This window comes from Flavobacterium sp. (assembly GCF_965284515.1).
GTDB lineage: Bacteria > Bacteroidota > Bacteroidia > Flavobacteriales > Flavobacteriaceae > Flavobacterium.
In genome coordinates this window covers 1,038,087-1,095,757 of sequence record NZ_OZ260089.1, presented here as the reverse complement: position 1 = coordinate 1,095,757, position 57,671 = coordinate 1,038,087, and the positions used below count along the sequence as shown (strand labels likewise).

General features: G+C 30.2%; 49 protein-coding genes and 1 tRNA gene (2 of these 50 cut by a window edge). 23 read left to right on the top strand and 27 right to left on the bottom strand.

Annotated features, from left to right (window positions below; genetic code table 11):
- Both ACQ65T_RS05010 and ACQ65T_RS05005 read right to left on the bottom strand, forming a co-directional pair.
- Window positions 1–1,455: the beginning of a TAT-variant-translocated molybdopterin oxidoreductase gene (locus tag ACQ65T_RS05010; RefSeq protein WP_430400001.1), read on the bottom strand. 1,581 nt of this gene lie to the left of the window's left edge; the window shows 1,455 of its 3,036 coding nt (coding positions 1–1,455); its start codon is at window positions 1,453–1,455; the stop codon falls past the left edge of the window.
- A 33-nt stretch (window positions 1,456–1,488) separates the two neighbouring features.
- Complete coding sequence (locus tag ACQ65T_RS05005) at window positions 1,489–2,796, bottom strand: c-type cytochrome (RefSeq protein WP_430400000.1); 1,308 nt, start codon at window positions 2,794–2,796, stop codon at window positions 1,489–1,491.
- A gap of 219 nt (window positions 2,797–3,015) precedes the next feature.
- Between ACQ65T_RS05005 and ACQ65T_RS05000 the strand changes: the two genes are divergently transcribed.
- Window positions 3,016–3,405, top strand: coding sequence for an SPOR domain-containing protein (locus ACQ65T_RS05000; RefSeq protein ID WP_430399999.1), 390 nt, complete (start codon window positions 3,016–3,018; stop codon window positions 3,403–3,405).
- Between the two features lie 2 nt (window positions 3,406–3,407).
- A complete protein-coding gene (locus ACQ65T_RS04995; RefSeq protein ID WP_430399998.1) occupies window positions 3,408–5,609 on the top strand; it encodes a TonB-dependent receptor plug domain-containing protein in 2,202 nt (733 codons plus the stop codon).
- 97 nt (window positions 5,610–5,706) lie between these two features.
- On the opposite strand, the gene infB is transcribed toward ACQ65T_RS04995, so the two are convergent.
- From infB to rimP, 3 genes are all read right to left on the bottom strand, one after another.
- Complete coding sequence (gene infB / locus ACQ65T_RS04990) at window positions 5,707–8,487, bottom strand: translation initiation factor IF-2 (RefSeq protein ID WP_430399997.1); 2,781 nt, start codon at window positions 8,485–8,487, stop codon at window positions 5,707–5,709.
- A gap of 64 nt (window positions 8,488–8,551) precedes the next feature.
- On the bottom strand, window positions 8,552–9,790 hold the full coding sequence (nusA, locus tag ACQ65T_RS04985) for a transcription termination factor NusA (protein ID WP_430399996.1): 1,239 nt from the start codon (window positions 9,788–9,790) through the stop codon (window positions 8,552–8,554).
- Window positions 9,791–9,803: 13 nt separating this feature from the next.
- Window positions 9,804–10,271 carry a ribosome assembly cofactor RimP gene (rimP, locus tag ACQ65T_RS04980; RefSeq protein WP_430399995.1) on the bottom strand — a complete coding sequence of 156 codons (468 nt, stop codon included), beginning with the start codon at window positions 10,269–10,271 and terminating at the stop codon, window positions 9,804–9,806.
- 166 nt (window positions 10,272–10,437) lie between these two features.
- Between rimP and ACQ65T_RS04975 the strand changes: the two genes are divergently transcribed.
- A complete protein-coding gene (locus tag ACQ65T_RS04975) occupies window positions 10,438–11,262 on the top strand; it encodes a universal stress protein (protein WP_430399994.1) in 825 nt (274 codons plus the stop codon).
- A gap of 49 nt (window positions 11,263–11,311) precedes the next feature.
- On the opposite strand, the gene ACQ65T_RS04970 is transcribed toward ACQ65T_RS04975, so the two are convergent.
- A tRNA-Gln gene (locus ACQ65T_RS04970) sits at window positions 11,312–11,382 on the bottom strand.
- Window positions 11,383–11,548: 166 nt separating this feature from the next.
- Here ACQ65T_RS04970 and ACQ65T_RS04965 point away from each other — a divergent pair.
- Together ACQ65T_RS04965 and ACQ65T_RS04960 are read left to right on the top strand one after the other, a co-directional pair.
- Window positions 11,549–14,755, top strand: a complete 3,207-nt coding sequence (locus tag ACQ65T_RS04965) for a protein O-mannosyl-transferase family (RefSeq protein ID WP_430399993.1) — start codon at window positions 11,549–11,551, stop codon at window positions 14,753–14,755.
- A gap of 79 nt (window positions 14,756–14,834) precedes the next feature.
- Window positions 14,835–15,467, top strand: coding sequence for a polysaccharide deacetylase family protein (locus ACQ65T_RS04960; protein WP_430399992.1), 633 nt, complete (start codon window positions 14,835–14,837; stop codon window positions 15,465–15,467).
- Here the strand turns inward: ACQ65T_RS04960 and ACQ65T_RS04955 are convergent.
- A complete protein-coding gene (locus ACQ65T_RS04955; RefSeq protein WP_430399991.1) occupies window positions 15,464–15,760 on the bottom strand; it encodes a thioredoxin family protein in 297 nt (98 codons plus the stop codon). The two genes, ACQ65T_RS04960 and ACQ65T_RS04955, sit on opposite strands and share 4 nt — an antisense overlap.
- 63 nt (window positions 15,761–15,823) lie before the next feature.
- Window positions 15,824–17,056 (bottom strand): metallophosphoesterase, encoded by a 1,233-nt coding sequence (locus tag ACQ65T_RS04950; protein ID WP_430399990.1) that lies wholly within the window; start codon window positions 17,054–17,056, stop codon window positions 15,824–15,826.
- 122 nt (window positions 17,057–17,178) lie between these two features.
- Between ACQ65T_RS04950 and polA the strand changes: the two genes are divergently transcribed.
- The 10 genes from polA to ACQ65T_RS04900 all read left to right on the top strand — a co-directional run bounded on the left by polA (window position 17,179) and on the right by ACQ65T_RS04900 (window position 30,141).
- Window positions 17,179–20,031, top strand: coding sequence for a DNA polymerase I (gene polA / locus ACQ65T_RS04945; protein ID WP_430399989.1), 2,853 nt, complete (start codon window positions 17,179–17,181; stop codon window positions 20,029–20,031).
- A 102-nt stretch (window positions 20,032–20,133) separates the two neighbouring features.
- A complete protein-coding gene (locus ACQ65T_RS04940; protein ID WP_430399988.1) occupies window positions 20,134–20,673 on the top strand; it encodes a hypothetical protein in 540 nt (179 codons plus the stop codon).
- A 443-nt stretch (window positions 20,674–21,116) separates the two neighbouring features.
- Window positions 21,117–22,424: a serine hydrolase domain-containing protein gene (locus ACQ65T_RS04935; RefSeq protein WP_430399987.1), complete on the top strand. Its 1,308-nt coding sequence runs from the start codon at window positions 21,117–21,119 to the stop codon at window positions 22,422–22,424.
- Window positions 22,425–22,545: 121 nt separating this feature from the next.
- A complete protein-coding gene (gene rplM / locus ACQ65T_RS04930) occupies window positions 22,546–23,001 on the top strand; it encodes a 50S ribosomal protein L13 (RefSeq protein WP_430399986.1) in 456 nt (151 codons plus the stop codon).
- Entirely contained in the window at window positions 23,001–23,387 is a 387-nt protein-coding gene (gene rpsI, locus ACQ65T_RS04925; protein ID WP_264560274.1) for a 30S ribosomal protein S9, read from the top strand. The genes rplM and rpsI overlap by 1 nt, the downstream gene beginning before the upstream one ends.
- 179 nt (window positions 23,388–23,566) lie before the next feature.
- Entirely contained in the window at window positions 23,567–24,331 is a 765-nt protein-coding gene (rpsB, locus tag ACQ65T_RS04920; protein ID WP_430399985.1) for a 30S ribosomal protein S2, read from the top strand.
- A 111-nt stretch (window positions 24,332–24,442) separates the two neighbouring features.
- Window positions 24,443–25,264, top strand: coding sequence for a translation elongation factor Ts (gene tsf, locus ACQ65T_RS04915; RefSeq protein ID WP_430399984.1), 822 nt, complete (start codon window positions 24,443–24,445; stop codon window positions 25,262–25,264).
- Between the two features lie 408 nt (window positions 25,265–25,672).
- Window positions 25,673–29,359, top strand: coding sequence for a TraB/GumN family protein (locus tag ACQ65T_RS04910; RefSeq protein ID WP_430399983.1), 3,687 nt, complete (start codon window positions 25,673–25,675; stop codon window positions 29,357–29,359).
- Window positions 29,346–29,927: a DNA-3-methyladenine glycosylase I gene (locus ACQ65T_RS04905; RefSeq protein WP_430399982.1), complete on the top strand. Its 582-nt coding sequence runs from the start codon at window positions 29,346–29,348 to the stop codon at window positions 29,925–29,927. The genes ACQ65T_RS04910 and ACQ65T_RS04905 overlap by 14 nt, the downstream gene beginning before the upstream one ends.
- A 1-nt stretch (window position 29,928) precedes the next feature.
- The gene (locus tag ACQ65T_RS04900; protein WP_430399981.1) at window positions 29,929–30,141 is read left to right on the top strand and encodes a VF530 family DNA-binding protein; all 213 of its coding nucleotides are present in this window, start codon (window positions 29,929–29,931) and stop codon (window positions 30,139–30,141) included.
- A 5-nt stretch (window positions 30,142–30,146) separates the two neighbouring features.
- On the opposite strand, the gene aat is transcribed toward ACQ65T_RS04900, so the two are convergent.
- The 3 genes from aat to ACQ65T_RS04885 form a co-directional block, all read right to left on the bottom strand.
- On the bottom strand, window positions 30,147–30,782 hold the full coding sequence (gene aat, locus ACQ65T_RS04895; protein ID WP_430399980.1) for a leucyl/phenylalanyl-tRNA--protein transferase: 636 nt from the start codon (window positions 30,780–30,782) through the stop codon (window positions 30,147–30,149).
- A 99-nt stretch (window positions 30,783–30,881) separates the two neighbouring features.
- On the bottom strand, window positions 30,882–31,256 hold the full coding sequence (locus ACQ65T_RS04890) for a DUF3127 domain-containing protein (protein ID WP_430399979.1): 375 nt from the start codon (window positions 31,254–31,256) through the stop codon (window positions 30,882–30,884).
- A gap of 12 nt (window positions 31,257–31,268) precedes the next feature.
- A complete protein-coding gene (locus ACQ65T_RS04885) occupies window positions 31,269–32,144 on the bottom strand; it encodes a flavin reductase family protein (RefSeq protein WP_430399978.1) in 876 nt (291 codons plus the stop codon).
- Between the two features lie 91 nt (window positions 32,145–32,235).
- On the opposite strand from ACQ65T_RS04885, the gene ACQ65T_RS04880 reads away from it, so the two are divergent.
- Window positions 32,236–33,384, top strand: coding sequence for a sensor histidine kinase (locus ACQ65T_RS04880; RefSeq protein ID WP_430399977.1), 1,149 nt, complete (start codon window positions 32,236–32,238; stop codon window positions 33,382–33,384).
- A gap of 30 nt (window positions 33,385–33,414) precedes the next feature.
- Here ACQ65T_RS04880 and ACQ65T_RS04875 read toward each other — a convergent pair whose 3' ends face one another.
- Together ACQ65T_RS04875 and greA are read right to left on the bottom strand one after the other, a co-directional pair.
- On the bottom strand, window positions 33,415–33,804 hold the full coding sequence (locus ACQ65T_RS04875; protein ID WP_430399976.1) for an HIT family protein: 390 nt from the start codon (window positions 33,802–33,804) through the stop codon (window positions 33,415–33,417).
- 3 nt (window positions 33,805–33,807) lie between these two features.
- The gene (greA, locus tag ACQ65T_RS04870; protein WP_430399975.1) at window positions 33,808–34,284 is read right to left on the bottom strand and encodes a transcription elongation factor GreA; all 477 of its coding nucleotides are present in this window, start codon (window positions 34,282–34,284) and stop codon (window positions 33,808–33,810) included.
- 130 nt (window positions 34,285–34,414) lie between these two features.
- On the opposite strand from greA, the gene ACQ65T_RS04865 reads away from it, so the two are divergent.
- Window positions 34,415–34,840, top strand: coding sequence for a hypothetical protein (locus ACQ65T_RS04865; RefSeq protein ID WP_430399974.1), 426 nt, complete (start codon window positions 34,415–34,417; stop codon window positions 34,838–34,840).
- A gap of 55 nt (window positions 34,841–34,895) precedes the next feature.
- Here the strand turns inward: ACQ65T_RS04865 and ACQ65T_RS04860 are convergent, their stop codons facing one another.
- From ACQ65T_RS04860 to ACQ65T_RS04835, 6 genes are all read right to left on the bottom strand, one after another.
- Complete coding sequence (locus tag ACQ65T_RS04860; protein ID WP_430399973.1) at window positions 34,896–37,070, bottom strand: TonB-dependent receptor; 2,175 nt, start codon at window positions 37,068–37,070, stop codon at window positions 34,896–34,898.
- A gap of 219 nt (window positions 37,071–37,289) precedes the next feature.
- The gene (arfB, locus tag ACQ65T_RS04855; protein WP_430399972.1) at window positions 37,290–37,691 is read right to left on the bottom strand and encodes an alternative ribosome rescue aminoacyl-tRNA hydrolase ArfB; all 402 of its coding nucleotides are present in this window, start codon (window positions 37,689–37,691) and stop codon (window positions 37,290–37,292) included.
- Window positions 37,684–39,219: a DUF4301 family protein gene (locus tag ACQ65T_RS04850; protein ID WP_430399971.1), complete on the bottom strand. Its 1,536-nt coding sequence runs from the start codon at window positions 39,217–39,219 to the stop codon at window positions 37,684–37,686. The genes arfB and ACQ65T_RS04850 overlap by 8 nt, the downstream gene beginning before the upstream one ends.
- The gene (gene pnuC / locus ACQ65T_RS04845; RefSeq protein ID WP_430399970.1) at window positions 39,189–39,803 is read right to left on the bottom strand and encodes a nicotinamide riboside transporter PnuC; all 615 of its coding nucleotides are present in this window, start codon (window positions 39,801–39,803) and stop codon (window positions 39,189–39,191) included. Before pnuC ends, ACQ65T_RS04850 begins: the two co-directional genes overlap by 31 nt.
- The gene (locus ACQ65T_RS04840; RefSeq protein ID WP_430399969.1) at window positions 39,800–40,516 is read right to left on the bottom strand and encodes a geranylgeranylglyceryl/heptaprenylglyceryl phosphate synthase; all 717 of its coding nucleotides are present in this window, start codon (window positions 40,514–40,516) and stop codon (window positions 39,800–39,802) included. The genes pnuC and ACQ65T_RS04840 overlap by 4 nt, the downstream gene beginning before the upstream one ends.
- A gap of 1 nt (window position 40,517) precedes the next feature.
- A complete protein-coding gene (locus ACQ65T_RS04835) occupies window positions 40,518–41,147 on the bottom strand; it encodes a 4'-phosphopantetheinyl transferase family protein (protein ID WP_430399968.1) in 630 nt (209 codons plus the stop codon).
- 130 nt (window positions 41,148–41,277) lie between these two features.
- Here ACQ65T_RS04835 and ahcY point away from each other — a divergent pair, with 130 nt between their 5' ends.
- Both ahcY and ACQ65T_RS04825 read left to right on the top strand, forming a co-directional pair.
- Window positions 41,278–42,594 carry an adenosylhomocysteinase gene (ahcY, locus tag ACQ65T_RS04830; RefSeq protein ID WP_430399967.1) on the top strand — a complete coding sequence of 439 codons (1,317 nt, stop codon included), beginning with the start codon at window positions 41,278–41,280 and terminating at the stop codon, window positions 42,592–42,594.
- Between the two features lie 183 nt (window positions 42,595–42,777).
- Window positions 42,778–43,878: a DUF4407 domain-containing protein gene (locus tag ACQ65T_RS04825; RefSeq protein WP_430399966.1), complete on the top strand. Its 1,101-nt coding sequence runs from the start codon at window positions 42,778–42,780 to the stop codon at window positions 43,876–43,878.
- A gap of 61 nt (window positions 43,879–43,939) precedes the next feature.
- Here the strand turns inward: ACQ65T_RS04825 and ACQ65T_RS04820 are convergent, their stop codons facing one another.
- The gene (locus tag ACQ65T_RS04820) at window positions 43,940–45,118 is read right to left on the bottom strand and encodes a glycosyltransferase (protein WP_430399965.1); all 1,179 of its coding nucleotides are present in this window, start codon (window positions 45,116–45,118) and stop codon (window positions 43,940–43,942) included.
- 188 nt (window positions 45,119–45,306) lie between these two features.
- Between ACQ65T_RS04820 and ACQ65T_RS04815 the strand changes: the two genes are divergently transcribed.
- The 3 genes from ACQ65T_RS04815 to ACQ65T_RS04805 are packed head-to-tail and all read left to right on the top strand — an operon-like array spanning window position 45,307 to window position 51,168.
- The gene (locus ACQ65T_RS04815) at window positions 45,307–48,396 is read left to right on the top strand and encodes a hypothetical protein (RefSeq protein ID WP_430399964.1); all 3,090 of its coding nucleotides are present in this window, start codon (window positions 45,307–45,309) and stop codon (window positions 48,394–48,396) included.
- Window positions 48,393–49,634, top strand: coding sequence for a hypothetical protein (locus ACQ65T_RS04810; protein WP_430399963.1), 1,242 nt, complete (start codon window positions 48,393–48,395; stop codon window positions 49,632–49,634). Before ACQ65T_RS04815 ends, ACQ65T_RS04810 begins: the two co-directional genes overlap by 4 nt.
- Entirely contained in the window at window positions 49,615–51,168 is a 1,554-nt protein-coding gene (locus ACQ65T_RS04805) for a glycoside hydrolase family 2 TIM barrel-domain containing protein (protein ID WP_430399962.1), read from the top strand. The genes ACQ65T_RS04810 and ACQ65T_RS04805 overlap by 20 nt, the downstream gene beginning before the upstream one ends.
- Here the strand turns inward: ACQ65T_RS04805 and ACQ65T_RS04800 are convergent.
- From ACQ65T_RS04800 to ACQ65T_RS04785, 4 genes are all read right to left on the bottom strand, one after another.
- Window positions 51,151–52,356: a glycosyltransferase gene (locus ACQ65T_RS04800; RefSeq protein ID WP_430399961.1), complete on the bottom strand. Its 1,206-nt coding sequence runs from the start codon at window positions 52,354–52,356 to the stop codon at window positions 51,151–51,153. The genes ACQ65T_RS04805 and ACQ65T_RS04800 overlap by 18 nt on opposite strands.
- A gap of 84 nt (window positions 52,357–52,440) precedes the next feature.
- The gene (locus ACQ65T_RS04795; RefSeq protein ID WP_430399960.1) at window positions 52,441–53,697 is read right to left on the bottom strand and encodes an oligosaccharide flippase family protein; all 1,257 of its coding nucleotides are present in this window, start codon (window positions 53,695–53,697) and stop codon (window positions 52,441–52,443) included.
- Between the two features lie 38 nt (window positions 53,698–53,735).
- Window positions 53,736–54,038: an STAS domain-containing protein gene (locus ACQ65T_RS04790; protein ID WP_430399959.1), complete on the bottom strand. Its 303-nt coding sequence runs from the start codon at window positions 54,036–54,038 to the stop codon at window positions 53,736–53,738.
- Between the two features lie 28 nt (window positions 54,039–54,066).
- Complete coding sequence (locus tag ACQ65T_RS04785; RefSeq protein WP_430399958.1) at window positions 54,067–54,369, bottom strand: STAS domain-containing protein; 303 nt, start codon at window positions 54,367–54,369, stop codon at window positions 54,067–54,069.
- Window positions 54,370–54,519: 150 nt separating this feature from the next.
- Here ACQ65T_RS04785 and ACQ65T_RS04780 point away from each other — a divergent pair, with 150 nt between their 5' ends.
- Window positions 54,520–56,586 carry a tetratricopeptide repeat protein gene (locus ACQ65T_RS04780; protein ID WP_430399957.1) on the top strand — a complete coding sequence of 689 codons (2,067 nt, stop codon included), beginning with the start codon at window positions 54,520–54,522 and terminating at the stop codon, window positions 56,584–56,586.
- Here ACQ65T_RS04780 and ACQ65T_RS04775 read toward each other — a convergent pair.
- The 3 genes in view from ACQ65T_RS04775 to ACQ65T_RS04765 are tightly spaced (at most 12 nt apart) and all read right to left on the bottom strand, a layout consistent with a single transcriptional unit that may run on beyond the window.
- The gene (locus ACQ65T_RS04775; protein ID WP_430399956.1) at window positions 56,573–57,283 is read right to left on the bottom strand and encodes a LytR/AlgR family response regulator transcription factor; all 711 of its coding nucleotides are present in this window, start codon (window positions 57,281–57,283) and stop codon (window positions 56,573–56,575) included. The genes ACQ65T_RS04780 and ACQ65T_RS04775 overlap by 14 nt on opposite strands.
- Before the next feature lie 12 nt (window positions 57,284–57,295).
- Entirely contained in the window at window positions 57,296–57,613 is a 318-nt protein-coding gene (locus ACQ65T_RS04770) for an Hpt domain-containing protein (RefSeq protein WP_430399955.1), read from the bottom strand.
- On the bottom strand, window positions 57,613–57,671 hold the 3' end of the coding sequence (locus ACQ65T_RS04765; RefSeq protein ID WP_430399954.1) for a PAS domain S-box protein. It continues 2,263 nt past the right edge of the window; the window shows 59 of its 2,322 coding nt (coding positions 2,264–2,322); its start codon lies off the right edge, out of view — the gene reads right to left on this strand; the stop codon is at window positions 57,613–57,615. Before ACQ65T_RS04765 ends, ACQ65T_RS04770 begins: the two co-directional genes overlap by 1 nt.

Genomic DNA, 57,671 nt, shown 5'->3' with positions numbered 1-57,671 from the left:
TGACAATAAAACTTCTTGTAATTGTTTTGTATCGAATAAAGGACGAATTGTTGGTTGCATCACACTGTAATGCCCTCTTGATAAAGTAACATCTCCCCAAGATTCTAAATAATGAGGAGCGGCAGCAGCAATATTAGTAATACTAGCTGTTTCATCTTCCTTCATTGAGAAAGCAACAGAAAGTTTCACTTTTTTAAGTCCAGCAACAAACTCTTTTGAATTAGCTAACGTATAAACTGGATTAACACCACTCATAATTAAAGTGTGAACCGAGCTAGCATTCATATCAGTTACCAATTGAGCAACTGCCTTTGCATCTCCCTTTCTAGTTAAACGTGCTGCAGAAGGATTAAATGCCTCAGAAGAAATTTTAGCATTGATAGCTAAAACTAACAACTGAGCATCTTTATCATCTAAACCTGTTACAACAACACCTTTAGATTTAGCAGCACTTAATTGTTTAGCAGCTTTAGCAACTTCAGCATTCTTTGGAGTACTTCCATTTACTATAGCACTATATAAATCAGCTAAAGCTATTTTTTGTTCAGTAACATTTAAAGGAATTCTTTTATCTGCATTTGCACCAGATAAAGACATATTTGCCTCTATTTGAATGTGCTTAGACATTTTACCCTGTTTAGGAATACGCCCTTTAGCATAAGAAGCATCGTAACCACCACCTTGCCAATCTCCTAAGATATCAGCTCCAACAGAAACAATTACATCTGATTTTGAAAAATCATAATCAGCCAAACCTCTTACACCATATACAGATTGAAAAGCATCTAAAGCATTTGTTTCAGAAACTGCATCATAAACAACTTGTTTAACAGTTGGGTATTTAGCAATTAAATCAGCAATCAATGCGTCAGTAGATGGACTTGCCATAGTATTAGTTAACAACACTACATTTCCACCTTTAGCTTTTGCGTCTTCTAATGAAGATTTTATTTTAGAAGTAACCTCTGACCAAGCAGCGTCTTTACCTGCAATTTTAGATTGCTTTAAACGCAAGCTATCATATAATGAAAGTACAGAAGCATGAACTCTAGAGTTAGCACTAGAAACAGCTCCTTCTAATTTATTGTTTTCAACTTTAATTGGACGACCTTCGCGAGTCTTAATTAAAATGTTAGCAAAATCAAAACCATCTGCTATTGTAGTTGCATAATAATCTGCAACACCAGGAATTACTTCTTCTGGTTGCACAACATAAGGAATTGATTTTACAACTGGACCTTCACAAGCAGCCAATGAAGCAGCGGCAGTACTAAATCCAACATATTTCAAAAAGTCACGACGAGAAGTTGATGCATTTGCAAGTGAATCCTTATCTCCTAAAAACTCATCTACAGGAATTTGCTCAACAAACTCATTGTTTCTTAGCGTCTCAACAATAGAGCTATTTTCGTTTAGCTCTTCAACACTTTTCCAGTATTTTTTGTTTGATGCCATATTATATATAGATATTAACTTCTTAATTTATTATTAATAGTGGCATTTACCACATTCTAAACCTCCCATTTGTGCAGCAGTTAAATTGCTAACACCATATTTTTTAGAAAGCTCTTCGTGTACTTTTTTGTAGTACTCATTATCTTCAACTTTCACATTTGTTTCTCTGTGACAGTTAATACACCAACCCATAGTTAATGGCGAATGCTGTTTCATGATTTCCATTTCTTCAACAGGACCGTGACATTTCTGACATTCTACACCTGCAACCGAAACGTGTTGAGAGTGGTTGAAGTAAACAAAATCAGGTAAATTATGTATTCTAACCCACTTAACTGGAGTTGTCTTACCTGTATATTTTTGAGCTTCTTTATCCCATCCAACAGCGTCATATAACTTCTGAATTTCATTATTATAATCAACACCATATTCATTCCCTTCTGCTAAAGTTTCAGGAGCAACTTCACCAATGTTTTTATGACAATTCATACAAACGTTTAATGATGGAATATTAGAATGCTTACTTACTCTTGCTGCAGAGTGACAGTATTTACAATCAATACCATTATCACCAGCATGAATTCTATGCGAATAATGAATTGGCTGAACCGGCTCGTAATCTTGATCAACACCAATTTGCATTAAATATCCGTATGCAAAATATGCAGACATTAATAAGAACAAAATTGCAGTAACCAAAATCAAGAATTGATTTTTTGCATAAGCTTTCCAAATAGGCAATGATTTTTCACTTGAAGCAACTTCAATACCATTAGCACTAGCTATTTTAGTTAAAACATTTCTTACCAAGAATAACATAACAACCAACATTACCAACACTAATGAAAGTGCTCCTAATATTACATTGTTTGAAATTCCTGAACCCCCTGAAGGATCACCTTTAACAACATCATCCTTAATAACCGGAGGAGGTGCTACTTCAGATGTATAAGCTAAAATATTATCAATGTCAGCATTTGACAATTGAGGGAAAGCAGTCATTGCTACTTTATTATTTTCTTCAAATACTTTTACTGCCTGAGCATCTCCTGACTTAATTAAGTCACTACTGTTTTTAACCCATTTATACAGCCATTCCCTATCATATTTATCAGCAACACCACGTAGCGCAGGCCCCGTAGATTTAGCATCTAATTTATGACAAGCCGCACAATTAGCATTAAACAACTCTTTACCCTTTACTGCATCTGCGCCTGCAACAACAGGAGCCGCCGCATCTTCAGCAGCATCTTGAGAATACATAGATAAAGAAAAAGATAGCAATAAAGCTAAACTGAAGAAAATCCTTGAAAACGAATTATGGTTACCCACCTTTTTCATATTTAATTAATGATTATCGACAAAATTGGTACGATATTAGATAAACTTATTGCTATAAAAACATCGTACTTAAATTTTAAACTCCGACAAAAATACAATATTCGAACTATTCTAAAAACCTTAATATTATCTTAAAATGTAATTTATATTTATTCTAAATAATTTCAAGGGTTTTGAATTCTATTTTTAGTTGTATTTTTGTTTTAAATATAATTCATTATGAGAAATTTAGCACTTAAACCAATTTTACTTATCAGTTTCATATTCTTATCGTTAAACTTAAAATCTTTTGCACAAGAATTGAAAACAACAATTGAGCAAGATGCGAAATTTGAAGTTTTATTAAAAGAAAAACAAAAAATAAACAACAATATATCTATTACAGATAGTTATAAAATTCAAATCTTTTATGGCTCTGGAGAGGAGTCAAAAAAGAAACTTTCTGAATTTAAAAAAGATTTCAAAGAAATAGAAGGTACAATTATTTATTCTAACCCAACTTATAAAGTTTATGTTGGCAATTATAAATCCAGACTTCATGCTGAAAAAGTTTTAATTGATATAAAAACTAAATATCCAAGCGCTCTATTAATAAAGCCAGGGAAATAATAATGAAAAAATTAATAAACTTAACTTTATTAATTGGGTCCACTATTGTTTTTGCTCAAACAGAAAAAGACACAATTAAAACCAATCAACTTGAAGAAGTTATAGTCGTATCTAACAAAGTTCCAAGATCAAAAGAACTAATTCCAATTCAGATTGAATCAGTTTCTCAAAGAGAAATAGAATTTCAAAACTATCAAAATACCGCTGACTTATTGGCTAATTCTGGAAATTTACACGTTCAAAAATCACAACAAGGTGGAGGAAGTCCAACCATAAGAGGGTTTGAAGCCAGCAGGGTGCTTTTAATAGTTGATGGGGTTAGGATGAATAATCTGATTTTCAGATCGGGACACTTACAAAACGCAATTACTGTTGATGAAAATTTATTAGAAAACGTTGATATTTTTTATGGACCAACCTCAACTCTTTTTGGAAGTGATGCACTCGGAGGAACCGTTAGTATGAATACAAAAAAAGCGAAATTCCTAAACAACGATACTAAATTTATTAGCGGAAACGTATCAACAAGATATGGCTCAGTAAATGAAGAAAAATCAACTTATTTTGATTTAAATTTTGCTGGCGAAAACTGGGCTTCATTAACCTCTTTTTCTTACAATGATTTTGGAGATTTAAAAATGGGAAAAAGAAGAAATAAAAACAATGCTTACTTTGGAGAAAGAGAATTTTATGTAGAAACAATTAATGGAACAGATGTTTTAATTGCTAATAACGACAAATATATTCAAAAGAATACTGCATACAAGCAATTCAATTTAATGCAGAAAATAGCTTATAAAACAACAAGTGGTTATAACCATGGTTTAAATTTTCAATATTCAACTTCTTCTGACATACCAAGATATGATAGACTTACGGATGTTTCTTCTAGTACAGGTCTAAGAAATGCAGAATGGTACTACGGCCCACAAAAAAGACTACTCGCAATTTATAGCTTATCCAAAGAAAAATTGATTTTAAATAGTGACTTTAAACTAGACTTTGCTTATCAAAATGTCGAAGAAAGCAGACATAATAGAAGGTTTGGAAATTATAATTTACAAAATAGAATCGAAAAGATAAACATGTTCTCAATCTCTGCAGATTTACACAAAAAATTCAATAAAGGGGAATTGTTTTATGGACTTGAATCGTATTATGAAACACTAAATTCAGAAGCCTATTCAAACAATATAAATACCGGTATCGTTTCTACAATTGATACTCGTTATCCAAACGGAAAAAATTATATGATGAGGAATGACTTTTACATCTCTTATAATGAAAAGGCTTCCCAAAAAACTGCATGGAATTTGGGGGCTAGAGCTGGATACACACTATTACATAGCAACATCGATGACAACACTTTTTTCCCATTACCGTTTAACTCAATAAACCAGCAAAACCTTACCTATAGCGCAACTGCAGGATTAATTCATCAGCCGTCAAAAAACGTTGATTTAAAAACAAATATTAGCAGTGGTTTTAGAGTGCCAAATATTGATGATTTAGCAAAAGTATTTGAATCTGGTGGAGGGTTTGTAATTGTTCCAAATGCAGATTTGAATCCTGAAAAAACAATCACAACCGATTTAGGTTTCGTTATTAAGTCAAATAACAAAAGATTTCAGATAGAAAATACTTATTTCTACACTCGTTTTTTTGATGCAATTGTTACTGACAATTTTACATATGAAGGACAGACAACGATTTCATATAATGGAATAAATAGTCAAGTTTTAGCTAATCAAAACAAAGGGAAAGCTTTTGTAACTGGCTTTTCTACTAATCTAAAAAGCTACTTGTTCAATAATTTACAATTTAACGGAACTTTTAATTACACATTAGGAAGAATTATTGAAGAAAGCGGAAGAAGTCCTTTAGACCACATCCCTCCTTTTTATGGGAAATTAGGATTAAATTATGCCAGAAATTGGGGAACTTTAGAAGCTTACATTCTTTATAATGGTAAAAAACCAATTAAAGATTATTATTTAAACGGTGAAGACAATGAACAATATGCTCCAAATGGAGGTATGCCATCTTGGGAAACATATAATTTTAAAACAGCTTTTAAGATAATTAAAGGCGGAACATTATTTGCAGGAGTTGAAAATATTTTAGATACACAATATCGTGTGTTTGCTTCTGGAATAAATGCTCCTGGAAGAAATATTTATGGAGGTATGAAATATAGTTTTTAATAAAGAAACACTTATTTAAAGCTTATAAACTATTTACAATAAATAAAAAATCCCAAGTTAGAACTTGGGATTTTTTTATGTTAGAAAACTGAAAAAATTATTTCAATTTTTTCTTAACTTCTACTTCGTGGAAACATTCAATAACGTCGTACTCCTTAAGGTCATTATAACCTTTAATTTGCATTCCACAATCATATCCTTTAGAAACTTCTTTAACGTCGTCTTTAAATCGCTTTAAAGCAACTAATTCACCCGTATAAATTACAACACCCTCTCTAATTAATCGAATTTGACCATTGCGAAGTATTTTACCATCTGTAACCATACAACCAGCAATAGTTCCAACTTTAGAAATCTTGAATAATTCACGTACTTCAGCTGTACCTGTAATTTCTTCTTTCAATTCTGGAGAAAGCATTCCTTCCATTGCATCTTTTAAATCATCAATAGCAGCGTAAATAATAGAATAATTACGGATATCGATTTCTTCTTTTTCTGCAAGTTGTTTTGCATTTCCTTGTGGACGAACATTAAATCCAATAATAATTGCATCGGAAGCCGATGCTAATAATACATCCGATTCTGTAATTGCTCCAACACCTTTATGTATAATGTTTATTTGAATTTCTTCAGTAGATAATTTAGAGAACGAATCAGCCAAAGCTTCAACAGAACCATCAACATCTCCTTTAAGGATAATATTCAACTCTTTAAATTGACCTAACGCAATACGACGACCAATTTCAGCAAGAGTAATATGCTTTTGTGTACGAACAGATTGCTCACGTTGTAATTGTGTACGTTTAGCTGCAACTTGTTTCGCTTCTCTCTCATCGTCATAAACTGATAGTTTATCACCTGCTGTAGGAGCGCCATCTAAACCTAATATAGATACAGGTGTTGACGGACCAGCTTCAGTTACATTATGTCCACGCTCATCATACATAGCTTTTATCTTACCGTGGTTTTTACCCGCTAACATATAATCACCTATTCTTAAGGTACCTGCTTGAACTAATATAGTTGTAACATAACCACGACCTTTATCTAACTGCGCTTCTACTACTGTTCCAACTGCATTTTTATTTGGATTTGCTTTAAGCTCTAAAACTTCAGCTTCCAACAATACTTTCTCTAATAATTCTTTAACACCAAGACCTGTTTTAGCCGAAATATCATGAGATTGGTACTTACCTCCCCATTCTTCAACCAATAAGTTCATTGCAGCTAATTTTTCTTTAATTTTTTCAGGATTTGCTGTTTGCTTATCTACTTTATTAATAGCAAAAATCATAGGAACACCTGCAGCTTGAGCATGACTTATCGCCTCCTTAGTTTGTGGCATGATGTCATCATCTGCAGCTACGACAATTATAGCAATATCTGTTACTTGAGCACCACGAGCACGCATAGCGGTAAATGCTTCGTGACCAGGAGTGTCTAGGAAAGCGATTTTTTCACCACCTTCTAATTCAACACCATATGCACCAATGTGCTGTGTAATTCCTCCAGATTCTCCTCCAATTACATTTGTATTTCTAATGTAATCCAATAATGATGTTTTACCATGATCAACATGCCCCATTACCGTAACAATAGGAGCTCTGTGAACTAACTCTTCTGGCTTATCTTCAATTATTTCAGCAGCTTCTTCAATATCAGTAGTAATAAATTCTATTTCATATCCAAATTCATCTGCTACAATTGAAAGTGTTTCAGCATCTAAACGTTGATTCATAGTAACCATGATTCCTAATGACATACAAGTTCCAATTACTTTAGTAATCGGCGCGTCCATTAACGAAGCAATTTCACCTACAGTTACAAATTCTGTAACTTTTAAGATTTTACTTTCTAAATCTTTTTGTTCTAGTTCATCATCAACACGCTGACGGTGAGAATCTCTTTTATCTTTACGGTATTTTGCAGCTTTTGAGCCTTTTTTACCTTTTCCTTGAAGTCTTTCAAGAGTCTCTTTAATCTGGTTTTTAACTTCTTCTTCAGTAGGCTCTGTTTTTTGAACTACTACTTTTTTACCTTTACTAAATCTATTGTCTTTTGAAAAAGTTTTCTTAACTCCTCCAGCACCACCTTGAGCGCCAGCAGCACCAGGCTTAGCGCCAGGAACTGGCTTAGTAATACGCTTACGCTTATTTTTGTTTGCGTTATTACCACCGGCAGCAGTATCTGGTTTTTTACCAACTGTCTTAGAATCTTCTTTCTTCTTTTTAGGTTTATTAAATTGGCTTAAATCAATTTTTTGACCGGTAAAAGTTGTTCCAGAAAGTTTTTGATAATTTGTAGCTATTTTTTCTTCTTCAGTAGATTCTGCAGAAGTTGCTTCATTTTCTTTAGAAACTTTTGGCTCATCTTTCTTAGAAACATCTACTTTAGGCTTACTAGACTTTTCATCTTTAGTATTTTCAGGAGCCTGCTCAGAATCAGTCTTTTTTTGTTCTGTTGGAGGAACTTCAACTGGTTTTTCTTGTTTCTTAACCTCTACTTTTTTAGGATTAAGGTCAATTTTTCCAACCGGCTTTGGTGCTTCAACAACAGCCTTAGCTTTAATAACTTCTTGACGTTGTCTTTCTGCTTCTGCTTCTTGCTGACGTTTCAACTCTTGTTCTTTTTCTAACTCTTTCTTAAGCGCCTCCTTCTCCTTCTTCTTTTCCTCACTTACTTCAAGAGATGCAACCTTTTTACCTTTATCGGCAGAGAATTGGCTGCATAAGACGTTGTATTCTTCTTGAGATATTTTAGCATTAGGACTAGATTCAATTTCATGATTCTTTTCTTTTAAAAAGTCCACAGCTCTATCAAGAGAAATATTTAACTCTCTTAAAACTTTGTTGATTCTTATTACTCTATTGTCAGACATATAATCTTTTTATAATTCTTTTGTATGTTTTGTTGTATAGCTTTAGGAATAGTAAATTTAAAAATTAATCTTCTAATTCTTCTTTTAATATTCTAACAACATCTAAAATAGTTTCCTCTTCTAAATCTGTTCTTCTAACTAAATCTTCAACATCTTGATTCAATACACTTTTTGCAGTATCTAAACCTATTTTTTCAAATTCATCGATAATCCATCCTTCGATTTCATCTGAGAATTCTCTTAATTCAACATCTTCTTCTTCAATAACTCCTTCTCTTATAACATCTAGTTCATATCCTGTCATTAGACAAGCTAATTTTATGTTATGCCCTCCTCTACCAATTGCTTTAGAAACTTCTTCAACTTTCAAGAAAACTTCTGCTGTTTTTTTCTCTTCGTCTATTTTAACCGATGATACTTTTGCAGGACTTAAAGCTCTTGTTATGAACAATTGTATGTTTGAAGTATAATTAATAACATCTATATTTTCGTTTCCTAATTCACGAACAATTCCATGAATACGAGACCCTTTCATTCCTACACATGCTCCAACTGGATCAATTCTATCATCATAAGAATCTACCGCCACTTTTGCTTTTTCACCTGGAATTCTAACAACTTTTTTAACTGTAATTAATCCGTCGAAAACCTCAGGTATTTCTTGTTCAAATAATTTTTCTAAGAAATCCGGAGATGTTCTAGACATAATTATTTGAGGTTTATTTCCTTTTAATTCAACATTTTCAATAATACCTCTTACGTTATCACCTTTTTTGAAGTAATCGCTTGGGATTTGTTTTTCTTTTGGCAAAACAATTTCATTACCATCATCGTCCATCAAAATTACCGCTTTAGGACGCACATGGTGAACTTCAGCTGTATAAATATCTCCAATTAAATCTTTAAATTGCTTGTAAAGATTTGTATTATCGTGTTCATGAATTTTAGAAATTAAATTTTGACGTAAAGCTAAAATCGCTCTCCTTCCTAATTGAATTAATTTAACCTCTTCAGAAACCTCTTCACCAACTTCAAAATCTGGCTCAATTCTTCTTGCTTCAGATAAAGAAATTTCAGAGTTTGAATCCTCAACTTCACCGTCTTCAACAACAGTTCTGTTTCTCCAAATCTCCATGTCTCCTTTATCTGGATTAATGATAATATCAAAATTATCATCTGAACCGTATTTCTTTTTTAGTGCATTTCTAAAAACATCCTCTAGAATCGCCATTAAGGTAACTCTATCAATGAGCTTGTCGTCTTTAAATTCTGAAAACGAATCAATTAATGCAATATTCTCCATGCTAACTCTTTATTTAAAATGATATTATAACTGTTGCTTCTTTTATTTCACTGTACAAAACTTCTTCTTTCTTTTCTACAGTCTCTTTTCCTTTACCAATTTTTTTTGGTTCTCTTGCTTTCCACTCAAGAGTAATGTATTCGTCTGTCACTCCTGTTAATTGTGCTTCAATAACTTCGTCATTCGATTTTTTCACTTTCAAATTTCTGTCTAAGTTCTTCTTAAATTGTCTCATTAATTTTAATGGACTTGAAACACCTGCAGAAGCAACTTCTAATGAAAAATCTTGTTCTTCTCTATCTAACTCCCCGTCAATAGCTTTACTTACATCGATACAATCTTGTAAGTTTACACCATTATCACCATCTAAGATAATTATAATTTTATTAGAACTATCAATTTTTAAATCTATCAAGAACAAATCTTCCCTAGATTCAAAAACTTTTTCGACCAACTGATTAACTTTATCTGTAAACGTCATATTTTATAAAAAGAGGCACGCAGTGCGTGCCTCATTATTAATTAAATAACAAATAATTTGCGCAAATATAAATATTTTTTTGAAATAAAAAAAATTGTCTATGTAAGATTTAAGTCGTATCTTTATTGTACCAATTAATAATTAACATTACTACAAATAACTATTTATGAAAAAAATTTTAGTACCAATCGATTTTTCAAAACACGCAGAGTATGCATTAAAAGTAGCTGCTCAAATTGCTAAAAAAAATAACGGCGAAATATTCCTCCTTCATATGCTTGAATTGCCTAATTCAGGTAACGATGCGATTTCTAGCTCTCATGATATCCCAGAATTAATGTTGTTTAAAAACGCTGCTGTTTCCAGAATGAATGAAGCCATGCAAGCAAGCTATTTAGACGGACTAAAAGTTACCAAAATAATTCAATTTGAAATGGCTTTTGACGGCATTATTAAAAATGGAGAGAGTCACGAGGTGGATTTAATTGTTATGGGGTCACATGGAGCAAGAGGGTTTCAAGAAATGTTCATAGGATCTAATACTGAAAAAGTAGTAAGGAATTCAAATGTCCCTGTTTTAGTAATCAAAAAAGAAGAGCCAAACTTTAGCGCTGAAAAATTTGTGTTTGCTTCAGACTTTTCAGATGAAACAAAAAAACCTTTTGAAAAAGTAGCAGCTTTTGCAGGTAAATTCAATTCTCATCTTCATTTAGTTAACATAAATACTCCAAATAATTTCAGATCAACACGAGTTGCCGAAAAAATCATGAGTGATTTCACAACTGACATGTCTGCTAAAAATTTCTCAACACACATCTATAACGATATAAATGTTGAAAAAGGAATCTTACATTTCGCAAAGAGCATTGATGCAGATATAATAGGAATGTGTACTCACGGAAGAAAAGGAATATCACATTTCTTTAATGGAAGCATAAGTGAAGACTTAGTAAATCATGCAAAAAGACCAGTAATTACATTTAAAATATAATTAAAGCGTTTAAATAAAAAAAGTCCTGCTAGAAGCAGGACTTTTTTTGTTGGCCCACAAGGACTCGAACCTTGAATGACGATACCAAAAACCGGAGTGTTACCATTACACCATGGGCCAATACCAAACAACCTTTTCGATTGCGAGTGCAAATGTAAACCATATTTTTTATTCTACAAATTTTTCTAAAAAAAATATTAAAAAATAATTTTATCCGTTACTATATATAAAAAAATAGTTTCTTTGTAATTCAAAATGCAAATTTCTATAAAAAACTCATTGTTTTATGGCATCATTTAATTTTAAAAAGTGGAATACCATACTAGGTTGGACAGCTTTTACAATTGCTTTAACTACTTACTCATTAACAGTTGAACCTTCTCTAAGTTTCTGGGACTGTGGAGAATACATAGCAACATCAGCAAAGCTTGAAGTAGGACACCCACCAGGAGCACCGCTTTTTCAGATGCTTGGAGCATTCTTTGCGATGTTTGCAACAAGCGCTAGTAAAGTAGCGTTAATGGTCAACATGATGTCTGTGTTTTCAAGTGCATTTACAATATTGTTTATGTTTTGGTCTTTAACTCTTATTTTTAAAAACTTTTTATTTAATGATGAAAATGACGACAAAAACACACAATTAATGATATTAGGAAGTGCTTTTGTTGGCTCTTTAGCTTATACTTTTTCAGACAGTTTTTGGTTTAATGCAGTTGAAGCTGAAGTTTACGCAATGGCATCTTTATTTATAGCTTTATTATTTTGGCTTGGACTAAGATGGGAACAGGACTTAAATAATAGTAAAGGAAATAAATGGCTTTTATTAATTTCATTAGTAATAGGACTTTCCTTTGGAGTGCACTTTATGGCATTATTAACCATACCAGCTATAGGGTTTTTATACTTTTTTAAAAAAAATAACACAATTACAGTAAAAAGCTTTTTAATTGCAAATGTCTTGATCATTGCGATTTTATTATTCATCTTTAAACTCCTTTTACCCTATACCTTAGGATTTTTTGGTAAAACTGAAATTTTTATGGTAAATAGCTTAGGACTTCCCTTTAACTCAGGAACTATTTTTGCTTTTTTACTTATTGTTGCTTTTTTTTACTTCAGTTTAAATTACACTCGAAAAAAAGAACTTGTATTCTACAACACTTTACTTCTTTGTACATTATTCATATTAATTGGATTTTCTACTTGGATAATGTTACCTGTAAGAGCGAATGCAGATGTTGTTATTAACGAAAATAAACCTTCAGATGCTGCAGAAGTATTAGCTTATTACAATCGTGAGCAATATGGAGAGCAACATTTATTTTATGGAGCACAATTTTCAGATGCGTATTCTGGATTAGATAAAGAAAACCCATATAAAGACGGAAAACCTAACTACGAAAGAGATTACACTAGTGGAAAATACATAATAACGAACAACTACATTAACTCAGAACAAAACACAGACGATAACCACAAAGCGTTTTTACCAAGAATGTGGAGCTCAGATCATAATGAAAACTACATGACGTTCACTGAACCATTACAATTCAGAGTTAATCCAGAATATGCAGAAGAAGACCAGTTAATTCAAATGGTTTCAGACTTTAGAACAGCCTATGAAACTGGAAGAATTGACATGGAAGATTATGACAAATTCTTAAAAACATATGGTGAATATCTAATTATAGAAAAACCATCATTTGTAAACAATATTAAATTTATGTTTGAATATCAATTTGGATACATGTACTGGAGGTATTTAATGTGGAATTTTGTTGGTAGACAAAATGATATTCAAGGAAGATATGATAATTTAAACGGAAATTGGTTGAGTGGAATTTCCTTTTTGGATGAAATTAGATTAGGACCTCAAAACAACCTAACTCCAGATATGGCAAATAATAAAGGTAGGAACACTTATTTCTTTTTACCTTTTATCTTAGGGGTAATTGGAATGATTTTCCATGCTCGAAAAGATTTAAAGAGTTTTTATGTATTACTGGCGCTGTTTTTATTTACTGGTCTAGCATTGAAAATTTACTTAAACGAAAGACCTTTTGAACCAAGAGAAAGAGATTATGCTCTTGTAGGTTCGTTTTATGTTTTTGCTATGTGGATTGGAGTTGGAGTTTTTGCCATTTACGAAGGAATTAAAAAATACATTAAACCGAACATTGCTGTACCTGTAACACTCGCAATAACATTACTTTCTACGCCAGTATTAATGGCTAAAGAAAATTGGGATGATCATGATCGTTCTGGCAAACATACCGCTTTAGCTATGGCAAAAGCCTACTTAGACTCATGTGAACCAAACGCTATATTATTTACCATTGGAGACAATGACACTTTCCCACTTTGGTACGCTCAAGAAATAGAAGGCTATAGAACCGACATTAGAATTGTAAATACTAGTTTATTTATGACTGATTGGTATATTGATCAAATGAAAAGAAAAGCGTATGATTCTGAACCGATACCATCTTCATTTGACAGAAAGTTATATAGAGGAAGTAATAGAGATTATAGTTTCTTAATAGAGAAAACAAAGGATTCAATATTACTTAGCGATTTAATTAAGTTTATTTCACTAGAAGATGAAAGAGCAAAAGTTGAACTAAATAGTGGGCAATTTGTAAATTATTACCCTTCAAATCAGATTATCATTCCAATTAACAAGGAAGAAATAATAAAAAACAATGTGGTTTCTCCTAAGTTTTATGACTCAATCGTTCCGGCAATGCAATTTAAAATCAAGGGACAAGCATTATACAAAAATCGATTGATGATGCTTGATATTGTAAATGAAAACAATTGGAAAAGACCCATTTATTTTACAGGTGGAAGCTTTGGAGAAGACGATTATATTTGGATGAAAGATTATCTTCAACTTGACGGTATGTGTTATAAACTAGTCCCTATCAAAACATCAAATGGAAAAGAAAGCCCAAATCCATTAGAAATGGGGTATTTAGATTCAGACAAAATGTTTGACATTGTTATGAAATGGGATTGGGGAAATAGTGGTAATCCAAAAATGTATCACGATCCAGAAACACGCAAAAACGGAATTACGTATCGAACTAACCTTGCAAGATTAATGGAAACATTAATAAATGAAGGCAAAAAAGATAAAGCTGAAAAAATAATTGAATTAGCAATGGCCAAAATGCCAGTTGACCTTTTTGAATACTATACACTTGTCGAACCTTTTGCTCAAGGTTATTATGAAATTGGTAAAAAAGAAAAAGCGAGAACCATCTTAAAACAATTGATCTTGAAATACCAAGAAGAACTAACCTATTTTAGCGGATTTAAACCAAGTGAACAGCGAGAAATGGCTGTAGACATAGTAACTGATATTGAACGCTACAGAGGCTTGTTAGAAATTATGCAAATTTCAAATGATTTAGAATTCTACAATCAAGAAAAAGTAAAATTCAACAATTTCAACAAAATGTTTGAACTTTTTGGAAGAAAAGCAGAATAAAATATTTTAAAATAATAAAGAATGTGTCGACAAGTAAAATTGTTGGCACATTTTTTTTAGCTTTGAAGTCATGCTTAGAATGTTTAAAACAAATCGATTTTTAAAATTCCTTTTTCCTAAATATATTTGGGAATTACCAAATAGTGAAGAAAAAATCTATTTAACATTTGACGATGGTCCAATTCCAGAAGTAACAGAATGGGTTTTAGGACTTTTAAAAAAAGAAAATATAAAGGCAACTTTCTTTTGTATTGGGGAGAACATACAAAAACATCCAGAAGTTTTTAAACAAATAATTTCTGATGATCATACAATTGGGAACCACACATTTAATCATTTAAATGGGTGGAAAACTTCAACTAAAAAATACCTTAAAAATGTTGAATTATGCAATTCAGTCTTTGAAAAATACTCAATCAGCAATTTTCAATCAAAACTGTTTCGTCCTCCATATGGAAAAATCAAAAAAAATCAAGCTAAAGAATTAATAAAGCTTGGATATAAAATTATAATGTGGGATGTATTAAGCTATGATTATGATAATTCTTTAAATGCTGAAAGATGCTTAAACAACACTTTAAAAAACATTTCAACAGGAAGCATAATCGTTTTTCATGACAGCATTAAAGCACAAGATACTCTACAAAGGGTATTGCCTAAATTAATACAGCAATTAAAAGAAAAAGGGTTTGTGTTTGATAAGTTAAATTAAGCTTGTTCTTGTACTAAAGAAATTAAAGTATTTGCGTCTAACTCTCCGCTTTGTCTCCAAATCATCTGACCTTCTTTGTAGATCATTAAAGTAGGCAACCCTTTAATTCTTAATGCTTCAGCTAATTCTCTGTTTTTATCAACATCTATTTTAATCACTCTTGCTTTATCACCAAGAGCTGCAGCTACATGACGCATTACTTCGTTCATTGCAACTGAAGGCTCGTTCCACTCTGTAAAAAAGTCGATTAAAACTGGAACTTGAGCATCTATTAGTTCTCCAAATTTTGACATAAACTAATGTTTAAATTAAAGTTTAACACTAAAACAATATACAAATGTACTATTTTTAATGAATTATACTGTTTTTTTAGATTTTTTTAGTTCTAACACTGTAATTTCAGGCATAATTCCCACCCTACCCGGATAAGCATGAAAACCAAAACCTCTGTTTACATACACATATCTTCCTAAGTTTTCATACAAACCAGCCCATTGTTTATAAACATATTGAACCGGACTCCACTTTAACCAGCCGGGAATTTCAATTCCAAATTGAAAACCGTGTGTATGGCCCGAAAGAGTTAATTGATAATGATTCTCATCATGCTGCACTTCTGCATCCCAATGACTTGGATCGTGACTCAATAATATTTTAAAATCTTCTTTCGTTAAACCTTCAGATGCTTTTGTTAAGTCGCCAACTTTTTTAAAATGTTTTCCCCAGTTTTCAACTCCTACAATTGCAACTTCAGAATTTCCTTTCTTGATTTTTAAATTTTCGTTCAATAATAATTTAAAGTCTATTTGACGATGTAAATCTTTAATAGCATTAAAATTATCCTCTTTTTCTGCGTCTGAATCCCATCTAAAATACTCTCCATAATCATGATTTCCCAATACAGAATATTTACCCATTTTAGGTTGATGAATACCTTTAAAAGTATCCACCCAAGGATGCATTTCTTTGGCATGGGTATTTACAATATCTCCAGTAAACAAAACCAAATCAGAATTTTGTTCATTAATTAAATCTATTGCGTATTGAATTTTTTCAGGATTATCAAAACTTCCACTGTGAATATCTGAAATATGAGTGATCGTAGTTCCGTCAAAATCATCTGGTAAATCGGGAAAAAATAAAGTTTGCTTAATTACCTTAAAGTTATATTTACCAACGGTCATTCCATACAATAATGAAGCAAATGGAATTGCAGCTATTCCAAGCGCAACTTGACTAACAAATTTTCTTCTGGCTGGCAAAAATTTACCTCCATCATTATCTCCCATAAAATGAACGACAATTCCTTCAAAAAAACGAAAAACATCTTCACCAAAAAGAACAATTGTTAAAACCACTTTTGGTAAAATAGTAATTAAAAGTAGGCCAATCGTAAACAAGGATTGCTTATTTTGACCATTTCCTCTATCATGTGTAAACATGAAATAGGTTATATAAGCAATGATAAAAAGAGAAATCAGGACATAGATTCCTATTACCCATTTTGACTTTACAATTGTTTTAACAGCTTGAAACGAATAAATTTCAATCATTAATATTAATAGAAGTGGTATTAAACCGCGGAGCATAACTTTATATTTTTTGCAAAGTAAGCAACTCCTTGAAAAATAACACTATATATTAATTCAATTTTAACAAAGTATTTTTAAACAAGAATTGTATTTTTACGTTTTAAATAAAATTAAGATTCATGTCACAAAAACGATTATTCCTTCTCGATGCTTATGCTTTAATTTTTAGAGGTTATTATGCTTTCATCAAAAACCCAAGAATTAATTCTAAAGGAATGGACACATCTGCCATTATGGGCTTCATGAATTCGTTAATGGACGTAATTAAACGTGAAAAACCAGATCATTTAGCGGTTGCATTTGACAAAGGCGGAAGTGATATTAGGAATGAAATGTTTCCAGAATATAAAGCCAACAGAGATGCTACTCCAGAAGCTATAAAAATTGCAGTGCCATACATTCAAGAACTATTAAGAGCCATGCATATTCCAATTATAGAAGTTGCCGGCTACGAAGCAGATGACTTAATAGGAACAATTGCTAAACAAGCGGAAAAAGAAAACTATCAGGTTTTCATGGTAACACCAGATAAGGATTTTGCCCAATTGGTTTCCGAAAACATTTTCATGTATAAACCTGCTCGTATGGGTAACGGAATTGAAATTTGGGGCGTACCTGAAGTTTTAGAAAAGTTTGAAATATCAAATCCTTTACAAGTAATTGATTTCCTAGGAATGATGGGCGATTCTGCCGATAACATTCCTGGACTACCTGGCGTTGGAGAAAAAACAGCCAAGAAATTTTTAGCACAATATGGCTCCATGGAAAACCTTTTAGCAAACACACACGAACTGAAAGGAAAAATGAAAGAAAACATTGAAGCCAACAAAGAGAAAGGTATTTTATCAAAAACACTTGCTACTATATTATTGGATTGTCCTGTACAGTTTGACGAAAAAGACTATGAGCTTTCTAAACCTGATGTCGAAAAAACAGAAGCACTTTTTCATGAATTAGAATTCAGAAGAATGCAAGAGCAGTTTGACAAATTATTCAGAGATGGCAACGATTATGATGAAATAAACACAAACGGAAATAGTTCAGCTGAAGAAACTCCAAAACCTGCAAAAAAAGCAGCCCCTAAAAAGGAAGAACAATTTGACTTATTTGGCTTCGCAGATGAAGACACTTCAAATACTTCTGAAAGTTCTTATTATTCAACTTTAGAAAATACCGAGCATTTTTATCAAATTGTTCAAGGAGATTTAGCATTAAAACTATTGCTTCAAAATCTAGAAAAACAATCTACTGTTTGTTTTGATACCGAAACTACAGGATTAGATGCATTAACAGCAGAATTAGTTGGAATTGCTTTTTCATATGAAAAAGGAAAAGGGTTTTATGTTCCGTTTCCCGAAAATCAAGCTGACGCAAAAATTTTACTTCAAAAATTAGTTCCGTTTTTTGAAAACGAAAACATTGAAAAAATTGGTCAAAACTTAAAATACGATTTAAAAATATTAGCAAACTATGGCGTTTCTGTAAAAGGAAAATTATTCGACACCATGATTGCGCATTATTTAATTAATCCAGACATGCGTCATAATATGGACATTTTAAGTGAAACGTATTTGAAATATAGTCCAAAAAGCATTGAGGAATTAATTGGAAAAAAAGGAAAAAACCAAAAATCAATGAAAGATGTTCCTTTGGAAGAAGTGAAAGAATATGCTGTTGAAGATGCAGATATTACTTTTCAACTGAAAGAACACTTCCAACCTATTTTAGAAAAAGTAGGAACTAAAAAACTGTTTGACGAAATAGAAATTCCTTTAGTTGAAGTTCTAGCTGCAATGGAACGCGAAGGCATTCGTTTAGATGTTGATTTTTTAAATGACATGTCAAAAGAAATGCAAGTTGAAATTGACGCTTTTCAAGCTAAAATATTTGAAATTGCTGGCGAAACATTCAATTTAGCTTCACCAAAACAATTAGGAGACATTTTATTTGACAAACTAAAAATTGGCGGACCAAAACAAAAGAAAACCAAAACGGGTCAATACGCAACGGGTGAAGAAATTTTAAGCTATTTGGCTAAAGACAATGAAATTGTTCGTTATATCTTAGAATGGCGCCAATTGGTAAAACTACAAAACACGTATGTAGATGCATTGCCAAACCAAGTGAATGAAAAAACAGGAAGAGTTCATACGGATTATATGCAAACGGTTGCTGCAACAGGACGTTTGAGTTCAAACAACCCCAACTTACAAAACATTCCAATTCGTACCGAAAGAGGAAGACAAATTCGTAAAGCTTTTATCGCTCGAAATGAAAATTACACATTATTAGCTGCCGATTATTCCCAAATTGAATTACGTATTATTGCCGCTTTATCGGGAGAAGAAAACATGATTAAAGCCTTCCAAAATGGGGAAGATATTCACCGTTCTACTGCTTCAAAAGTATTTAATGTGCCGTTAGAAGAAGTTACTAAAGAACAACGTAGTAATGCCAAAACGGTAAACTTCGGAATCATTTATGGTGTTTCAGCATTTGGATTAAGTAATCAAACCGATTTATCTCGTAGTGAAAGTGCAGAATTGATTGAAGCGTATTACAAAACCTATCCAAAACTAAGACAATACATTCAAAATCAAATAGATTTTGCCAGAGAAGAAGGTTATGTACAAACTGTTTTAGGAAGACGTCGTTATTTAAAAGACATCAATTCAGCTAACGCAATGGTTCGTGGCGGAGCCGAACGAAATGCTGTGAATGCACCAATTCAAGGAAGTGCTGCAGACATCATCAAAATTGCAATGATTAACATTCATAAACGCTTAGAAAAAGAAAATTGGCAATCCAAAATGCTACTTCAGGTTCATGATGAACTTGTTTTTGATGTACATAATAGCGAATTAGAAAAAATTCAACCCATGATTAAAGAAGAAATGGAAAACGCATTCAAATTAGATGTTCCGTTAATTGTTGATTTAGGATTAGGAAAAGATTGGTTAGAAGCACATTAATTTTAGTAATCATTTTCAGTAATTGGTAAACATTAAAAAATGTCATTTCGACGAAGGAGAAATCTATAATTTAAAAATTTAATCTGATATATAATATTTGAAATGAAAATTTTAAAGAAGATAACATTCGTTTTAGCAATTTTAGTTTCTGTAATAATTATTTTAATTTATGATAGAATAGACAGAAACCAAGTTTACTCAATTGCTACAACCAATGAAGAATTAAAAACATTTTTTTGGCATAAAACATCTGAAGAGCAAGAAAAAGCATATGAATCAAATTTTGGAAATGAAAAATATGAATTCCCAAGAGATAAAGTTGCAAAAATTAAATTGTATAAAAACGTTTTTTTAATTAGTCGTATAACTTCTAAAAAAATTTCTGAATCTAATGAAATCAAATTAACAAATTTCTTCAACAATCCTGAAAATTTTAGTTGGGGAGAAACTACATGGAATGTAGAAGAAGCCAAATATATCTTAAGATTTTTTGATGAAAACGAAAATGAGATTGGTAAAATTTGGATTTGTATAGATGGTTGCTATATGTCAAAATCAATTCCTTTTTCACCAAATATGAAATATGGTGGTTTAAGTAAAATTGGAAGAGAAAAAATTAAAGATTTACTAAATGATTACTGAAAAGAAAAACAATACAGTGGGCAATAAAATAAAACATTTGTTTGAAAGAAAAATGTATTTAATTAGTTTAATATTCTTTATATTTATAATTAAATTTCCACCTTACGTAAGTACTACATACGGAATTAATAAAACTATTGGTTGGGCTTATGACGTAAGTGGGTTAAGTAACTATATATTATATTTTCTAATTTGTTTTTTTATTGGATTTAGTCTTTTGGCGTTGCTTAAAGCAAAAACAAATTTTTATTTATCTATAATATACTCTATTTTAATTACATTTTGCACCCTATTCCAAGATAAAATTGAAAACATCTTAATAATAGACAAAGTTCTATTATCTTGTTTATTCGTTTTCATAATTGTATTTCTTCATTCAATATTTGCTAGAATAAAACAATACGTAACAAATAAAAAAAACAACTACTAATAAATAAAAAATCATGAAAAAAATACTTTTATTATTTGTTTTAGCATTTTCAACTGCATTAGTTGCTCAGAATCGTTATCATAAAATTGATAGTTTATTGAATTATCTAAATAATAACGATAAGTTCATGGGATCACTTTCTATTCGTGAAGGAGATAAAGTAGTTTTTTCAAAAGCATATGGATTTGCAGATGCTGATCAAAAAGTAAAAGCAGACAATGAAACAAAATACAAAGTAGGCTCGATTTCAAAAATTTTCACAGCTGTAATTACAATGCAATTAATTGAAGAAAAAAAGTTGCGTTTAGAAACAAAGCTTTCTAAATATTTTCCGAAAATTGAAAACGCAGATAAAATTTCAATTGAAGATTTACTTCATCATAGATCAGGAATACTCGATTACATCAACCAAGATTCACTTACACAAGAAGAATTAAATGCTCCTGATTTAAAACAGGCAATTTTAAATAAAATTATAAATTACAAGTCATTAGCTGAGCCAAATACAAAATTTGAATATAGTAATTCTAATTATTTTTTATTAGGTAGTATTATTGAAACCATAACTAAGAAATCTTTTGCAGAAAATGTAGAAACAAGAATCGTTAATAAAATTGGATTAAAAAATACATATTACCCAAGCGAACAAGTCAACATTTCTAATAAAGAAAGTTATTCTTACTTGTTTGACGGGTCAAAATGGGAAAAAACCGAAGAATGGAGAAACGATATTGCTTTTGCAGCTGGCGCAGTAATTTCTACTCCTAATGATTTAACTGCTTTTTTATATGAACTATTTGAAGGAAAACTAGTTAAGAAAAGTTCTTTGGAAGGTATGAAGGAATTAAAAGACAGTTATGGTAAAGCGTTAATCCAAATGCCTTTTGGTGAGAGAAAATTTTACGGTCACACGGGCGGAATAGAAAGTTTTCGCTCTGTGGTAGGTTATTACCCTACAGAAAAAGTTGGAATTTCATTAGTCGTAAATGGAGATAACTTCAACAGAAACGATATTATGATTGGAATATTAAGTATCTATTATAAAATGCCTTTCCCATTTCCTAGCTTTGAAAAAATAAATCCTGAGACTATAAAAGAAATATCAGGAATCTATTCCTCTAAAGATATACCGTTAAAAATTACAGTTTTTGAAAAAGATGGAGAATTATTAGCACAAGCAACAGGGCAAAGTTCATTTCCGTTATCACAAAAAGACGAAAAAACATTTGTTTTTCAAGCTGCTAGAATTGAAATTGAATTTGGAGAAAATTCATTTATTCTAAAACAGGGCGGACAAAAGTTCAATTTTGTAAAAGAATAGAAGATTTTTATAAAACAATTGATGTATAAATTATTGTAATTGGTGTTTGTATATCTAATAATTAATTGTACTTTTGCACTCCCTTAATTGGGAATGGAATGTTTAATTTAAATAAATAATTGTGAACACATTAAGCTACAAGACTGTGTCGGCAAACAAAGCAACCGTTCAAAAAGAATGGATTGTTGTTGACGCTGAAGGTCATAACTTAGGTCGTTTTGCTTCAAAAGTAGCAATGCTATTAAGAGGTAAGTACAAGCCAAGTTTTACACCACACGTGGACTGTGGAGATAACGTAATCGTTATCAATGCAGAAAAAATCAACCTTACAGGTAACAAACTAGAGGAGAAAACTTATATTCGCCACACAGGTTACCCAGGAGGACAAAGAAGTTTAACTGCTAAAGTTATGCAAGATAAAAATCCTGCGTTATTAGTAGAAAAAGCTGTAAAAGGAATGTTACCTAAAAACAAAATAGGTGCTGAATTATTCCGTAATTTAAATGTATTTGTAGGTTCAGAGCACACACATGGAGCTCAAAAGCCTAAAACTGTTAATCTAAACGATCTTAAGTAATGGGAACTATTCACAAAATCGGTAGAAGAAAAACCGCAGTTGCTCGTGTATATGTTTCTGAAGGAACAGGAAAAATCACAGTAAACAAAAAAGAATTTACAACTTATTTCCCAACAGCTACTTTACAATACAAAGTAATGCAACCGTTAGCAATGACAGAAAATGCAGAAAACTTTGATGTAAAAGTAAATGTATACGGAGGTGGTTCAACAGGACAAGCAGAAGCTGTAAGAATGGCATTAGCACGCGTTATGTGTGAAGTAGATGCTGAAAACAGATCTGTATTAAAACCAGAAGGATTATTAACAAGAGATCCAAGAATGGTTGAACGTAAGAAATTTGGACAAAAGAAAGCAAGAAAGAAATTCCAATTCTCGAAACGTTAATATTTCGAATTGGTTTGAAAGGCTTTTCAAACAGATTTTTACAAACAAAATTGAATTTAAAAAACAGTTGTCGATATTCCTTCAATTAAAAAGGGAATTAGTTTAGCATCTAAATTTTCAAGACTAACGCAAGTAACTACTTGAAAATTGCTAATCAACGGAACGTAAACTATTACAAAATGGCAAACAACATAGAAGTTAAAGACTTATTAGAGGCTGGTGTACATTTCGGACACATGACTCGTAAATGGGACCCAAACATGGCTCCTTACATTTATATGGAGCGTAATGGTATCCATATTATAAACTTATACAAAACTGCAGCTAAAATTGAAGAAGCTAATGAAGCTTTGAAAAAAATTGCTGCTTCTGGTAGAAAAGTACTTTTCGTAGCTACCAAAAAACAAGCTAAAGATATCGTAGCTGAGAAAGCTGCTGCTTGTAACATGCCTTACATCACTGAAAGATGGCCAGGTGGAATGTTAACTAACTTTGTTACTATTAGAAAAGCTGTTAAAAAAATGGCTTCTATTGATAGAATGAAAAAAGATGGTACATTCTTAACTTTATCTAAAAAAGAACGTTTACAAGTAGATCGTTTACGTGCGAAATTAGAAAAAAACTTAGGTTCTATTTCTGACATGTCAAGACTTCCTGCTGCATTATTTGTAGTAGATGTTAAAGCTGAACATATCGCGATTAAAGAAGCTCAAAAATTAAACATTCCAGTTTTTGCAATGGTTGATACAAACTCGGATCCACGTCCAATTGACTTTGTTATCCCATCAAATGATGATGCTTCTAAATCAATCGATAAGATTCTTTCTCATGTAAGTACTGCGATCATCGAAGGTCTTTCTGAAAGAAAAGCTGAAAAAGATGAGCAAGATGCTCCTAAAGAAGAAGCTGCTCCTAAAAAAGAAGCTGCTGAAACAAAAGAATAAATAAATCTTTATAAATTCCAGAAGCAAATTCCAAGATCAATTTTAGATATACTTTAAAATAATATGGAATTTGCTTTTTGGAATTTTTACTTTAAATAAAAAATATAAGTTATGGCAAATATTACTGCTGCAGACGTAAATAAATTAAGAACAGCTACAGGTGCTGGAATGATGGATTGCAAAAAAGCATTGGTTGAAGCTGATGGTGATTTTGAATTAGCAATTGAAAACCTACGTAAAAAAGGTCAAAAAGTTGCTGCTAACCGTTCAGATAGAGAATCTACTGAAGGTGCTGCAATCGCTGTTTTAAATGCTGACAATACAACAGGTGTAGCTATTACATTAAATTGTGAAACTGACTTCGTTGGAAAAAATGACTCTTTTGTAAAATTAGCTACAGAATTAGCTAATCAAGCATTAAAATTTTCAACTAAAGAAGAATTATTAGCTTCTGATTTCAATGGAATTACTGTTTCAGAGAAATTAATCGAGCAAACTGGTGTTATTGGTGAAAAAATTGAAATTGGTGCTTTTGAACGCTTAGAAGGTGCTTTTGTTGGAGCTTATATTCATGCTGGTAAAATAGCAACTTTAGTTGCTTTATCTGCAAATGTAAACGGTGCTGACGAAGCTGCTAAGAATGTTGCAATGCAAGCTGCCGCAATGAATCCTATCGCATTAAACGAAGAAGGTGTTGATGCTGCAATCATTGAAAAAGAAATAGAAATTGCAAAAGAGCAATTAAGAGCTGAAGGAAAACCAGAAGCAATGTTAGACAACATTTCTAAAGGAAAAATCCAACGTTTCTACAAAGACAATACATTAGTAAACCAAGACTATATTAAAGACGGTTCTATGAGTGTTGCTAACTATGTAAAATCTGTTGAGGCAGGTTTAACAGTTACAGGATTTAAAAGAGTTGCTTTAGGTTAATTTTATTATACTGAACCAAAAACAAACCCTTAATTCTTTTACTAGAATTAAGGGTTTTCTAATTTAAAACACTATAAAAGATGAAAACGAAACATTATATAATAATTCTTTGTATAACAGTTCTATTAACAATTTATTGTCAATACAAAACTATAATGTTAAGGTTAGCTGAAGAAGACAACAGCATTTATTATACTCTAAGAAATATATTCTTTGCATTCTACTTATTAAGCTTTATAGCTTCAATTATCTCTTATTTTTACTATAAAAAAAATAAAAACATCTTGAAAAGAAAGAAAGATTCAAAAATATTAAAGCCTTAATTCTAACAAAGAATTAAGGCTTATTTTTTTAAAACAGTGAAAACAAATTGTATATTTGATAATAACAATTCTAAATATACATCGCTTGAAAAATTACATATTCTTTTTTAGCTTATTATTCATTTCATCTTTTGCACAAGAAAAAAAATACCAAAGTCTTTTGTGGGAAGTAAGTGGAAATGGTCTTGAAAAAAAATCCTACATATATGGAACAATGCACGTAAGTGACAAAGTCTCATATCACTTATCTGATGCATTTTACACACACTTACTTAATGCTGATATTATAGCAAATGAAAGTGAACCAAGAACATGGACAGAATTGTTTGACATGTTTAGTTTTTACAGTAAGTATGCAAATAACAATGCCTTTTATACAAATTTTTACCTTACTCCTATAGAGAAAGATGAATTGTATACGCTATTTAAGAGCACCAACTATAATTTAATTGGTCTATTGTCTAGAACAAATGAAACAAACAAAGAATATCAAGAAGACACATATTTGGATATGTTTATCTATAGAACAGGAAGAAAGTACAACAAAAAAACGATTGGTTTAGAAGATGTTAAAACGTCTACTATAAACATAATGAAGGCCGAGGCTGAAATAGACAATTCTGAGGTTGAAAAAAACTATCAAACCATACTAAAAATATTAAAAAACAAACCTTATAACGAAGCATTAGTAGACTTTTACAGAGAAAAAGACTTAGACATGATTGATTCGCTGACAGTTTTAGCTACACCAAAAAGTTATCTAAAAGCGTTGTTGTTTGACAGAAATATTGACATGGTTAACAACATGGAAATCAGCATGAAAGAAGGAAGTTTATTTAGTGCAATTGGAGCAGCTCATTTACCTGGAAAAAAAGGCGTAATAGAGATGCTACGAAGAAGAGGCTATAAAGTAACTCCTATTTATGATAATTATACGGAAAAAGGAAAATCATTAAAAAAGAAAATAGAAGACTATTTTATTAAGCCTGAGATTAAATTAAAAACTACTGCAGATGGAATGGTAACATTTCCGGTATTTGATGTTGTTCTAGAAACAGGAGAAAATATTGAATCGCCAGATCTTGCAAATGGTGGTTATATAAATTTAAAAAGAACTTATTTAAATGATTTTCTAGATAAAAAAAACAAACCCTTTAACCCTAAAACATTAGATAGTTTATTTTACGAAAACATTCCAGGTGAAATTATCTCAAAAAAAACATATAGTGAAAAAAACTATTTAGTCTACGACATTAAAAACAAGACAAAAACAGGCAAGGCACAGCATTATAGGTATTATATCACACCCATAGAAATAATATCAATAATGATGGGGGGTGAAGGTGAATATGTTAGAAATTTTGAAGATGAAATATTTTCACAAATCACTCTTAAAGAGAACACTGATTCATGGGAATTAATCAATCCTTTAAAAGGCAGTTATCAAGTTCAAATTCCATCATATTATAGCTTTACAGGTAATAAACCCGATTTAAAAGGCAATGATGACATGAAAATTATCGCATTCGATAAAAAAGAAAATGCTAACTATATTTTAATAGAAAAAACGCTTCAAGACAATTACAATTTGGAAGATTCAAAATTTGAACTGAAAAGAATTCAATTTGAATTTTATAATCAGCATAATCTAGATTCTACAGAGACGCACTTCAATAACGATAATTTCTTTTTTACTTCAAAATCTAAAATTGGAAATAAAGAAATAGAATTAAAAACGTTGATGAAAGGGAATAAATATTATTTATTAGGTACAATTAACGCAAGTAAAGATAATACCAACAAATTTTTCAATTCATTTGCCTTTAAACCTTTATTAAACAACGAAGAGTATAAAACATTTACCGATACAGTCGCACAATTTCAAATTGAAATTCCAAAAAAACAAAATGAACATTTAGACTTTATTACCGATAAAAAAAATAACAACTCTACTAAAAAGAAAAATCATTTTACATCAAACTATAAGAACTATGAATTTCTATCTTCTACTGGCAACTTAATTGAGTTAAGTTACAATCAATATCATAAATACGAAAGCGAAATTAGTATCGATTCTATTTGGGCAAATTACAGAAAAATAATAACCCGCAGTTTTTCTAAAGATAATGATGATGTAGGGCATTTGTCTGCCACAGAAGCAATCGAAAATCATGACTTATCACAGTCGAGTTTTGCGAGCAATAGATGGGATGATATTGTTTTTAGAAACAAAAGAAACGAACCTAGACTAACTATTATTTCTGAGAACATTGAAACCGACTCAGAAAAAAACATTAGTACTTATAATGCATTAGTATCAAAAGAAAATTCTAAACAAGCAATTAAATATAAAGCAGTATTTAGAGACGGTACTTTTTATGTTTTAAAAACATTAGTTGATAAAAATTACAAAAACGACAATACATTTGTTGAAAAAACATTTAATTCATTTAAACTTTTAGATACGATTTATAAAAATAGTGTTTTCGAAAACAAGCTTGAAATTTTTATGAATGACGCCATGAGCAAACATGATAGCATTCGATTTTCTGCATTAAAATCAATTCATTATTTATCAATAAAAGAAGAAGATTTACAAAAATTTCAATACTTTCTTTCAAATTTTAAATTTAACAATGATGAAACTGAAATCCTGGGGGATTTATATGAGAAATTAGGAAGAGTAAAGTCGCCAAGAGTAATTCCCTTTCTAGAAAGTGTTTATAAAAAACCGAACGTAAATACTGTTTTACAATTGTCAGTATTAAGAGCATTAACATTTCAAAAAAGCAAAGAAGCATATACTAAAATATTATCACTTTTAGAATATGACTTGCCAATTTCTGATAGTAGTTATGAAATTAAAGGAATATTTAATTATTTCGAAAGTGATTTAGAAAACAGTCAGGTTTTATTTCCAGATATATTTCAATTTTACAGCATCCAAGAATACCACAACCCCATTATAGAATTAACTAACTTACTTATTAATAACGAATTGGTTAACCCAAAAAAATTAAAAACTTTTAAAAAAATGCTTTTAACTAATGGAAAATTAGAAGTTAAAAGACTAAATAGTTGGAAAAATAAACAACTTATTAAAGATGAAAACACATTTGATGATTATGCACCTGTATCAGACTTAGAAGGATATTTGAATATTTTATACTCATTTAGAAATGAAAAAACGATTGCAGATTTATTCACTAAAGCACAGCGTTTAGAAATTGATGAAATTGATTTAGCGATTGCCAAACTGCAATTAAGAAATGATAAGCGAGTTGAAAATTCATTAGCAAATAAAATACTTTCAAATCCGAAAATTAAATTTAGAGGTATCCAAATGCTTTACCATACCAAACAAAAAGAATTAATAAATATTTTTGGAAGTGAAGATGTTGCTAAGTCTGCTATAACGTATTTTGAAAGTGTAGATCCTAAAAAAGATTCATTATCAATCTATACGACAAAAAAAATGAGGTTTAATAATACTGATATTAAGTATTTCTTTTTCAAAAAGACTTCCATAGACGAAGATTCATATAATTATGGAAAAGAAAAAATTACCGGAATTGCTTTTGTTACAAATAATGATAATCTAATTACGAATGCTTTTGAAGTTTTAGGTGAGGAGAGTTATTTAGAAGAAGATAAAATTGAAGCAATTATTAAAAAGAAAATAGATGAATCTTTAAATCAAAACCACATTAGAGTAACTCATGGGAAACTTGGAGATGGTGTGGAATATGTAGAAGAATATGAAGAGTATTAATATAGACAGTCAAAAAAGATGCAATTGGTGCGAAAAAGATGATTTGTATAGAAACTATCATGACAATGAATGGGGAAGGCCCGTATATGATGACGCTACTTTATTTGAATTTTTAATTCTTGAAACGTTTCAAGCAGGTCTAAGTTGGCATACTATTCTTAAAAAAAGAGAGAATTTCAGAAAAGCTTTTGATAAATTTGATGTAAAAAAAGTAGCTGCTTATAACGATAAAAAACTTCAAATTTTAATTGAAGACAAAGGAATTATTAGAAATCAGTTGAAAATAAAATCTGCAGTAAGCAATGCGCAAGCGTTTATAAAAATTCAAGAAGAATTTGGGAGTTTTTCAAAATATATTTGGGCTTTTGTTGATGGAAAACCAATAGATAATAAACCTCAAACTTTAAAAGACGTACGTGCAACTACTCCACTTTCAGATGCGTTGAGTAAAGATTTAAAAAAACGCGGTTTCAAGTTTGTTGGCTCAACAGTAGTTTATGCGCACATGCAAGCCACAGGAATGGTAAACGACCATGTAACAGATTGCTTTACCCGAAAAAACAATTAAAATGAGTAACGACCCATTACACGGAAAATCTTTAAAAACTATTCTAGAACAGCTTGTAGACTTTTACGGTTTTGACACTTTAGGAGAGTTAATAAACATAAAATGTTTTAAAGAAAATCCGTCTGTAAAATCGAGTTTAACGTTTTTACGAAAAACCGATTGGGCGAGAAAAAAAGTAGAAGAATTGTATATTAGAAGTTTGAAGAAGTTTTAAATTATTTAAAACTTCAAAATTGCCATAAACTCTTCTCGGTCAATTTCTACACAACCTAAACTTTCTAAATGGTTATTGTGTACTTGGCAATCTATTAATTTATAATCTGCCTTTTCTAATTTTTGAGCTAAAGTTATAAACGCAACTTTACTGGCGTTAGAGACTTTAGAAAACATACTTTCACCACAAAAAACATCACCTAAATCAATTCCGTATAAACCGCCAACAAGTTCATTGTTTTTCCATACCTCAACAGACTTCGCAAAACCCAATTCATGTAATTTGCAATACGCATTAATCATATCATTAGTAATCCAAGTTCCGTTTTGACCAACTCTTTTTGCTTGTTGACAATTGGTAATTACCGCTTTAAAGTCTTTATTAAAAGTAATATTAAATTCATTTTTCTTTAAAATACTACGCATGCTTTTTGAAATTTTCAAATCATCGAAAAACAATACCATGCGTTCTTCTGGAGACCACCATAAAATAGGCTCATCATCTTCAAACCAAGGGAAAATTCCGCTTTTATAAGCTAACATTAATCTATCGGTAGACAAATCGCCACCAACAGCTAAAATACCTTCAGGTGAAGCTTCGTCTACAGGCGGAAAATAAAGTTCTTTAGTTAGGAAATACATTTTTCAATTTCAATGACAATTTAAAAAAATCAACTACAAAAAAAGTCAGAAATTTAATAAACATCAAATTTCTGACTTCTAAATTAAAACTTCTAAATATTAGAAAGGTAAATCGTCGTGCTCTTCTTCGTTAAAATTAGTTGCTGGCTCAAATGCATCAGCAGCTGGCATAGGGGGAACATTTCCAGCAGGAGCTTGTGCTGCTAATTTTTCAATTCTCCATCCTTGAATAGAGTTAAAATATTTAGCTTCACCTTGTGGGTTAATCCACTCTCTACCTCTTAAATTAATTGAAACCTTAACTGGTTCTCCAACATTATAATTGTTCAATAAATCACATTTATCTTGAGTAAACTCAATCATTATCATTTGAGGATATTGCTCATCAGTTGTTACAACTAATTCTCTTTTTTTAAATGACGCACTAATTTGTTGTACATCACTAATCAATTTAATTTTTCCTGATACTTCCATCTTACTATTTATTTATTGTTTTGCTAAAAGCACTTTCCAAGCGGTTAGCACTTCGTTATTATCTAAATATTCTTTTGCTTTTTTCAATTGCTTTTGAGCATCTTCTGAGCTTAAAATTCCTTTTATTTCAAAATTTTCTTTTACAAATATAGTAATTTCTTCTTCCGTAGGAATAGCTTCTATATTTCCTAACTTTCCTAAATCATTTCCATTAAAGATTGAACTTTCCTTTACAAATTGAGGAACATTATCAACTCCAATACCTAATGTTGATAATGGCTTTTCTACTTCAAACATTCCTACATTTGAACGTGAATACCAGTTGGCACCCATTCTTGCAACCAAATCAATTTTATGTTGATCAATCATACCATTAGCGTCTAAAACAGCTTCATTTATATGAATTTTAACTACTTCACAAATAACTAAATTCCCCGCTCCACCTTGATCACCTAGAGCAATAACGTCATTTACTTTACATTCAAACTGAACCGGACTCTCTGCTACTCTAAAAGGTTTCACAACTTCTGAAGCGACCATTGTTAGTCCCGATTTTTCAAATTCATTTACTCCATCTGGATATTCTGTACTTGACAATGACATTTGCTGTACAATATCATAATTAACTATGTTTATTACAACTTCTTTTGTATTCTGAACATTTATTAAAGTATGTTTTACAGTATTATTTCTCACTCTTCGGGCTGGTGAAAAAATTAATATAGGTGGATTTGAGCTGAATACATTAAAAAAACTAAACGGAGATAAATTTGGCATACCATTTTCGTCAAGTGTACTTGCAAACGCAATAGGTCTTGGCGCAACAGCACTTTGTAAATAACCTTGTAATTTTGCTGGCTCTATTTCTTTTGGGTTGATTGACAACATGTTAATTTTTTTTACAAAGATACTTTTTTGAAATAATTTAGAAGTGCATAAGTTGATACAATTTTAGTATTTTTACTAACAAATTCAATTTATGCAGTTTTCCGAAAAGCGAAATATTTCTCGATGGTTCATCATATTAGCCTCATTTTTAATAGTTGTTCTTATTTTATGGAATACCTATAACTTTTTTCAGATTTTTAAAATTGAAGAGAGGGCTAAAATGGAATTATGGGCTACTGCTCAAAAAACACTAGTTAATGCTAATGAAAACACCGAAGTAGAATTACCTCTGCAGATAATTAGCGCTAACTCATCGAGCCCTATGATTCTTACCAACAGTGAAAATAAAATAATTAATTCGAATAATATTGACGAAGAAGTTCAAGCAGATAGTTTAGCTTTATTAAGTTTATTAAAAGTATTAAAAACAGAAAACGAACCTATTAAAATGGAGCTTTCTGAAAATAATTACCAGTTGCTTTATTATGGAAATTCTTCTTTATTAAATAAATTAAAATACTATCCTATTGCCCTTTTATTAATCATTATTCTGTTTGGAGCAGTTGTTTATAACTTTTATCGCGCAACAAAAATGGCAACCCAAAATAAGCTTTGGGCAGGAATGGCAAAAGAAACCGCTCATCAAATAGGCACACCATTATCTTCATTAATTGGCTGGCTCGAATTGCTTAAAATGGAAAATGTAGAGGAAAGCACTTTATCTGAAATTGGGAAAGACATTGATAGATTACAAACTATTACAGAGCGTTTTTCTAAAATTGGTTCCGAGCCTATTTTAGAGAAAAAAGATTTTGTGGAAGAAACTTTAAATTCTATAGAATACTTAAAATCTAGAACTTCCAAACAAGTAATTTTTACTATTAATGTTCCCAAAGAAACTATTTATATTGATTTAAACCCAGCATTACACAGTTGGACTATTGAAAATTTAGTTAAAAACGCTATTGATGCAATGAAAGGAAAAGGAAAACTTGATATTACTATTGAACAACAAGCACAAATAGTAAAACTAAAAATAAAAGATTCAGGAAAAGGAATTCCAAAAAATCAATTTAAAAAAGTATTTGAACCCGGATTTACCACTAAAAAAAGAGGTTGGGGATTAGGACTATCCTTAACCAAAAGAATTGTACATGAGTATCACAAAGGAAGAATAAAAGTTGCTCAATCTGAAATTGGAAAAGGCACTACTATGCAACTGACCTTTAAAATAAAATAAAAAAATCCCGATGATATCGGGATTTTGTTTTTATAAATTTAAACTAATTTGTTTTGCTGTATTCTCAAATTCTTCTTGAGTCAAACTTACTTTTCTTTGAAAGCGCATATCATCCATGTCTTGTAAAGGAATAAGATGAACATGTACATGTGGTACTTCTAGACCAATAACCGCAACACCTACTCTTTTACAGTCAATTGTTTTCTCAAGTGCTTTAGCTACTTTTCTTGAAAAAGCCATTAAACCCATATACAATTCTTCTTCCATATCAAAAATCTTATTGATTTCTTGTTTTGGAATACAAAGTGTATGTCCTTTTGTATTAGGATTTACATCTAAAAATGCTAAGAAATTTTCATCTTCAGCAATTTTATAACTAGGTATTTCACCGCTAACAATTTTAGTGAAAATACTTGCCATAATTTAGCTTCTTGTGATTTCAACAATATCAAACTTAATAACTCCATTAGGAACGCTTATTTCAGCTACATCGCCCACACTCTTTCCTAACAAGCCTTTTCCAATTGGAGAAGTGACAGAAATTTTTCCTGATTTTAAATCAGCCTCACTCTCAGCAACTAAAGTATACACCATTTCCATGCCGTTTACTTGATTCTTAATTTTTACCGTAGATAAAACTAAAACTTTAGATAAATCTAATTGAGTTTCATCAATCAATCTTGCGTTAGCTACAATTTCTTCCATCTTAGAAATTTTCATCTCTAATAATCCTTGTGCTTCTTTTGCAGCATCATACTCTGCGTTTTCTGACAAGTCTCCCTTATCTCTTGCGTCTGCAATATCTTGTGAAGCTTTAGGACGTTCAATACTTTTTAAGTGATCTAATTCGTCTCTTAATTTTTTTAATCCTTCTGCTGTATAATATGATACATTACTCATAACATCATCTTTTATATAAATAGAAAGAATCCCACACAAATGGGATTCCTTGTAACAAAGATACTAAAATAATTTAGAAATTATATTTCACATCTCAATTACTTTATCAAAATTAATTAAATTTGTAATTATGAAAAAATACTTAACACTTATTTTATTACCACTTATTTTAAGTTGTAGTCAAGAATCATTTAATAACAACAATCCATATTTGCCAAATTATGGATTTTCAACTACTCTTAATTTAAATTTACCACAATACAGTCAGTTATTATATACCGCAAATGCTGTTTATGTAAATAATACTGGCGCTGGCATAAGGGGTATCTTTGTTTTTAATACCGGAAATGATAATTATGTTGCATTTGATGCTGCTTGTCCTAATCAAGCGTTAAGCGGTTGTTCTACCATGACTATTAATGGTATTAAAGCGATTTGTTCTTGTGATGGCGCTCAATATAGTTTTTTTAGCGGCCAAGCAGAAGGACAACAATATCCCATGAAACAATATAGAGTTCAAAGAATAAGCGCAACAAGTTTAAGGATATATAATTAAAAAGCCCCGTAAAACGAATTCTACAGAGCTTCTCTTAAACTTAACTTAACCGATTTTAAAACTTTAAAGTTGCTCCTAAAAGAAAATTAATTCCTGCCTGAGGATAATAACCTGCTCCTTCTATTGTAGTTGTTCCAGGTCCGCTCCAAGTATCATCATAAGTATAAAAGTAACCATTAGACTCATATTCTTCATCTAAGATGTTATTTATTAATGCAGAAAAAACAATAGATTTTATTCCTTTGTTAATTTTCCACTCGTAATTAACGTTTAAATCTGTAATTGAATAAGCCTCTAATACTGAATTTTCAGAATCTATATTTCCCATATATTGTTCACCGACTAACTTGGTTAAAAATGAAATATTTAAACTTTCTATTGGATTATATGAAGTTATATTACCAAAAACAAAACTTGGCGAAAAAGCTATATTTGTATTTCCTAAATTAGTTAACACTCCATCGCGTTGAAAGAAAAAATCTTGGTTTTTATTTTGACTAAAGGTAAGATTTGGTTTCAATGTAATTTTTTCCATTACTTTTATGAATGCATCTAATTCTATTCCATAGCGGTAACTTTTTCCACTATTTGTAAATATTGGAGCTCCTACATTATTTAAAGCTCCAGTCATTACTAACTGATCTTTATAATCCATATAAAAAGTATTCACATTAAGTTTTACATTACTTGTATTGTACTTCCAGCCAAACTCAAAATCAATTAATCGTTCTGGCTTTGTACTTTCATTTTCATAATCATCTCTTCGCGGTTCTTTATTAGCAACTCCAGTATAAGCATATATTGAATTTGAGAGGTTGATTCTAAAATTAACACCCACTTTTGGATTAAAAAATCTGAAAGTATCATTAACATCTGTTGCTTGTACGCCATTTGCTTGATAGTATACTAAACGGTATTGCAAGTCGGTAAAAACATTAAATTTAGAGTTTATATCTTTTGAGAGTTTTGCATAAATATTTACATCATCTTTATTTCCAAAAGTATTATAGTACCTATTATTTGTTGGAACATAATATTGCGTCCAAACAACTTCCCCAAAATGTTTACCTAAATACCTATTAGCAGCACCACCTAATTGAATATTAGTTGTATTATCAATATAATTTAATGAAAAAGTAGCTCCAAAAAAGTCATTATCTAACCATCTTTTTCTAATTAAGTCGGTAACTGAATTTCCTTCAAAATCGGTTAACCCATAATCAGCAAAAGTTTCATCTTCTTTATATTGTTTATAATATCCTTTTCCAAGTGTATAATGAAGTGCTATATTTGAACTCCACTTTTCAGACCACTTTTCAGACCAATGTAGTTGAAAATGATTTTGCCAGTAGTTATCCGTTTCGTCACCATAAAACTGTTCATTACCAAATTCGTCGAAATACAATCCTGCTGAATTATAAGTTCTATCGTTTTCTAACTTATCTAAATCTTCTAAACCATACCAAGATTGATACGTTTTTTCTTTTCCTCCAAAAGCAATAAATTTAATTAATGTACTTTCTTTTACATAGTTAGCATTAAAAAAATAACCAAACATATTTGAAGAAGCTCTGTCAATATAACCCTCAGACGAAATTTGAGAAATTCTTCCGTTAAACTCTAAATTATTATGCAAGCCTGTGCCAAAAGACAAGGTATGTTTTCTCGTCCCAAAACTTCCTGCTGAGTTAGATATTTCAGCATGTGATTGTTCCTGATATGATTTCGTTTCCATATTTAAACTGGCTCCAAATGCTCCTGCTCCATTTGTTGAAGTACCCACTCCCCTTTGCAATTGAACACTTTCTAAAGAAGAAGCAAAGTCAGGCAAATTGACAAAAAAAGTTCCATGACTTTCACTATCGTTAAACGGTATTCCATTTAAAGTAACATTAATCCTTGAACCATCTGATCCTCGAACTCGCATGGAAGTATATCCAACTCCGTTTCCAGCATCTGTTGTAGTAACTACTGATGGTAAGTAATTTAAAAGAACAGGAATATCTTGACCTAAATTTCTAGGTTCAATTTGTTCTTTAGAAACATTAGTAAATGTAATTGGTGTTTTCTCTGTAGCCCTAACTGAAGAAACGGTTACCTCCTTTAGGTTATTAACCTTTAAAGAATCTAGAGTTTGCTCTTGCGAAAAGGAAAAAAAGGAAATAAAAAAAGTAAAAAGACTTAGTCTTAAAACTAGTTTAGATTGTTTGATGTTGAATAAAGTTTTCATTCGTAAAATTAGTTACGAATAAAAGGGGTAATTATTCTTCTTTTATATAATTAAATTGTGTTAATAGACTTGTACCAACGTGCACATTAGTATTTTGTCATTTTCCTTGGCAGCATTACCTGCCCAGGTTCTATGGGTATAATCTCAGCTCGTTATTTAGAGCACCCCTTTGAGACAATGCAAAAGTAATATAATAGTTTAAAAACACAATCTAAATTTTTAAAATTCAGGCCGCTTTCTATTTTGTTTTAATTTGCTCATTACTTTTTTAGCATTTAGCCTTTTTTCTTTAGATGCTCTAGTTGCTTTTGTTGGTCTTCTTATTTTTGGTTTATGAAGTCCTTTTTCAATAATTGTTAAAAATCTTTTTATAACAATTGCTTTGTTTTTTAATTGACTTCTATCTTCGTCACAATTTAAGATTAGAACATTATTCTGTGTTAATTTTGATGACAACTTTTGTTTCAACATTTCTTTTTCTTCATCTGATAATGACAAAGAATTTTCTAAATCAAATGACAAAACAACTTTAGAAGAAACTTTATTTACATTTTGACCTCCTGCACCACTACTTCTAACGGCCTTAAAGTCAAGCTCAAGCAATATTTTTTCCTTATTCATCTAAAAATTGGTGTGCAGGTTTTAATAAATCATTAACTGTTTTTACAGGGTTAAAAGTTTCTAATGGTACTTCTACAAAAAGCGTTGTCCATTTTGCCATTGCACCATTCCATAAACCCGGTAATTCAAAAGCTTTTATTGGTTTCCCGTTTTTTGTTTTCTCAGTAATAAAAGCAGCATTATGATCAATAAAATCTTCCAAATTAAATTTTCGTCCCTTATAATCATATACAGCACAAACAATATCAACAGGATTAAAGTGAGTTGCTGACTTTGCTATACTATTTTGACTTTCATTTAAAAAATCAATTTGAGAAGACTCTACTATTTGAAGTGTTTGTCTTCCTTTTTCATCTTGAACCCAAAAAGGACCACCACCAGGTTCTCCTTCATTTTTTACCATTCCACATATACGAATTGGTCTGTTTAAAACCTTAGTTAAATATTCTGTTTTATATGATTTTTTAAAATATTTAAAATCCTCAGTCAATGGGAAAGACAACTCGTTTTCAATAAAAAAAATTAATTCTTTAAAATCAGATTCGGTTAAGTCTTTAGACTCTAAATCATTTAGAAATTGAAAAATTTTTCTTTGGGTTTTTATAATAATAGCTCCTAAAGCCTTTTTGTAATCAGAAATTAAGATTCTGTTATTTTGTGAAACATTATCAATATTTTTCAAGAAAATAAGTTCTGAATTTAATTGATTTAAATTTTCAATTAAAGCACCATGACCTCCTGGCCTAAAAAATAATGAATTGTCTCCTAACCTAAATAATGAGTTATCTAAATTTACAGCAATTGTATCTGAACTTGAATTTTGATATGAAAAACTAATATCAAAATCTCCAAACTTATTTGTTATTTTTTTAAACTCATTTTGAAATTCATTGTTTATTGTAAAGTGAATTTTAGTTTTCACATTGTCCTTTCTATAAAAACTTGCTTCAAGGATATTTTCTTCAATTGGAGTAATTATTTCTGAGCTATTTTTATGGAAAGGTAAAATCCCTTTAGGCTTTTGAGCAAAATTCAGACCCTTTTCATTTAGTAATGTATCAATTAAAGAATGTATTTTTAAATCATTAGTTAAAGTGTAATAATTTGGATTTAAAGCAATTGTTATCTCTTTTAATTCAGTATAAAAAGAAAAATTTTTCAATCCATAAATAAATAACTCAAGATCTTTGTTTCCGGTTAAATTTATATAACTATTTATGGTTTGCTTTTCCTTATCAAACTCATTAAGAAACTCATTAAGAAATTTAAACATTCTTGATGCCGCTCCAGAAGCTGGAACAAATTTCTCTATGGTATAATTGTCTTTGTAGGTGTCAAAAAAAGCAACATACTCTTTAACCTCATCATTAGATAAAGAAACAATCCCATTACCAATAACGGCAGGTTTAACAAGGTTAATCATTGGAACTCCATTTTTAAAATAAAACAATTGTTGCTTTATTTTGTGTAATGAATTTCCTCTTTTTTCAATATATTTTAAATCTTCTGTTGTAAAATTCTCTTCCATTCTAAATAGCCAAAAATGGCAACTATTGTAAATATTAAAAATTGTAAACTTGAAAAAGTAAATCCTTTATAGAAGTATAATGGAACGGAAACTATATCTCCTACAATCCAAAAAATCCAATTTTCAATTTTACGTTTTGCCATAAGCCACATTCCCACAAAGAAAATCCCTGTTGTAAATGTGTCTATATAAGCGGTCCAATCATTGAATTTATCAAACCAATGATATATCAATATTACAAAAAGAATTGTTACTATAAAAATAACAAAGGTATTTATCCATTCTTTTTTGTTGGCCCATGAAATTGGATATTCTACTTGATTATCGTTTTTTCTGGTCCAAAGAAACCATCCGTAAATACTCATAGTTGTATAATAGCCATTTATCAACATATCCCCAATTAAGCCCCATTTATTCAACAAGTAAACATAAATAATTGTACTGACTAAACCGGTAGGGTAAACTAAAATATTATTTTTCAAAGCAAAGAAAACACTTAGTAAACCAAACAATACAGCAATAATCTCAAAGGCAATATCAATAGTGTCGTAATTGGTATATTGTGAAAACAAAAATTCAATCATAATTCAAAAAAAGCGTTATCATTTTCAAAGGCAGAACCTATTACTACCATATCTGCCCCAGCATTAAAAGCGTCGTCAATTGCTTCTTTCGAACGAATTCCGCCACCAACAATTAACGGAATTGTTAATTTTTTAGAAACTTGACTAATCATTTCTAAAGGAACAGCTAATTTTGCACCGCTTCCTGCTTCTAAGTAAACAAGTTTATTTCCTAAATACTCAGAAGCTTTTGCAGTTTGGCAAACATAATCTATATTGTTTCTGTCTAGAGGACTTGTTTTACTCACTCTTTCCACTGCAGTTTCTGTTCTGCTATCTATTAACAAATAACCAGTTGAAATAATTTCTAAAGTTGTTTTTTCCAAAATTGGCACAGCATTCACTTGATGTTCAATTAAATAATCAGGATTCCTACCAGAAAGTAAACTTAGAAACAAAATTGCATCAGCTTCACTTGATATTTGTTTATAATCTCCAGGAAATAAGAACAAAGGTAAATCTACACATTGCTTAATTTCTTTAATTAATCCGTCTAAATGATTTCCATTATAAGTACTTCCTCCTATAAATATATGCGTCGCAGGAGATTCGTTTATCTTTTCACATAAATTTTTAACATCTGAAATCAAAAGTTTCTCAGGATCTAATAAAATAGCAAGTAACTTACTGTTCTCTTTTTTGGCTTGTACAATATTTGTATATAACTCTTTCATACTATTTCTCTAATGCATAAACCAACGTAAATCCTTCAAACTCTTCAAAGTAAAAATTAAATTCTTTCTCAAACTCATTTTGTTGAACAGAGGCTTTCCCTTTTCCATCTAATAAATCAAATGGAAACACTTTCATATCGTCTTTAAAACTTAAACTTCTAGAATTACACATTTTATATTTTGCTTCTTTGGCTCCCCAAATTACAGTTAGTTTTTTTATATATTCTGCTGTATTGTTGTCTAAATAATTAAACTCAAAATCTACAAACTTATTGGCAATTCTAGCAATTTTTTCTCTTTGTAATTCGATATCAATACCAACATTCTCCTGTCCAATAATAATTGCCGAAAAATTATGAGAATGCGTGATTGAAATTTGTTTTCCATCTTTTAAGTGAGGCTTTCCGTTCTCATCATAAAACAAATCAAAGTCTGAATAACCAGCAGATTTCAACAAATGCCTTATACTCAAAAAACCATTTTGATGGCTTTCAGATTTCATTCGCTCAAGTCTAGCTAAAGAAATATCCTTTAGCCTTATCTCACGAAACAACTCATTAAAATCCTCTTCAATTTTCCAAATAAGAACTGAAGTTAAGGGGTTTACTTGTATTTTTTTATAAAAAGACATTAAATATAAGGTTGAGATTCAGAGCATTAACTTATTAAACATTTCATAAAATAAGTCATTATATTAAAAAATTAAAAATGAAATTAGTACCTTTGCACTTTTATTTAATAATACAAATATACAATAATAGATGAGTTCAAATACAACAACTTATGTGCCTTATAAAGTAAAAGACATTACTTTGGCTGACTGGGGAAGAAAAGAAATTGAATTAGCTGAAGCTGAAATGCCAGGTTTAATGGCTCTTAGAGCTGAATATGGAGCAAGCCAACCTTTAAAAGGAGCACGAATTGCTGGATGTTTACATATGACTATTCAAACTGCTGTATTAATTGAAACTTTAGTAGCTCTTGGAGCTGATGTTACATGGTCTTCTTGTAATATTTTCTCAACTCAAGATCATGCTGCTGCTGCTATTGCTGCTGCTGGAATTCCGGTTTATGCTTGGAAAGGATTAAATGAAGAAGAATTTGACTGGTGTATTGAGCAAACATTATGGTTTGGTGAAGACAGAAAGCCGTTAAATATGATTCTTGATGATGGTGGAGATTTAACAAATATGGTTTTTGATCGTTTCCCTGAACTAATTGCGGACATTAAAGGTCTGTCTGAAGAAACAACAACAGGAGTTCACCGTTTGTATGAAAGAATGCAAAATGGAACTCTACATATGCCTGCAATAAATGTAAACGATTCAGTAACTAAATCTAAATTTGATAACAAATACGGATGTAAAGAATCTGCTGTTGATGCTGTAAGAAGAGCTACAGACATCATGTTAGCTGGTAAAAGAGTTGTAGTTTGTGGTTACGGTGATGTTGGTAAAGGAACTGCTGCTTCGTTTAGAGGTGCAGGTTCAATTGTAACTGTGACTGAAATTGACCCTATTTGCGCTTTACAAGCTGCAATGGACGGTTTTGAAGTTAAAAGATTAGACACAGTTGTTGGCAATGCAGATATTGTTATTACAACTACTGGAAATAAAGATATTGTTTTAGGTTCTCATTTTGAGAAAATGAAGGACAAAACTATTGTTTGCAACATTGGTCACTTCGATAACGAAATCGATATGGCTTGGATGAACAAAAATCACGGTGCATCTAAAGTTGAAATCAAACCACAAGTTGACAAATATACTATCAATGGAAAAGATATTATTATTTTAGCTGAAGGACGTTTGGTAAACTTAGGTTGTGCAACTGGTCACCCAAGTTTTGTAATGAGTAATTCATTTACAAACCAAACATTAGCTCAAATTGAATTATGGACTAACTCTGCTGCCTATAACAATGAAGTATACATGTTACCAAAACATTTAGATGAAAAAGTAGCAGCTTTACACTTAGCTAAATTAGGCGTTGAATTAGAAACTTTACGTGATGACCAAGCAAAATATATTGGTGTTCCAGTAGAAGGACCATTCAAACCAGAATATTACAGATACTAGTCACTAGTCATGCTGAACTTGTTTCAGCATCTTAAAACATAAACAAACCCTTACAAGCGATGTGAGGGTTTTTTTATACATAATATTTTAACAACAAAGTGAAACAAATCACGTTACTATTGTACTAATCAATATCATCAATCAATACTATCGATCTCATTTTGGTAGAAAAAATCAATCATCATGTTAAAAAACTTCTTCATTCTTTGTTCTGGAGCAGATAAGAATCTAATCAATTCTTGCTCAAATGGCGAACAAAACAAGTATGCCGGGATTGGCGCAACCGTTTTCTTTACTGCAGTTATGGCTTTTATAGCCTCAAGTTATGCACTTTATACTGTTTTCGAAAATGCTTATATTGCAATGGCATTTGGATTAATTTGGGGTTTACTTATTTTTAATCTAGACCGTTTTATCGTATCTACTATTAAAAAAAGAGAGTCTTTTTGGAGCGAATTCAAACAAGCAACGCCTCGAATTGCTTTAGCCATTATTATTGCTATTGTCATCTCAAAACCTTTAGAAATTAAAATTTTTGAAAAAGAAATCAATACTGTTTTATTGAAAGAGAAAAACGAAATGATGCTTGCCAATAAAAAGCAAGTTGCAAATTATTTTCAGAGTGATTTAGATAAAAACAAAGCACAAATTGATAGTTTAAAATCGGATATTCTTAAAAAAGAAAAAGAAGTAAACGATTTATATGCTGTTTACATTACCGAAGCCGAAGGAACTGGTGGAACTAAAAAACTAGGAAAAGGTCCGGTTTACAAAGAAAAAAGAGAAAAACATGATGCTAGTTTACAAGATTTGGCTGCTTTAAAAACCACTAATCAAGATAAAATAAATGATTTAGAAGCTAAAGCCAAAAAACTACAAGCTGATTTAGATAAAAAAGTAACAGAAACCCAACCAATAATTGAAGGTTTTGATGGTTTAATGGCACGCATTAACGCTTTAAACAAATTGCCATTACTTCCATCACTATTTATTATGCTGTTGTTCTTAGCTATTGAATCTTCTCCGATTATTGCAAAATTATTATCTCCAAAAGGAGAATTCGACTTTAAACAAGAAGATGCAGAAATGGCTGTTTTAAACATGCTTGCCCAAAACAAGTACCAAAGTGAATTACAACGCAAAACCGATGCGGAAATTTATGATAAAGTTTATGCAGAAATTAAAGAAGACAAAGAACTTTATAATTACAAAAAGAAACGTGCTATTGAATTGCTAGAATTGCAAGCAGATGGTTTTGTAGAGAAACAAAAAAAATCAATATAATTAAAAAAGGGAGTTTTCAACATGAATAACTCCCTTTTTATTTAGTAAAACTACATAATATTTATCTATAACTAAATGCAATTTGTCCTATTTGACCAACAATTTTAATAGAGTCTTTCATGCTTAATTTTGATCCATCTGCATGTATCCATCTTTTAAGTGGTTGTTCACAAATCATTTCTTTCGCCTCTTGAAGTCCATATGTTTTTTTCATTCTCATAAATATTTCAACATCAAATAACCATTTAGTAAGAAATTTTGTTTGGAATGTCTTTTCTATAATTTCTTTAGTCATTATTTTTGCTCCACATTGTGTATCATTAATTTCCATATTTAAAGTTTTTCTGATTATGAAATTAACAGTTTTACTTATGATTGCTCTTGCAGATTCTTTAGTAATATTTGCTCCCATTCTACTCATTCTTGAACCACTTACAATTTGAAAATTAGAATTAGTTATTGTAGTAACTAAATCTTGAAAATCATCAAAATTTGTAGCTAAATCAGCATCTAAAAAACCAATATAATCAAATTGTTGTTCTTTAGCTAAATGTAACATTCCTAGGCGAACAGCCTCCGCTTTTCCTCCATTTTTCTCACAATTATAGACACTTATTCTGTCTTCATTGCCCATACTTAATTCATTTAACATTTTTAATGTATTGTCTTTACTCCCATCATTTACAAAGCACAAATGATATCCTAAATTTTTACCGACAAATTCTTTAAACTCATCACTTTGTAATCTTTCTTCTTCATTATAACAAGGTATAACAACACCTATAACTCCTTTTTGTATCAACTGGTTTGCTTGTTCTACTTTATAAATAGTTCCGGAACCTATTAAACGCCTTACTCTTAATCCAATTTCTTTTAAACTTAAAGGTTTCTTCATATAATCTGCAGCACCTAATTCGAAACCTCTTGTAATAATATCTTCATCTGTATTTCCAGATAAAATCATAAATGGAATTGGGGACTCTTTAATAACTTTAATATAGTATAAAAGATCTAAACCTGAAGCTATTAAAGTAGGCTCATTATTTTCGTCTAATGAAGTAAAGTCATCTTCATACATATTTATATCTGAAATCACTAAATCAGGATTATAAGTATTAAATTTCAAGATACCATTTTTTACATTACTTGATGTAAATACTTCATATCCTAAATCAGTTAAACACTTTTCTAACGAAAGTAAGACTAATTTTTGGTCGTCAACTATTAGTATTTTTTTCATGATATGGATTTTTGTTTTTTGTTCTTATTTATAGTACAAATATATTGGCAGACAACTAACCTAATTGAAGATATTAGATAGATAGACTTTAAAGTGTCGACGAATGGTGAATTTGTTTAGACTTATATTTTTCATCTATAGCAACTATATTACTATATTTACATCACAGTTTAAGAATAACTTATTTAGTGAAAGAAACCTCAAACAAATATTTAATAGTAGCTTTACTTTTAGGAATCACTTTCCATGGAAGTGCTATTTTCTTTACTATAGAAAACACGTACGACGCTTTAATACACCTGTTTTTTGGCAATCACTATGCCACTAGTTGGTTTGAACCATGGAACTATAGTTGGTATACTGGTTTTACAGTTATGGGCTATCCACCATTAGTACATCAAACAATTGGAATACTATCTTATATTGGTGGGCTAAAATTTGGGATGTTTACCGTTGCCATAGTTGGAGTCTTTCTTTTCATCACTGGAGTTTTTCGATATACCGTTTTAATTACGGGTAACCGAACTGTTGCTGGATATGCTGCAATTGTCGCAGTTATTTCCTCATCCTTTGTGGAAACACTACATGTTTTTGGGCAACTACCAAGTATTATTGGCATCTCCTTATTAATGCATGCTATGCCTGAAATTTACTTATATATAAGAACAGGTAAGCGGAAATACTTTTTTACCTCATTATCTTTAATCGCTGTTACTGTTTGTTCTCATCATGTAACTCCTTTGTTTGGAATGGTGTTTTTCATTTCACCATTATTAGGAATGGCAATTATGGATGCTTCAAGGGAACAAGTTACCTCCTATAAAGAAATTACTTTCAGATTATTCTTCAAAACTTTCGTTTCTTTGTTTAGACGAATAGTTCTCTTCTGTGGTTCAGCTATTTTTTTAATTGTGTTTTGTATTTTACCTTATTGGATAAACTCGAAAGCCAACCCTATAACTCAAGTACCAATTCCACATGGTAGTCGCGATAATTTTTTAGAAGTTACCTCTTCTGGGTTAATGTTTTTCTTGATTCCTTGGGGAATTTTACTTTTCATTTTACCTTATATTTTTTATCGTTATTATTCAAAACGTTATTTTTTCTTTGGATTTTCAATTACTTTATTGACGATTTTAGGAACTGGTGGTACAACTCCAATTCCTTTAAAGATGCTAGGAGAAACTGCTTTTAATATTTTAACACTGGATAGATTTACGTTTTGGGCTTCCATTATGAGTTTACCTATTTTTGGAGAATTTGTATACAGATTGGTAGAAGGCGATCTAAAAGTTGCTTTGCAAAACAAATTTGGAACGGTTTATCATCGTATTTTGGGTGGTTTATTTGCAGGAAGTTTTCTGTTATTTACAATTTTCACAATTACATTAGGCTACTTTAGACCTTTACAACCTGATAAAATCAACTTTTTACCTATTGTAAATTTTTTAAATCAAGATCAACACGACCAATGGAGGTATTTACCCTTAGGTTTTGGAGATCAAATGGCTTTTCTATCTACACAAACTAAAGCAATGACTGTTGATGGTAATTATCATTCTGCAAGAAGATTACCTGAATTAACCACAAGAGCAGTTGAACGATTAGAAAACTCCAAATTTAGAGGTATTGAAGGCATTGGTTCTTTGCAACAATTTTTGACGGTTCCTGAAAAATACAACTTAAAATATGTGTTTTCTAACGATAAGTTTTATGACCCTATTCTCTATTTCTGCGGTTGGCATCGCTTAACGCAATTGGAAAACGGAATTATGGTTTGGGAAAAGCTAAATGTGCAACCTTTATCCAAAACTTTACCTAAAGAAGATGTTTCTATAGTATTAAAATTAATGTGGGGAATTATTCCTTTACTTACAGTTTTAATAGCTTTTATTTTAAACATACAAATGATTTGGTTGCAAGCTTTAAAAATAAAAGTATTAGACAAACCTGCTTTCTTAAATCATGGTATTATTTATAAGGGCTTTAAAAGCGGGATGATTAAATTACTGCATATTTGGACAGGAATTGTGCTTATCCTTTTTGGTATTGGTATTTATTTTACTTACATCAAAAACGCGACTCAAATTAGCCCAGAAAATGTGGTAAAATCATATTATGATGCTTTGGATTTTAAATTTTATAAAAAAGCACATTCTTTTATTGTTCCAAATAAAGAATATAGTTTAGCACAATTTATGTTGGAAATTTCGGTTTCTGATGGGATTTTAAATTCCTACGGAAAATTAGATGCTATAGAAACAACCATCAAGCATAACTCTACTAATAAAGCTAGTGTAATTGCTAAAACCAAGTGGATTACACCTTTGGAAATCATTGAAAAAACATATACACACGAAGTAGAAAAAATAAAAGGAAAATGGTACATCATTCCTGATAAGACAGATACCGATTTACCACCAGATGAATTTATTGCAACGAATATTAATTCCTATTACAAACAAGGCCGAAGAAAAATATCGACCCAGCAAACTTATCATGATGATATTTTGCGTCAACCTGATTTGGAAATTATTAAAGCTAATTTAGTTTACTTTGACAACAAATATATGATTATTGGAGAAATTCAAAATATTGATAACGTTCCAGCTGATGTGGTTTTAAAAGCTTCTTTATATGATGAAAAAGATAAAATGCTAGGCACTTTCAATGCAAAATATGTTATCAAACATAAATTAATGCCTAAAGAAACTACTAGTTTTAAGGTAAATTTTGAAGATATAGCTTGGCTTAATGCTACTGATGTAAAACCGACAAGTTTTAATCCTGATGAGTTTACGGATAAAAATTTCAACAATAAACCTGTAACTTTCGATATTCAAAGTGCAGGAAATATAGCTATTTCAGATTTATATACTTCTGTAGCCATTTCAGATTTAATAGTTACAAATGAAGAAATAAAAGGAACTTTATTCAACTATGGTATTCAAGAAGTTACGGTTCCAGAAGTTTTAATCACTTATTATAATGATAAAAAAGAATTAATTTATGTAGATCATAAATTCATAAAAGAAGGTATTAGAATTCAAAGAAAGCAATATTTTACTTATTCTTTTTTAAATCTTTCTACCTTAAAAAGTTTAAAATATTCAACAGAAAATTGTTTTGTAAACGGAATTTCAAATGAAGCCATTGCAAGAGGTGTGATTAAGAAACGAAAAACAAACGAAGAAGAAGAACAATTACAAAAAGTAAACGGAAAAGGTTTCTCATACATAAAAATTGAATTGAATAATTACATTGGTAATCCAAAATGATAAAAAGAAAACTACATATCATTATATTAGTAAGTATAGCTTTGGTTTTGCTTTCTGTCACTTTATTGGATGAAAAACCAACTACTAAAAATACGTTTTCTTGTCTTACCACTCAAGAAAATTTTGTTGCTGGAAAACCTATTGCAATAGAATTTAAAGGAAGTTTTGAAAACAAACCGCAACTTTATATCATACATTCTTTTGGCAGAACATTATTGGATGGTGTTTTAAAAAATGATAAAATTCAATATAATTTACCTAAACACTATGTTAGAAAAACAGGTTTTGTTTCATGGTTTTTATTAGAAAACAACGAAGAAAAAGCAAAAGGAAATTTTCAAATTGTACCGAATGATGAAACTAAAACCAATCTTGAATCTTATCTTGGACCACCGAGTACTTTAGCTGGCGATAATCATTATGTGATGTTTGTAACCATTCCAACAGATAATTTAGACAATCCAAAATTACCAAATACTGATGTTGTTATTAAACATCAATTTTTGAATGACATTTCAACTAACAAAATAAAATCAAAAGACTTTATTGCTTGGAAAAACATTTATGCACCAACAAAATCTGGAATTGTATTAATTTCAGCTTATTGCAACGAGGCTATAACAAAAGAATTTGACGCTGTAATTTATCCTTCAATTGCAACAGATTTTACGATTTCATATCAAAGAAATCACAACTTTGCAGATGGAAATCAAATCACAAAATTAACCACTTCTATTCTTAAAGATAAATTTGGAAATACTGTTAGTGATGGAACAATGGTTACGTTCATCATCAAAAACAAAGAAAATGCCGTGTTAAAAACCTTTGGAACAACAATTGAAGGGATTGCTACGGGTCAAATTTTGCATCCAGAAAAAGAAAATAAGTATTCTGTAAAAGCTTTCGTTAATGGAATTAGTAAGAGTAATTCGATTGAAATTGCATACAAATCGATAAATCCAACGATTGCATTTTCGTTTTCAAAAGACAATCGAACTATTACTGTTGGACCCATTAAAAGTTTTATGAATCAGATTGTTCCTGATGGAATTAAAGTCAATTTAAACATCTATCATAAAGATAAATTAGTTGAAACTATAACAGAAAACAGTAACAAAGGAAAAGCTGAATTTTATCTTTCTCCCGAATTTTACAAAGAAAAAAACTATCGTTTTGAAATTGAAACGTTAGGCAAAATCATTAAAACAAATGAAATTAATGTCATTAATCAACAATAAAAATAGTTATCGCGTTTTCTTACTAGCATCGTTTATTGCACTAAATATATTGGTGTTATATGGAATTAGCTCTGTTTTAGCTTACTTAAATGAAGGTGCTGATAGAAGTACGATGTTGCATTTAGATAAAGAAACGGCAAATACTTATTTACCTAAAATTTCGTGGAAAACCCTGGAAAACCCTGGTAGAGAAATGGAAAAACAAACTTTAGCTACATTAGAAAAACATTATTTATTTTCATGGTACATTAAGAATAATGCTTTAAGAAATAATACAAATGAAGGGATTGACGATTATTTTACAGAAAACCCAAGAAAAACTTTAGACACGATAATTAAGAATAATAAAACTAATAAAATTTTCATTGAAAGCACAACTTTAACACATAATCCAAAATTAGAATTTTATAGTGAAGACGGTCAGTTAGTCGTTTTTACAGATGAAAATGTAATTGAATTTCAGAATATTTATCAAGATAAAAAATTAATTTCTTCAATTAAAGACACTGCAACTTATAAAGTTTTAATGTTATTAGAAGATGGTTTTTGGAGAATTCGTCATTGTGAAAGAATGGCTAAGGTTATTCACACTGTAAAAATAGATTCTATTGAAAAAATATTTACTGTTAAAGGAAATAAAATCCTAAAAAACAATAAACCTTTCATCATAAAAGGTATCAATTATTATCCTAAAAATTCAGCTTGGGATATGTATGGTGATTTGTTTAATTTGGATACCATTGCTGCAGATTTTGATATTATTACCAAAGCTAAGCTAAACACCATAAGAATTTTTGTGCCTTATGAAGATTTTGGAAAAGCAGAAGTTAAAATCGAAAAAATAGAGAAACTAAAACAAGTTTTAACTTTAGCTAAAACCAAAAAATTAGCAGTAATTGTAACCTTGTTTGACTTTTATGGCGATTATTCTGTAAACAACTGGACATTAACTCAAAGACATGCTGAAACTGTAGTTTCAAGTTGCAAAAATTTTGACAATATTGTTTCTTGGGATATAAAAAACGAACCCGATTTAGATTTCGAATCTCGCGGTATTCAAAATGTTAAACCTTGGCTGTCAGAAATGATTGAAGTTGTTAAAAAAGCAGCTCCAAATCATTTGGTTACTATTGGTTATTCAAACATAAAGGCAGGTGAAATTCTAAAAAATGAAGTAGATGTTGTTTCCTATCATTATTACGAACACATTTCTTTGTTTAATGACAAATTGAATGCACTTGAAAAAGCAACAAACAAACCTTTAGTTATGCAGGAGTTTGGAATGTCATCTAACAGAGGTTTTTGGAGTTGGACTGGAAATTCAAAAGAAGATCAAGCTGAGTATCATAAAAAAATGCAAGCTGTTTTCAAAGAAAAACAATTTGCATTTGTGTCATGGACTTTATATGATTTCCCTAAAGTTCCAAATGGTGTTGCCGGGAAATGGCCTTGGATAAAAAACAAACAAAAACAGTTTGGTTTCATCGATTATGAAGGAAGACAAAAACCTTCATTTTTATATATAACTTACTAAACTTTTTTCTTTAGCTTTTTTTGAGTTTATTATATTAAATTCATTCAAATACATATCTACAATTTTATCCATTGATAAAGAACTTGCCGCTTCAAAGTTAGTTTTAGCAATTCTTCTTCTGTAAGTATCATCATCTAAAATAGTTGAAATAGCTTTAGCTAAAGAAGAACTACATGTTGGATTGAAGAATTCTCCTTTGTAGCCTTCGTCCTTTACTAATAAAGTTAAATCACCTAAATCAGGCATTACAACTGCTTTTCCATAACTTCCTGCTTGATGCAAAACTCCTGAACTCCCTGTGGTTGATGTATAAGGAAATGCTACAATTGTACTATCTGAAAAAATTCTTTCTACATCATTTTCTTCTACATAACCTGTAAAAATAATTCCTTCTACGTGAGCATATTTTTCTTTAACCGATTGTAAATATCCTGGTGTATTTGGACTATCAGTTCCTGCAATTACAACTTCAATTGGTTCTTGGTTGGTTTTTCTAATTTCTACAATAGCATCAATTAAAATTTCTACTTTTTTATAGGTTCCAAACTTTCCAAAAGCCATAATTTTCTTCGGTCCAGCTGGTAAATCAAATTTAGGTTCTTTTATAGATTCAAAAGTTCCGTGAGGAATTAAAACTACATTTTTTGTATTGTACTTTGCGTTTAAAACATCTACATATTTGTTAATTGTAACAGAGACTTTATTTGCTTTTAATATACATCTTGTTAGTGTTGTTCCAATAAGATTATATATTTTCTGCGTCAATTTATTAGAAGTAAAACCTGCATTTTCTAAGTCTACTTGTTCTAAAATATTATGCATCAAAACCATTGTTTTAAACCCTAACAATCTTAAAACCATTGGTAATAATAATCCTAAAGCAGCTGGTATTTTTTTATCACCAAACTTTACAAACTGTAAATTAAAAAAAATTGTTTCTGGTTTTTCTTTAATTACTTGTCTTATGATTGAAAAAAAATTGGCATAACTATTAAATGTCCAACATTCATTTACTTTAACTTTTTCACAGTTTTCAAAGTCTAATTGTTTTGGAGCTTCTGTCTTATCACTCATTAAAACTAATTCTGAAACTTCTTCTTTTTGAACAAAGTTTTTTACTAAATGATAACCATATTCGTTTAAGGTTACTTTACTTGGCGGAAAGGCTGTTACTACTGCTAATTTCATAATTTTTGTCTTTTTATGTTGTTATTATAGTACAAATATCGAACGAATGCCTATCAATGTCTAGGTTTTTCGATGAAACGAACTTTACTGTAGACGATTACTTTTCTTGTTCTGATAAAAGAAATATATTAATTGAAAAAGCAACAGAATGAACATAGCGATAATTTGCATATGAACTACTTCCTCTAAAGATTCGTGAAAAAATACAATTAACAGTATTTGTGTAAAGCCTAATAAAGCCGAAATAACAACTGGAAAATAATTAGTTTTGGAAAGAAAGTAATATGAAAACACATTGGCTACAGCAAAAATGGCTGTTGCTAAAGCATATTTCCATAACAAAGGAGCGATTGACAGATATTCATCCCCAAACATTAAGTAAACTACCGTTTCTGGCATAATGTAAGTCACTAAAACAATAGCAGAAGAAAACAATGCAATTATAGAAACATATTTCATTAAAATAGGCTGAGTGTCTTTCCCTTCTTTATTTAGTTGAATAACTTTTGGTAATAAAAGCATGACAAAAATCCAAGTTACAAAGTAAACTACTCTTCCTATTAAAGCTAAAGAAGCATAGAAACCAGCTTGTTGATTGTCAAAAAAATGTTTCACCAGAATTACATCGCTGTTATTAATTACAATTTGGGTTAGCTCATAAAAAGCTGTTAGGGCAAAAAAGGTGACGATTGGTTTTGAATCTAATTGTAACTTATTTTCTGAAGTAAGTTTTCTAAAAATAGTTTTTTGAAAAGGAATCAAACCAAAAATAAACGATAACGCAATTCCGGTTGAAACTAAAATGGTAGTAGGTAATTGTGAGGCAAAAAGGAATAATGTAATGGTTATGAAAAGTCGGGCAAACATTTCAGTACCATAAGTTACAGACAATTGAATCAAATTATTTTCTCCTTGATAAATCCCTCTGTTTACACTCATTAAGAAGTATAATGGAATTCCAATTCCGAACAAATGAAACATTGAATCTGTTTCAGTATGTAATAAGGTTTGTAAATTTTCACTAAAAAAAACAAAAAGGAATCCAATGAAAACTCCAATAGCAATGGAAGCTTTTGAAATGGTTTTGATGAATTTACTTTTCAATTCACCTTCCAAAAGCACACTGTATTTAGTAGTAACAATTTGAAAAGTCATTCCAACGAAAGACAATACCAACAAAAAAGTAATTAAGATAGCTGCATCCGCAAAAACTTTTGGGCCAAGAAATCTACCTAAAATTAAATTATAGGCATAATTCCCTGCATTTACAACAAACATTGTAAGCATGAAAATCTGTTCTGAACTTATTTGTCTTTTCTTAAGAGTTATTGCTTGAATCATTTTTTGTCTTTTGGGTTGTGTATTTATACTGTAATGAATTAAGCAGCTCTATTTTGTAAAAGATAATTCATTTTTTCCGAATGAAATAAATTTGTCACTTTTTGATTTTCTTCGCTAAGTATATAAAACACTTTATTCTTTGCTAATGCTTTTTTATATAAATTAATAATAATATCAAAACTAGATTTATCCATATCGATTACATTATTCAATGAAATAATAATAAAATTAGATTGCTCAATTAAAGCTTCAAAATAATTCTTTAATGAATTCGCATTTTGTGCATTTAAAGTTCCATTTATTTCTAAAACTCCTGCATTTTGTTTGATTTGTAGTGCCATAATTTCAATTTTTTTAATTAATTTTTTTTTAGAAAATATCTCTTCTTAATACATAAAACAACTTTTGTTCTTTAAACAAATCTCTTACTTTCTTGTTTTCGGATCCTATTATGTAAAATACTTTGTTTTTTTTAATTGCTTTTTTATATAATAAACCTAAGCACTTTACAGCCCCTTTATCTAAATCATTTACCTTGTCTAATGAAATAATAACGGATTTTGTGTTCTCAATTAAAGCTTCGAAATGACTTTTCATTGAACTTATATTTTGAGTATTTAATAATCCGTTAATCTCGAAAATACCTGAATTGTTTGTAATTTGAAGTGCCATAATTTTTTAGTTTTTGAATTATTACTGACACAAATATCTTCCAAAAACCAATGAATGAAGCTTCCTTTTCGATGAATAACAAGTTGCTATAGATGAAATATCATTGGTTTATGACTAACTTGCAAGTGGTAACAAAATCACTTTCGACCAATGAAAATATTATATCCAAAAATCATCTTTTTTTTTCTTTTTTCTATTTCCATTGTTCGTGCGCAAGATATGCAGGAAGGATTTACTTATCTTGAAAAAGGAAATTTTGCAAAAGCAGAAATATTTTTTGAAAATGTTTTAAAAGAATATCCAGTTAACAAAACTGCTCAAATTTGTTATGCAAGAGCTATTGGTCTAAATAATCAAGCATTTAAGTCGCTTGAGCTTTTTAAACAATTAGAAAAAGAGAATCCAGATGATTTAGAAATTAAATTGAATTATGCTGAATCGTTACTGTGGAACAAAAAGTTTTCTGAAGCGAAAATCTATTACACTACTCTTGTTGATGAAAATCCAAAAAACTTTGTCGCTCATTTAGGTTTTGCTAATACCTTATCTAATTTAAAGGAGTTTGAAAATGCTTTACTTAATGTAAATAAAGCTTTAGACCTTTCTCCAGGAAATGGTGGTGCATTGATTTCTAAAAAATACATCAAATTAGGTTTTGCCAATGAAAAAGTAAATGCCAAACAATATGATGAAGCCGAAAAATTCTATGATGAAATATTAGTTGATTTTCCAAATGATAAAGAAACACTATTAAACAAAGCCAACTTATATTTAATTTCTAAACAAATAGAAAAAGGAAATGAAGTTTATAAATTATTAGCTACTGAAAATCCAAATATTGCTTTAAATGGTCTTTCGCTTTTAGCACATTTGAATGAAAAAGACACTGAAGCTTTAAATTTAGCGACCGAATCTTTAGAGAAGAGCAAGTCTATTACAGATGAGAAAATCATCAAACAAACAAAGGAACGTTATGTTCAGGCTTTAATTTGGAATAGAAAATATAATTTATCAGAGGAAAACATTACTTTATTATTAGAAAAATATCCAAATGAAAATTGGGTTTTGGCTTTATCCGCTACTTTAGCAATATACAAAAGTGACTTCAAACAAAGCATTGCTGATTATTCAAACATCTTAAAAAACGATTCTAACTCTTTTGATGGAAATCTAGGAATTGCAAATGCTTATTATGCTTCTGGTGAAATTGACAAAGCTTATAATTCAGTTTATAATACTTTAGATATTTTTAAAAATCAAAATGATGCATCAAATTTCTTAAAAAAATTAAATGCAGAACACATACCTATTTTAGAAGAAAAATTAAGTTATTCATTTGATAATGGAGATAATACTGCTTATGCATCTTTAACACAAATTACTTTTCCGACTTCAACAAAATGGTCTTTTAATACTTCTTATCAATTTAGAAAAACTGATAACAAAGTTACTTTAGCCAATGCAACTACAAATGATTTTACTTTAGGAACGACCTATAAATTTCATCCAAAAGTAAGTTTTACTATGAATGCTGGTGTTTCTAATGCAAAAGGATTTACGAATTCTTACAATCAATTATTAGTTCATACTTTCTTTAAGATGAAGCCATTAAAATTGCAAGATTTAGAAATTGGTTATAAAAGAGAAATGCAAAACTTTAATTCAGATTTGATTAATAAAGAAATTGTAAGTAATAATTTATATGCCAATTATAATATTAGTACAAATATAAAATTTGGTTGGTTTACACAATATTTCTACACAACACAATCTGACTCAAATACAAGAAATTTATTGTTTACATCTCTATATTACAACTTTTTATCAAAACCGGTTTTAAAAGGAGGAATTAACTATCAATTTATAACTTTTAAAAATCAAGTTCCTACTGATTATTTTAGTCCAAAAAAGTTTAATGCTGTCGAAATTTTTGCCGATTTCTTAAAAGATGAAAATAGTGCCGAAGTAAAAAGTATTTTTTATAATGCGAATGCTGCTTCAGGCTTTCAGTTTATAGAAGATGGGGACAAACAATGGACTTACAGGATTCAAGCAAAATTGGGTTATAGATTTTCTGATAGGATGTTAGCTAATGTTTATGGTTTGCGAAGTAATATTGCTTCTGCAACTGCTGCTGGTTTTACCTATAACGAATTTGGTTTTCGCTTAAAGTGGTTACTTTTTAGTAAACCAATTTTTAAAACTACAATAGATTAAGTCGTTTAATTAATTCTGGTCTATTAGCACGACTTACTGGAATCACATCTTTTGCAATAAGAACACTATTATCTTCAATATCAATAATTTTTTTGGTATTGATAATAAAAGAACGATGAACTTTTAAAAATAAATCTTTAGGCAATTTATCTTCTATTTTTTTTAAGGTAGAGTGAACAGTATAGTTTTTACTTTCTGTTTTAATTAGAATATAATCTCCTTTTGCTTCAACAACATTTACCGTGTCAAATTCTATTTTTATTAATCTTCTATCTATATTAACATAGAATTCGTTTACAGTATCGGAAGGAATTTCGTCTTGTGAAGCATTAGTTTTTGAAGGAACTTTTGCTACTTTTAATTTTTGAATCGCTTTTTCAAAACGGTCTTCTGAAATAGGTTTAACTAAATAATCTACAATACATTCATATTCAAAAGCTTCAATTGCAAAGTTTTTATCCGAAGTAACTAAAATAACTTTTGGAGGATTTTTAATGGTTTGAACAAAATCGAAACCTGTAAAATCAGGCATATGAATATCTAAAAAGATTACATCTACTTTATTTTGATTTAAATATTTAATGGCTTGCATTGCATTTGAGAATTCTTCTAAAATTTTCATTTCTGGAAAGTTAGAAATTCTTTGAGCAATTATTGCTCTTGCCATTGCTTCATCATCAATTATTATACACTTCATAAAGTTGCTTTTTTATAGATCACCTACAAATTTTTGCATCAAATGTAAAACGTTTTCAAATTCTGTTTTTAATTCTGTTGAACCTTGTTTTAAATTATCTTCAAATTTTTCAGCAATATAGTAACTTTTTTCAAGACCTAGAACAGAAATTTTATGTTTTAGTTTATGAACCATTTCTGCGGCAGCTTTAAAATTTCGTGCTTCAAATAATGTTCTATAACTTTCAATTTCTTGAGGCAATTCTAATTTAACAATTGAAATCATTTTTTGCTTGAAACCTTCATCATTTCCTGAAAGTTCATTTATGTACTTTAAATTTGCTTGTTCCATTAGCTTTTGGGTAATGTAAAATAAAACGTTGTTCCTTTTGTAAGCTCACTTTCTAAAA

Coding starts and splice junctions, on each gene's coding strand:
- ACQ65T_RS04900 (WP_430399981.1), top strand. CDS start 29,929: ATGAGTAACGACCCATTACACGGAAAATCTTTAAAAACTATTCTAGAA.
- ACQ65T_RS04835 (WP_430399968.1), bottom strand. CDS start 41,147: ATGTCTTTTTATAAAAAAATACAAGTAAACCCCTTAACTTCAGTTCTT.
- ACQ65T_RS04875 (WP_430399976.1), bottom strand. CDS start 33,804: ATGGCAAGTATTTTCACTAAAATTGTTAGCGGTGAAATACCTAGTTAT.
- ACQ65T_RS04790 (WP_430399959.1), bottom strand. CDS start 54,038: ATGGCACTACAAATCAAACAAAATGCAGGAGTTTTAGAAATAAATGGA.
- rpsB (WP_430399985.1), top strand. CDS start 23,567: ATGGCAAACAACATAGAAGTTAAAGACTTATTAGAGGCTGGTGTACAT.
- ACQ65T_RS04975 (WP_430399994.1), top strand. CDS start 10,438: ATGAAAAAAATTTTAGTACCAATCGATTTTTCAAAACACGCAGAGTAT.
- ACQ65T_RS04905 (WP_430399982.1), top strand. CDS start 29,346: ATGAAGAGTATTAATATAGACAGTCAAAAAAGATGCAATTGGTGCGAA.
- rpsI (WP_264560274.1), top strand. CDS start 23,001: ATGGGAACTATTCACAAAATCGGTAGAAGAAAAACCGCAGTTGCTCGT.
- nusA (WP_430399996.1), bottom strand. CDS start 9,790: ATGGAGAATATTGCATTAATTGATTCGTTTTCAGAATTTAAAGACGAC.
- ACQ65T_RS04955 (WP_430399991.1), bottom strand. CDS start 15,760: ATGTCAAAATTTGGAGAACTAATAGATGCTCAAGTTCCAGTTTTAATC.
- ACQ65T_RS04935 (WP_430399987.1), top strand. CDS start 21,117: ATGAAAAAAATACTTTTATTATTTGTTTTAGCATTTTCAACTGCATTA.
- ACQ65T_RS04995 (WP_430399998.1), top strand. CDS start 3,408: ATGAAAAAATTAATAAACTTAACTTTATTAATTGGGTCCACTATTGTT.
- infB (WP_430399997.1), bottom strand. CDS start 8,487: ATGTCTGACAATAGAGTAATAAGAATCAACAAAGTTTTAAGAGAGTTA.
- ACQ65T_RS05000 (WP_430399999.1), top strand. CDS start 3,016: ATGAGAAATTTAGCACTTAAACCAATTTTACTTATCAGTTTCATATTC.
- ACQ65T_RS04825 (WP_430399966.1), top strand. CDS start 42,778: ATGTTAAAAAACTTCTTCATTCTTTGTTCTGGAGCAGATAAGAATCTA.
- polA (WP_430399989.1), top strand. CDS start 17,179: ATGTCACAAAAACGATTATTCCTTCTCGATGCTTATGCTTTAATTTTT.
- ACQ65T_RS04940 (WP_430399988.1), top strand. CDS start 20,134: ATGAAAATTTTAAAGAAGATAACATTCGTTTTAGCAATTTTAGTTTCT.
- ACQ65T_RS04810 (WP_430399963.1), top strand. CDS start 48,393: ATGATAAAAAGAAAACTACATATCATTATATTAGTAAGTATAGCTTTG.
- ACQ65T_RS04890 (WP_430399979.1), bottom strand. CDS start 31,256: ATGGAAGTATCAGGAAAAATTAAATTGATTAGTGATGTACAACAAATT.
- ACQ65T_RS04770 (WP_430399955.1), bottom strand. CDS start 57,613: ATGGAACAAGCAAATTTAAAGTACATAAATGAACTTTCAGGAAATGAT.
- ACQ65T_RS04840 (WP_430399969.1), bottom strand. CDS start 40,516: ATGAAAGAGTTATATACAAATATTGTACAAGCCAAAAAAGAGAACAGT.
- greA (WP_430399975.1), bottom strand. CDS start 34,284: ATGAGTAATGTATCATATTATACAGCAGAAGGATTAAAAAAATTAAGA.
- ACQ65T_RS04865 (WP_430399974.1), top strand. CDS start 34,415: ATGAAAAAATACTTAACACTTATTTTATTACCACTTATTTTAAGTTGT.
- ACQ65T_RS04960 (WP_430399992.1), top strand. CDS start 14,835: ATGTTTAAAACAAATCGATTTTTAAAATTCCTTTTTCCTAAATATATT.
- ahcY (WP_430399967.1), top strand. CDS start 41,278: ATGAGTTCAAATACAACAACTTATGTGCCTTATAAAGTAAAAGACATT.
- ACQ65T_RS04775 (WP_430399956.1), bottom strand. CDS start 57,283: ATGAAGTGTATAATAATTGATGATGAAGCAATGGCAAGAGCAATAATT.
- ACQ65T_RS04800 (WP_430399961.1), bottom strand. CDS start 52,356: ATGAAATTAGCAGTAGTAACAGCCTTTCCGCCAAGTAAAGTAACCTTA.
- ACQ65T_RS04785 (WP_430399958.1), bottom strand. CDS start 54,369: ATGGCACTTCAAATTACAAACAATTCAGGTATTTTCGAGATTAACGGA.
- tsf (WP_430399984.1), top strand. CDS start 24,443: ATGGCAAATATTACTGCTGCAGACGTAAATAAATTAAGAACAGCTACA.
- rimP (WP_430399995.1), bottom strand. CDS start 10,271: ATGACGTTTACAGATAAAGTTAATCAGTTGGTCGAAAAAGTTTTTGAA.
- ACQ65T_RS04880 (WP_430399977.1), top strand. CDS start 32,236: ATGCAGTTTTCCGAAAAGCGAAATATTTCTCGATGGTTCATCATATTA.
- pnuC (WP_430399970.1), bottom strand. CDS start 39,803: ATGATTGAATTTTTGTTTTCACAATATACCAATTACGACACTATTGAT.
- ACQ65T_RS04860 (WP_430399973.1), bottom strand. CDS start 37,070: ATGAAAACTTTATTCAACATCAAACAATCTAAACTAGTTTTAAGACTA.
- ACQ65T_RS05005 (WP_430400000.1), bottom strand. CDS start 2,796: ATGAAAAAGGTGGGTAACCATAATTCGTTTTCAAGGATTTTCTTCAGT.
- ACQ65T_RS04795 (WP_430399960.1), bottom strand. CDS start 53,697: ATGATTCAAGCAATAACTCTTAAGAAAAGACAAATAAGTTCAGAACAG.
- ACQ65T_RS04780 (WP_430399957.1), top strand. CDS start 54,520: ATGAAAATATTATATCCAAAAATCATCTTTTTTTTTCTTTTTTCTATT.
- ACQ65T_RS04950 (WP_430399990.1), bottom strand. CDS start 17,056: ATGCTCCGCGGTTTAATACCACTTCTATTAATATTAATGATTGAAATT.
- aat (WP_430399980.1), bottom strand. CDS start 30,782: ATGTATTTCCTAACTAAAGAACTTTATTTTCCGCCTGTAGACGAAGCT.
- ACQ65T_RS04850 (WP_430399971.1), bottom strand. CDS start 39,219: ATGGAAGAGAATTTTACAACAGAAGATTTAAAATATATTGAAAAAAGA.
- arfB (WP_430399972.1), bottom strand. CDS start 37,691: ATGAATAAGGAAAAAATATTGCTTGAGCTTGACTTTAAGGCCGTTAGA.
- ACQ65T_RS04965 (WP_430399993.1), top strand. CDS start 11,549: ATGGCATCATTTAATTTTAAAAAGTGGAATACCATACTAGGTTGGACA.
- ACQ65T_RS04820 (WP_430399965.1), bottom strand. CDS start 45,118: ATGAAAAAAATACTAATAGTTGACGACCAAAAATTAGTCTTACTTTCG.
- ACQ65T_RS04805 (WP_430399962.1), top strand. CDS start 49,615: ATGTCATTAATCAACAATAAAAATAGTTATCGCGTTTTCTTACTAGCA.
- ACQ65T_RS04885 (WP_430399978.1), bottom strand. CDS start 32,144: ATGTTGTCAATCAACCCAAAAGAAATAGAGCCAGCAAAATTACAAGGT.